54 protein-coding genes and 1 pseudogene are annotated in these 55,382 nt (G+C 74.4%); 18 read left to right on the plus strand and 37 right to left on the minus strand.

Annotated elements, in window-relative coordinates:
• The 11 genes and pseudogenes from metK to BM237_RS11665 form a co-directional block, all read right to left on the minus strand.
• On the minus strand, positions 1 to 1,023 hold a 1,023-nt coding region (metK, locus tag BM237_RS11615), incomplete at its 3' end, for a methionine adenosyltransferase (protein WP_093849523.1).
• Position 1,024: 1 nt separating this feature from the next.
• Positions 1,025 to 1,267 carry an acyl carrier protein gene (locus BM237_RS11620; RefSeq protein WP_093655866.1) on the minus strand — a complete coding sequence of 81 codons (243 nt, stop codon included), beginning with the start codon at positions 1,265 to 1,267 and terminating at the stop codon, positions 1,025 to 1,027.
• Positions 1,264 to 1,647 (minus strand): holo-ACP synthase, encoded by a 384-nt coding sequence (locus tag BM237_RS11625; protein ID WP_139238093.1) that lies wholly within the window; start codon positions 1,645 to 1,647, stop codon positions 1,264 to 1,266. The genes BM237_RS11620 and BM237_RS11625 overlap by 4 nt, the downstream gene beginning before the upstream one ends.
• A gap of 49 nt (positions 1,648 to 1,696) precedes the next feature.
• Positions 1,697 to 2,563 (minus strand): class-II aminoacyl-tRNA synthetase family protein, encoded by an 867-nt coding sequence (locus BM237_RS11630; protein WP_093849525.1) that lies wholly within the window; start codon positions 2,561 to 2,563, stop codon positions 1,697 to 1,699.
• 54 nt (positions 2,564 to 2,617) lie between these two features.
• Complete coding sequence (locus BM237_RS11635; protein ID WP_093849526.1) at positions 2,618 to 3,508, minus strand: diiron oxygenase; 891 nt, start codon at positions 3,506 to 3,508, stop codon at positions 2,618 to 2,620.
• Between the two features lie 72 nt (positions 3,509 to 3,580).
• Positions 3,581 to 4,690: a class I SAM-dependent methyltransferase gene (locus BM237_RS11640; RefSeq protein WP_093849527.1), complete on the minus strand. Its 1,110-nt coding sequence runs from the start codon at positions 4,688 to 4,690 to the stop codon at positions 3,581 to 3,583.
• A complete protein-coding gene (locus tag BM237_RS11645; RefSeq protein ID WP_093849528.1) occupies positions 4,687 to 5,526 on the minus strand; it encodes a class I SAM-dependent methyltransferase in 840 nt (279 codons plus the stop codon). Before BM237_RS11645 ends, BM237_RS11640 begins: the two co-directional genes overlap by 4 nt.
• Positions 5,527 to 5,571: 45 nt before the next feature.
• Positions 5,572 to 6,093: a MaoC family dehydratase gene (locus tag BM237_RS11650; RefSeq protein ID WP_245793564.1), complete on the minus strand. Its 522-nt coding sequence runs from the start codon at positions 6,091 to 6,093 to the stop codon at positions 5,572 to 5,574.
• A 64-nt stretch (positions 6,094 to 6,157) separates the two neighbouring features.
• Positions 6,158 to 7,381 carry a trans-sulfuration enzyme family protein gene (locus tag BM237_RS11655; RefSeq protein WP_093849530.1) on the minus strand — a complete coding sequence of 408 codons (1,224 nt, stop codon included), beginning with the start codon at positions 7,379 to 7,381 and terminating at the stop codon, positions 6,158 to 6,160.
• Positions 7,382 to 8,053: 672 nt separating this feature from the next.
• Positions 8,054 to 8,338 (minus strand): annotated as a pseudogene (locus BM237_RS11660) (NAD(P)H dehydrogenase); the annotation flags it as partial.
• 23 nt (positions 8,339 to 8,361) lie between these two features.
• Positions 8,362 to 8,754: an ArsR/SmtB family transcription factor gene (locus BM237_RS11665; protein WP_093849531.1), complete on the minus strand. Its 393-nt coding sequence runs from the start codon at positions 8,752 to 8,754 to the stop codon at positions 8,362 to 8,364.
• Between the two features lie 95 nt (positions 8,755 to 8,849).
• On the opposite strand from BM237_RS11665, the gene BM237_RS11670 reads away from it, so the two are divergent.
• Together BM237_RS11670 and BM237_RS11675 are read left to right on the plus strand one after the other, a co-directional pair.
• Positions 8,850 to 10,823 carry a heavy metal translocating P-type ATPase gene (locus BM237_RS11670; protein ID WP_093849532.1) on the plus strand — a complete coding sequence of 658 codons (1,974 nt, stop codon included), beginning with the start codon at positions 8,850 to 8,852 and terminating at the stop codon, positions 10,821 to 10,823.
• Positions 10,820 to 11,230, plus strand: a complete 411-nt coding sequence (locus tag BM237_RS11675) for a (2Fe-2S) ferredoxin domain-containing protein (RefSeq protein WP_093849724.1) — start codon at positions 10,820 to 10,822, stop codon at positions 11,228 to 11,230. The genes BM237_RS11670 and BM237_RS11675 overlap by 4 nt, the downstream gene beginning before the upstream one ends.
• 89 nt (positions 11,231 to 11,319) lie before the next feature.
• Here the strand turns inward: BM237_RS11675 and rpsN are convergent, their stop codons facing one another.
• Both rpsN and rpmB read right to left on the minus strand, forming a co-directional pair.
• A complete protein-coding gene (rpsN, locus tag BM237_RS11680; protein ID WP_093849533.1) occupies positions 11,320 to 11,625 on the minus strand; it encodes a 30S ribosomal protein S14 in 306 nt (101 codons plus the stop codon).
• Entirely contained in the window at positions 11,625 to 11,861 is a 237-nt protein-coding gene (gene rpmB / locus BM237_RS11685; protein WP_093849534.1) for a 50S ribosomal protein L28, read from the minus strand. Before rpmB ends, rpsN begins: the two co-directional genes overlap by 1 nt.
• A 70-nt stretch (positions 11,862 to 11,931) precedes the next feature.
• On the opposite strand from rpmB, the gene rpmG reads away from it, so the two are divergent.
• The 4 genes from rpmG (at position 11,932) to rpsR (ending at position 13,869) form a co-directional block, all read left to right on the plus strand.
• Positions 11,932 to 12,096: a 50S ribosomal protein L33 gene (rpmG, locus tag BM237_RS11690; protein ID WP_093655888.1), complete on the plus strand. Its 165-nt coding sequence runs from the start codon at positions 11,932 to 11,934 to the stop codon at positions 12,094 to 12,096.
• Between the two features lie 77 nt (positions 12,097 to 12,173).
• Complete coding sequence (locus tag BM237_RS11695; protein ID WP_093849535.1) at positions 12,174 to 12,431, plus strand: type B 50S ribosomal protein L31; 258 nt, start codon at positions 12,174 to 12,176, stop codon at positions 12,429 to 12,431.
• Positions 12,428 to 13,579, plus strand: coding sequence for a CobW family GTP-binding protein (locus BM237_RS11700; RefSeq protein WP_093849536.1), 1,152 nt, complete (start codon positions 12,428 to 12,430; stop codon positions 13,577 to 13,579). The genes BM237_RS11695 and BM237_RS11700 overlap by 4 nt, the downstream gene beginning before the upstream one ends.
• A gap of 53 nt (positions 13,580 to 13,632) precedes the next feature.
• A complete protein-coding gene (gene rpsR / locus BM237_RS11705) occupies positions 13,633 to 13,869 on the plus strand; it encodes a 30S ribosomal protein S18 (protein WP_093849537.1) in 237 nt (78 codons plus the stop codon).
• 222 nt (positions 13,870 to 14,091) lie between these two features.
• On the opposite strand, the gene BM237_RS11710 is transcribed toward rpsR, so the two are convergent.
• The 11 genes from BM237_RS11710 to BM237_RS11755 form a co-directional block, all read right to left on the minus strand.
• A complete protein-coding gene (locus BM237_RS11710; RefSeq protein WP_093849538.1) occupies positions 14,092 to 15,846 on the minus strand; it encodes an ABC transporter ATP-binding protein in 1,755 nt (584 codons plus the stop codon).
• The gene (locus BM237_RS11715; protein WP_093849539.1) at positions 15,843 to 17,609 is read right to left on the minus strand and encodes an ABC transporter ATP-binding protein/permease; all 1,767 of its coding nucleotides are present in this window, start codon (positions 17,607 to 17,609) and stop codon (positions 15,843 to 15,845) included. The genes BM237_RS11710 and BM237_RS11715 overlap by 4 nt, the downstream gene beginning before the upstream one ends.
• On the minus strand, positions 17,606 to 18,736 hold the full coding sequence (locus BM237_RS11720) for a nitroreductase family protein (protein ID WP_093849540.1): 1,131 nt from the start codon (positions 18,734 to 18,736) through the stop codon (positions 17,606 to 17,608). The genes BM237_RS11715 and BM237_RS11720 overlap by 4 nt, the downstream gene beginning before the upstream one ends.
• A 10-nt stretch (positions 18,737 to 18,746) precedes the next feature.
• The gene (locus tag BM237_RS11725; RefSeq protein WP_093849541.1) at positions 18,747 to 20,126 is read right to left on the minus strand and encodes a YcaO-like family protein; all 1,380 of its coding nucleotides are present in this window, start codon (positions 20,124 to 20,126) and stop codon (positions 18,747 to 18,749) included.
• Positions 20,123 to 21,604, minus strand: coding sequence for a CocE/NonD family hydrolase (locus BM237_RS11730; protein ID WP_093849542.1), 1,482 nt, complete (start codon positions 21,602 to 21,604; stop codon positions 20,123 to 20,125). Before BM237_RS11730 ends, BM237_RS11725 begins: the two co-directional genes overlap by 4 nt.
• The gene (locus BM237_RS11735) at positions 21,601 to 22,488 is read right to left on the minus strand and encodes a hypothetical protein (protein ID WP_093849543.1); all 888 of its coding nucleotides are present in this window, start codon (positions 22,486 to 22,488) and stop codon (positions 21,601 to 21,603) included. The genes BM237_RS11730 and BM237_RS11735 overlap by 4 nt, the downstream gene beginning before the upstream one ends.
• Before the next feature lie 123 nt (positions 22,489 to 22,611).
• Complete coding sequence (gene amiA / locus BM237_RS29870; RefSeq protein ID WP_241270818.1) at positions 22,612 to 22,725, minus strand: streptamidine family RiPP; 114 nt, start codon at positions 22,723 to 22,725, stop codon at positions 22,612 to 22,614.
• A 57-nt stretch (positions 22,726 to 22,782) separates the two neighbouring features.
• Positions 22,783 to 23,592 carry an ABC transporter ATP-binding protein gene (locus BM237_RS11740; RefSeq protein ID WP_093849725.1) on the minus strand — a complete coding sequence of 270 codons (810 nt, stop codon included), beginning with the start codon at positions 23,590 to 23,592 and terminating at the stop codon, positions 22,783 to 22,785.
• Between the two features lie 85 nt (positions 23,593 to 23,677).
• Positions 23,678 to 24,685 carry a FecCD family ABC transporter permease gene (locus tag BM237_RS11745; RefSeq protein ID WP_093849544.1) on the minus strand — a complete coding sequence of 336 codons (1,008 nt, stop codon included), beginning with the start codon at positions 24,683 to 24,685 and terminating at the stop codon, positions 23,678 to 23,680.
• Positions 24,682 to 25,671 (minus strand): FecCD family ABC transporter permease, encoded by a 990-nt coding sequence (locus tag BM237_RS11750; protein WP_175540989.1) that lies wholly within the window; start codon positions 25,669 to 25,671, stop codon positions 24,682 to 24,684. The genes BM237_RS11745 and BM237_RS11750 overlap by 4 nt, the downstream gene beginning before the upstream one ends.
• A gap of 149 nt (positions 25,672 to 25,820) precedes the next feature.
• The gene (locus BM237_RS11755) at positions 25,821 to 26,798 is read right to left on the minus strand and encodes an ABC transporter substrate-binding protein (RefSeq protein ID WP_093849545.1); all 978 of its coding nucleotides are present in this window, start codon (positions 26,796 to 26,798) and stop codon (positions 25,821 to 25,823) included.
• Positions 26,799 to 26,887: 89 nt separating this feature from the next.
• Here BM237_RS11755 and BM237_RS11760 point away from each other — a divergent pair, with 89 nt between their 5' ends.
• Entirely contained in the window at positions 26,888 to 28,096 is a 1,209-nt protein-coding gene (locus tag BM237_RS11760) for a YncE family protein (RefSeq protein WP_093849546.1), read from the plus strand.
• An 88-nt stretch (positions 28,097 to 28,184) separates the two neighbouring features.
• On the opposite strand, the gene BM237_RS11765 is transcribed toward BM237_RS11760, so the two are convergent.
• The 3 genes from BM237_RS11765 to ectA all read right to left on the minus strand — a co-directional run bounded on the left by BM237_RS11765 (position 28,185) and on the right by ectA (position 32,398).
• Positions 28,185 to 30,311 carry a SpoIIE family protein phosphatase gene (locus BM237_RS11765; protein WP_245793565.1) on the minus strand — a complete coding sequence of 709 codons (2,127 nt, stop codon included), beginning with the start codon at positions 30,309 to 30,311 and terminating at the stop codon, positions 28,185 to 28,187.
• Between the two features lie 237 nt (positions 30,312 to 30,548).
• The gene (gene ectB / locus BM237_RS11770) at positions 30,549 to 31,817 is read right to left on the minus strand and encodes a diaminobutyrate--2-oxoglutarate transaminase (RefSeq protein ID WP_093849548.1); all 1,269 of its coding nucleotides are present in this window, start codon (positions 31,815 to 31,817) and stop codon (positions 30,549 to 30,551) included.
• Between the two features lie 71 nt (positions 31,818 to 31,888).
• Positions 31,889 to 32,398 (minus strand): diaminobutyrate acetyltransferase, encoded by a 510-nt coding sequence (ectA, locus tag BM237_RS11775; RefSeq protein ID WP_093849549.1) that lies wholly within the window; start codon positions 32,396 to 32,398, stop codon positions 31,889 to 31,891.
• A gap of 657 nt (positions 32,399 to 33,055) precedes the next feature.
• Here ectA and BM237_RS11780 point away from each other — a divergent pair.
• Both BM237_RS11780 and BM237_RS11785 read left to right on the plus strand, forming a co-directional pair.
• Positions 33,056 to 33,937 carry a lysozyme gene (locus BM237_RS11780; protein WP_093849550.1) on the plus strand — a complete coding sequence of 294 codons (882 nt, stop codon included), beginning with the start codon at positions 33,056 to 33,058 and terminating at the stop codon, positions 33,935 to 33,937.
• A 158-nt stretch (positions 33,938 to 34,095) separates the two neighbouring features.
• Positions 34,096 to 34,749, plus strand: a complete 654-nt coding sequence (locus tag BM237_RS11785; RefSeq protein ID WP_093849551.1) for a peptidoglycan recognition protein family protein — start codon at positions 34,096 to 34,098, stop codon at positions 34,747 to 34,749.
• A 99-nt stretch (positions 34,750 to 34,848) separates the two neighbouring features.
• On the opposite strand, the gene BM237_RS11790 is transcribed toward BM237_RS11785, so the two are convergent.
• A complete protein-coding gene (locus BM237_RS11790) occupies positions 34,849 to 36,027 on the minus strand; it encodes a glycoside hydrolase family 12 protein (protein WP_093849552.1) in 1,179 nt (392 codons plus the stop codon).
• A 200-nt stretch (positions 36,028 to 36,227) separates the two neighbouring features.
• Positions 36,228 to 36,761, minus strand: coding sequence for a sugar O-acetyltransferase (locus BM237_RS11795; protein ID WP_093849727.1), 534 nt, complete (start codon positions 36,759 to 36,761; stop codon positions 36,228 to 36,230).
• Positions 36,762 to 37,160: 399 nt separating this feature from the next.
• On the opposite strand from BM237_RS11795, the gene BM237_RS11800 reads away from it, so the two are divergent.
• From BM237_RS11800 to BM237_RS11825, 6 genes are all read left to right on the plus strand, one after another.
• Entirely contained in the window at positions 37,161 to 37,478 is a 318-nt protein-coding gene (locus tag BM237_RS11800) for an STAS domain-containing protein (RefSeq protein WP_245793566.1), read from the plus strand.
• Positions 37,479 to 37,616: 138 nt separating this feature from the next.
• Positions 37,617 to 38,033 carry an ATP-binding protein gene (locus BM237_RS11805; RefSeq protein ID WP_093849553.1) on the plus strand — a complete coding sequence of 139 codons (417 nt, stop codon included), beginning with the start codon at positions 37,617 to 37,619 and terminating at the stop codon, positions 38,031 to 38,033.
• A gap of 202 nt (positions 38,034 to 38,235) precedes the next feature.
• Positions 38,236 to 38,502 (plus strand): hypothetical protein, encoded by a 267-nt coding sequence (locus BM237_RS29875; RefSeq protein WP_281253916.1) that lies wholly within the window; start codon positions 38,236 to 38,238, stop codon positions 38,500 to 38,502.
• A gap of 161 nt (positions 38,503 to 38,663) precedes the next feature.
• Positions 38,664 to 39,026, plus strand: a complete 363-nt coding sequence (locus BM237_RS11815) for a cupin domain-containing protein (protein ID WP_093849554.1) — start codon at positions 38,664 to 38,666, stop codon at positions 39,024 to 39,026.
• Positions 39,027 to 39,045: 19 nt separating this feature from the next.
• Entirely contained in the window at positions 39,046 to 39,339 is a 294-nt protein-coding gene (locus BM237_RS11820; RefSeq protein WP_093849555.1) for a hypothetical protein, read from the plus strand.
• A 210-nt stretch (positions 39,340 to 39,549) separates the two neighbouring features.
• Positions 39,550 to 41,334 (plus strand): multicopper oxidase family protein, encoded by a 1,785-nt coding sequence (locus BM237_RS11825; RefSeq protein WP_093849556.1) that lies wholly within the window; start codon positions 39,550 to 39,552, stop codon positions 41,332 to 41,334.
• A gap of 82 nt (positions 41,335 to 41,416) precedes the next feature.
• Here the strand turns inward: BM237_RS11825 and BM237_RS11830 are convergent, their stop codons facing one another.
• Positions 41,417 to 41,977, minus strand: coding sequence for an NAD(P)H-dependent oxidoreductase (locus BM237_RS11830; protein ID WP_093849557.1), 561 nt, complete (start codon positions 41,975 to 41,977; stop codon positions 41,417 to 41,419).
• A 225-nt stretch (positions 41,978 to 42,202) separates the two neighbouring features.
• Here BM237_RS11830 and BM237_RS11835 point away from each other — a divergent pair, with 225 nt between their 5' ends.
• Positions 42,203 to 42,757 (plus strand): TetR family transcriptional regulator, encoded by a 555-nt coding sequence (locus BM237_RS11835; RefSeq protein WP_093849729.1) that lies wholly within the window; start codon positions 42,203 to 42,205, stop codon positions 42,755 to 42,757.
• Positions 42,758 to 42,835: 78 nt separating this feature from the next.
• Here BM237_RS11835 and BM237_RS11840 read toward each other — a convergent pair whose 3' ends face one another.
• Both BM237_RS11840 and BM237_RS11845 read right to left on the minus strand, forming a co-directional pair.
• Positions 42,836 to 43,468, minus strand: a complete 633-nt coding sequence (locus BM237_RS11840) for an MBL fold metallo-hydrolase (protein ID WP_093849558.1) — start codon at positions 43,466 to 43,468, stop codon at positions 42,836 to 42,838.
• Complete coding sequence (locus BM237_RS11845; protein ID WP_093849559.1) at positions 43,465 to 44,550, minus strand: S-(hydroxymethyl)mycothiol dehydrogenase; 1,086 nt, start codon at positions 44,548 to 44,550, stop codon at positions 43,465 to 43,467. The genes BM237_RS11840 and BM237_RS11845 overlap by 4 nt, the downstream gene beginning before the upstream one ends.
• Positions 44,551 to 44,882: 332 nt before the next feature.
• On the opposite strand from BM237_RS11845, the gene BM237_RS11850 reads away from it, so the two are divergent.
• The gene (locus tag BM237_RS11850; RefSeq protein ID WP_093849560.1) at positions 44,883 to 45,758 is read left to right on the plus strand and encodes a putative protein N(5)-glutamine methyltransferase; all 876 of its coding nucleotides are present in this window, start codon (positions 44,883 to 44,885) and stop codon (positions 45,756 to 45,758) included.
• Between the two features lie 90 nt (positions 45,759 to 45,848).
• On the opposite strand, the gene BM237_RS11855 is transcribed toward BM237_RS11850, so the two are convergent.
• From BM237_RS11855 to BM237_RS11865, 3 genes are all read right to left on the minus strand, one after another.
• Positions 45,849 to 48,518, minus strand: coding sequence for a glycoside hydrolase family 9 protein (locus tag BM237_RS11855; protein WP_425443682.1), 2,670 nt, complete (start codon positions 48,516 to 48,518; stop codon positions 45,849 to 45,851).
• A 245-nt stretch (positions 48,519 to 48,763) separates the two neighbouring features.
• Positions 48,764 to 50,026, minus strand: coding sequence for an NAD(P)-binding domain-containing protein (locus tag BM237_RS11860; RefSeq protein ID WP_093849562.1), 1,263 nt, complete (start codon positions 50,024 to 50,026; stop codon positions 48,764 to 48,766).
• Positions 50,027 to 50,057: 31 nt separating this feature from the next.
• A complete protein-coding gene (locus BM237_RS11865; RefSeq protein WP_175540974.1) occupies positions 50,058 to 51,551 on the minus strand; it encodes a carboxylate--amine ligase in 1,494 nt (497 codons plus the stop codon).
• A gap of 293 nt (positions 51,552 to 51,844) precedes the next feature.
• Here BM237_RS11865 and BM237_RS11870 point away from each other — a divergent pair, with 293 nt between their 5' ends.
• Entirely contained in the window at positions 51,845 to 53,014 is a 1,170-nt protein-coding gene (locus tag BM237_RS11870; protein ID WP_093849563.1) for a glycoside hydrolase family 26 protein, read from the plus strand.
• 116 nt (positions 53,015 to 53,130) lie between these two features.
• Here the strand turns inward: BM237_RS11870 and BM237_RS11875 are convergent, their stop codons facing one another.
• Together BM237_RS11875 and BM237_RS11880 are read right to left on the minus strand one after the other, a co-directional pair.
• Entirely contained in the window at positions 53,131 to 54,063 is a 933-nt protein-coding gene (locus BM237_RS11875; protein ID WP_175540975.1) for a YveK family protein, read from the minus strand.
• A gap of 6 nt (positions 54,064 to 54,069) precedes the next feature.
• Entirely contained in the window at positions 54,070 to 55,353 is a 1,284-nt protein-coding gene (locus BM237_RS11880; protein ID WP_093849564.1) for a glycosyltransferase, read from the minus strand.
• Positions 55,354 to 55,382: the final 29 nt, after the last annotated feature.

Consider the following 55,382-nt stretch of genomic DNA (forward strand, 5'->3'; position numbering starts at 1 on the left):
GGCCGTGCCGAAGGTCTCCACGAACAGGCCCACCGGCTCGGCCTTGCCGATCGCGTAGGCCACCTGCACCTCGCAGCGGGCGGCCAGCCCCGCGGCCACCACGTTCTTGGCGACCCACCGCATGGCGTAGGCGGCCGAGCGGTCCACCTTGGAGGGGTCCTTGCCGGAGAAGGCGCCGCCGCCGTGGCGGGCCATGCCGCCGTAGGTGTCGATGATGATCTTGCGGCCGGTCAGGCCCGCGTCCCCCATCGGGCCGCCGATCTCGAACCGGCCCGTGGGGTTGACCAGCAGCCGGTACCCGCCGGTGTCCAGCTTGACGCCGCCCCCCACCAGAGCAGCCAGCACCGGCTCGACGACGAACTCGCGGATGTCGGGGGCCAGCAGCGCGCCGACGTCGATGTCGGAGGCGTGCTGGGAGGAGACCACCACGGTGTCCAGCCGCACCGCCTTGTCCCCGTCGTACTCGACGGTCACCTGCGTCTTGCCGTCCGGGCGCAGGTAGGGCATGGCCCCGTCCTTGCGGACCTGGGCGAGCCGCGAGGACAGCCGGTGGGCGAGGGTGATGGGCAGCGGCATCAGTTCGGGCGTCTCGTCGCAGGCGTAGCCGAACATCAGGCCCTGGTCGCCGGCGCCCTGCCGGTCCAGCTCGTCCCGCCCGCCGGCCCCGGGAGCCCCCTCGACGCGGGTCTCGTAGGCGGTGTCCACCCCTTGGGCGATGTCGGGGGACTGTGCCCCGATGGAGACCGACACCCCGCACGAGGCGCCGTCGAAGCCCTTCTTGGACGAGTCGTAGCCGATCTCCAGGACGGCGTTGCGCACCAGGGTGGGGATGTCGGCGTACGCGGCGGTGGTGACCTCCCCGGCCACGTGCACCTGGCCGGTGGTGATCAGCGTCTCCACCGCCACCCTCGCCCCGGGGTCCTGGGCGAGGATGGCGTCGAGGACGGTGTCGCTGATCCGGTCGGCGATCTTGTCGGGGTGGCCCTCGGTCACGGATTCCGAGGTGAACAGTCGGGAGGCCATCTCAGCTCACCCGTGCCTTGAAGAAGGTCCGGTCGATGGCCTCGAGGGTGCGGATCGAGTCGACCTCCAGGGTGTCCATGTCGATGGACCGCCCGCTCACCTGCTCCAGCAGGAAGACGAACTCGACGAAGGACAGGGAGTCGATGAGCCGGTTCTCGATGAGGTCCAGGTCGGGGGCGATGTCGTCACGGTCCGGGTGGCGCTTGACGATCCACGCCTTCACCTGGTCGAGTCCGTCGGTCATGGGGTCTCTCCTTTGGGTTCGGTGATGATGGGCGCGGCCACAGCGACCGCGTAGTCGACGTCGTGGCTGATGCTCACCGTGACCTCCGTGATCCCGGAGGCGGCGGCCATGCGGCGGGCTCCGCCGCGCAGGTGCACCAGGGGCCAGCCGCCGTCGGAGCGCCGCACCACGATGTCCAGCCAGGGCAGGAAGCGGTCGCGCACCCGCAGGGTCTTGAAGGCCGCTTCCTTGGCCGCGATACGTCCGCAGAGGCTGAGCACGTCCAGCCCGGTGGAGTTGCGGCAGTCCGCTATTTCGCCGGGGGTGAGCATTCGCTCGAAGAATCCCTCGCCGTATTCGTCGAGGAGGCGTCGGACACGCTTGACGGACACGATGTCCATGCCGAGGTTCGCCCAGCCCGGGCCACTGGGGGCGGGGTGGGCCGGCACGTCAGAGCACCGACCTGGCCCGCGTGACCGCCTCGGTGGCGGCCTCCCAGCCTCCGTGGCGCTGGGTGAGGGCCGACAGCCACCGCTCCAGACCGAAGGCCACGCAGCTGGTGAAGACGGGGCCGCCGGTGTCGGCGAGGGTGATGGAGCAGCGGTCCCCGAAGAAGTTGCGATGGGTGTTGACCGAGGAGATGGCGAGGCCTTCGAAGAGGAACTCGTGCTTGACGGGCGTCAGGCGCTGCATGAGCGCCTTGGAACCGCCCTTGTCGTAGAAGGGGTCGCAGGCCGCTTCCTTGCGCAGGGGCAGATCGAGTGCCTCGGCGAACGCGGTGATCTTCCCGGTGAACGTCTCCAGATGCCGCTGGGCGTGTTCCCTGCTGCCCATGGCCACGATCTCACGCATCCGGAAGCCGAGCTGGCGGCGCAGGTGCTCGTACCGCTCCTCTTTGCGGAAGCACCAGCCGACCACCGTCACCAGGGTGTCGGAGGGCACCGTCTGTCCCTGGTGGTGGAGGTAGACGCCGTAGCAGGAGGCCGAGGGCAGTCCCAGCGCGGCCGGCTGGAGTGCGTCGCAGGGAAAGCAGCCGGTCTCGCAGCAGAAGGGCGCGGACTCCCGGCGTTCCAGGTCCAGCGGGGCGACGACGACCGCTTGGTGGGGGAAGTTGTCGTAGTAGTCCAGCCGGGCCAGATCCGCGGTGGGCAGCAGGGGCGGCAGGGTCATCACACGTGCTCCGGCACCGACGCCCCAGCTCTCGAAGGTCTCGTCGAGCAGACGCAGCAGGGCGGTGCCTTTCGGACCGAGGGCCGGAAGGCCGGCACGGTCGTCGATCGGACCCGGTGGTGTCCGGGTCTCTGTGGGGATGGACATGCGGGCCTCTCAGAGAGGTCGGAACGCGAACGGGACTCGGAAGGGGCCGGGGGCTCAGACGGCCGGGAGGACGTCGTCGCTGAAGATCCCGGTCTTGAGGAAGAAGGCCAGCGGCTTGCGGATCGACCTGCGCTCGATCTCGCGCCGCCGCTCGTCTCCGAGGAGCGCGTTGCGCAGGGCCAGCGGGTCGGGGATGCCGGCGTCGCGGTAGACGTGCGGGTTGTAGAGCGAGTTGACGCTGAACACGACATAGCGCTTGAGGTAGGCCTCGACCTCGGCGAGCCGCTCCGGGCCGACGGTCTCGCGCATCCGGGTGTACAGCAGGGAGACGAGTTCCCTTCCGAAGGCGATGTGCCGCGACTCGTCCTGGTGGTGGATGCGGTTGACCTGCCGGATCGTGTCGCAGAGCGTCTCGTCCTGGGCCATGCGGGTGTTGTAGTGGTCGACGAGCTCCTCGAAGAACAGGATCCGTGCGAAGACCAGGAAGTTCTCCACCTCCGGCTCCCAGTCGGAGTCGGCGCGCATCGCGGTGGAGGGGTAGATCTTGTTCCCGTAGCGGCGGCAGAACTCGGCGAAGAACCACATGTGCTCGTTCTCCTCACCGATGAAGTGGTGGAAGAAGTCCGAGGGGACCTCGAACCCGGGCATGTGGATGCGGTGCACGACCTCGATCAGCAGTTCGCGGATGCCGTGCACGTTGAGGCTGTAGAAGTTGATGCTCTCCCACTTCGAGAGCCGGCGCAGGGTCTCCTCGCCGAGTTCGTCGAACAGCGGGGTGCCGTAGGGGGTGAGGAGTTCGGGGCTCATCCACATCCGGTTCTCGTCCAGCCGGTCGGGCCAGGTGAACTCCTGATAGGGGTTGTAGTAGTCCTCGATGGACTTCGTGCTCAGTCTGTCCAGGACTTCCTGGAAGCGGTCCGTGATCGGCAGGGCCGCGGTGGGCATGGTCCCTCCAGTTGTCTTCCGGTGGGTCGTCGGTCGCGGGCGGGACGGGAAGGCGGGGCGGGCACGGGGGCTTCAGGGCCTGGCCTCGTAGACGGCGTTGACCGGCGTCTCGGTGGCGCGGCGCCACCGGGTGAACCCGCCGGCCTCCGCGATCCTGCGGAACGCCTTCTCCCCGGCGTGGTTGCCCAGGGCGTACGGGCCGCGCTGGGCGACGGCGACCGGCAGGCACATCACGGCGGACAGGCTCATGAACATGCGGGCGGCCGGGGTGTCGCCGGTGACGTCGTCGGCGGAGGCGTTGGTCTCCACGAGCATCCAGGTGCCGTCCGCCGTGAGGGTGCCGCGCACATGGGCGGCGGCCGCCTCCGGGTCGCCCATGTCGTGCAGGCAGTTGAAGAACGTCACCAGGTCGTAGTCGCGGCCGGGGTAGTCGTCGGCGGAGGCCGTCTCGAAGACCACCCGGTCGCCCAGTCCGGCGTCGTCGGCGAGCTGGCGGGCGATGGAGATCGCCTCTTCGGAGTAGTCGAAGCCGTACACGGTGGCGTTGGGGAATGCCTGGGCGATCAGTCGCGTGGTGTGGCCGATGCCGCAGCCCACGTCCGCGACGCGGCCGCCGTTCGCCAGTCTCTCCGTCACACCGTCCAGGGCCGGTAGCCACTCGGGGACGAGCCGGTGCTGGTAGGAGGGCTGGAAGAGGCTGCCCATGCCGGTGTCCAGGGCGGGGTCGTGTTCGGCCCAGCCCACGCCCTCACCGGTGCGGTAGGCGTCGACGAGCTGGTCCTCGGTGGCGTACAGGGCCTTGAGGGCGGTGAAGAAGCCGGCCGTGAAGGTGACCGCGGAGCCGTCGGCGAGGACGGGGGCGTGTGCCGCCGGCAGGGTGTACTGGTTGGAACTCGGGTGCCTCTCGACGTAGTCGGCGCTGAGCTGCGCGTGGAGCCACTCCTCCGCGTAGCGGGGGGCGATGCCGGTGTGCTTGGCGAGTTCCTCGGGGGTGAGCGGGCCGTGCTCGGCGAGCGCCCGGTACAGGCCCAGGCGCTCTCCCAGGGCCACGGTCAGTCCGCGGACGGCGGCGGCCGCGTCCGTGATCACCCTGCGGTGGAACTCGTCGGTCGCGGCGCCGGTGGGCGCGGCGCCGGTGGGCGCGGCGCCGGTGGGCGCGGCGCCGGTGGGCGTGGCGTTCATGAGGTGGCCTCCTCGGTGGTTCGCAGGTCGCAGGTGAACAGGAAGGAGCGGGGGACGCCGGGGACCTGGCGCGGCGGCACGGAGTAGGGCCAGCGCCCGAAGTCGGCGCCCTCCTCGCCCGGCTGCTTCACCTCGCGCGGCGACCATCCGCCGTCCTCCAGCAGCCGCTCGGGTTCGTCGGTGCCGAACAGCCAGGGGTTGCCGTCCTCGGCAAGGGCGGACAGGAAGGGGCGGGACAGGGGGTTGTCCAGCGCGGCCCGGCTGATCAGGTCGCCGACCAGGACGGAGCCGGCGGCGCTGGAGTCGGACAGGGTGGCCAGCAGGGTCCTCACGGACTCTTCCGCAAGGAAGAACAGCAGGCCCTCGACGACCCACAGGACCGGTTCCTCCGAGCGCCATCCGGCCTCCTTCAGCGCCCCGGTCCACTGGTCGGTGAGGTCGACCGCGACGGCGCGGCGGACGCGTCCGGCCGGATCCGGTTCGCCGGCGAGCATCCGCGCCTTGGCCTCCAGCAGGGCGGGGCGGTCGAGTTCGTAGACGGTGACGCCGTCCGGCCAGGGCAGGCGGTAGAAGCGGGTGTCCATGCCGGCGGCGAGGAACACCACCTGGCGTATGCCGCGTTCGGCGACGGTGCGGACGATCGCCTCGTCCATGTACGTGGTGCGGATGGCCAGGAACGGCACGGTGCCGGCGCCCGCGTACCGCTCGAGCAGGTCGAATCCGGTGTCCGCGGCCACGGTGCGGGCATAGGGGTCGTCGAACAGCCGGTCCTCGCGTTCGGACTCCAGGGCCCGGGCTGCGGCGGTCCACTGGGCTGTGCGGGATACGGCCTCCATGGGAGGTCTCCCTTCGTCTGGTGGTGTGGACGGTCGTGTCCGGCGTCAGCCGCGCAGGCAGGGTGCCGGGTCCATCGCCTCGGGCATCGACACGGGGTGGGCGGCGGAGCGGCGCTTGAAGATGCTGTGCAGGATCATGCTGAACACGACCGTCCCGTCCTCGGCCACCAGCCGGCACCTGGGCTGGACGATGCCGGTGGCGGGATTGCCCAGTGAGGGGCGGGAGCCGAGGATCTCGACCTGTGCGGTGAGCCGGTCGCCGGGGCGCACGGGCCGGTGGAAGCGCATCTCGTCGATGCCCGGCGACCCCACGCACTCGCTGTAGGCCAGCAGCCCGTCCACGTAGCGCCTCATGAACAGCGCCGCGGTGTGGAAGCCGCTGGCGACCAGTCCTTTGAACGGCGACTGCGCGGCACGCCGCGGGTCGGTGTGGAACGGCTGCGGGTCGAAGCGGGCCCCGAACTCCAGCACCTCCTCCTCGGTCACGGTGACCTGGCCCAACTCGTGCACGTCGCCGGCACGGAAGTCCTCGAAGTAGCGCATGCCGTCCCCTCGTCCTCGGTTCATCACTCCTTGGGCAGGACCAAACTATGGATGAGTCGTTTATTTTGTCAACCCAAAAGAACGAACCTCAGGTGGCCTTCAGCGACCGCTCGATGTCGTCCCAGAGGTCCTCCGCGTCCTCGATGCCCACGGACATCCGCACCGCGCCCGGCGCGATTCCCGCCTCCCGGAGCGCCCGGTCGTCCAGTTCCCGGTGCGAAGTGCTGGCCGGGTGGGTCACCAGCGTCTCCACGCCCCCCAGCGACAGGGCCAGCCGCGGGATCCGCAGCCCTTCGACGAAGCGGCGGCCGGCCTTCCGCCCTCCTTCCAGCTCGAAGGAGACCATCCCCCCGAAGTCGGACAGAAGCGCGCGGGCCCGCTCGTGGGAGGGGTGCCCGGGCAGGCCGGGCCACTGGACCCGCGCCACGGCGGGATGCGCCTCCAGCCGCTCCGCCAGCACCGAGGCGTTGGCGCAGTGCCGGCTCATCCGCAGCGGCAGGGTCTGTATCCCCCTCAGCGTCAGCCAGGCCGCGAACGGATCGGCTGTGGAACCGAGTTCGACCGCCCTGGTCCAGACGGTCCGGTGGAGCGCGGAGTCGGCGAAGACGGCGGCGCCGCCGATCACGTCGGAATGGCCGCCGAGGTACTTGGTCGCGGAGTGGACCACGATGTCCGCGCCGTGCTCGATGGGCCTGCACAGCACGGGGGAGGCCAGCGAGTTGTCGACCACCGTGACGACCCCCCGCTCCCCGGCCGCGGCCAGGAGGCCGGGCAGGTCGGGGATCTGGCCTGTCGGATTGGCGATGGTCTCCAGGAACAGGAGACGAGTGGCGGGACGGACACGCGCCTCGAAGTCCGCCGCGTCCTCGGTCCGGATCCGCTCGACGACGATGCCGAACCTCCGGGCGAGATCGGAGAGCACCGCGTGCGTGCCCCCGTACAGGCAGCCCTGCGCCAGCACATGGTCCCCGGGGCGCAGCAGCGCGAGCAGCGCGCCACTGATCGCGCCCATGCCCGAAGCGGTGGCGATCGCGGCCGCGCCGCCCTCGAGGTCGGCGAGCACCTGTTCCAGCACCTGGACGGTGGGGTTGCCGCGCCTGCCGTAGACGAAGTCCCCACCCGGTTCCGCCATGGCGGCGGCGAGCCTGTCCACGGAGTCGAACGCGAACGCCGAGGAGCGGACGACCGGCACGCTCAGCGGCCTTCCGCCCTCCTGCGCCCCGGCGGCCGCGGCGGCCGCGGCGTGCACCGCCCGCGTCCGCAGACGCGGTTCGCCGGTCCGCCGCCCTCTGTGCTGCTTCTGTTCCCTCATGTCACTCGTTCCTTCCGTCGCGGGATGGGAGAGCCGTGGTGAACACGCGGGAGACGGGAACGCCGGAGTCCGGTCCGGCCGGAGGCGGCCCCAAAGCGGGAAAGGCGTTCTTCGGCGCGGCGGATCGCATCCCACCGCGTGGTGCGGACGGCCTGCGCGGCCGGTCGCGCCTTCCGCGTCATGGCCGGCGCCGCGCAGCCGTCCCGGACCTCGGCGGAACACACCCGTGCCCGCATACCCCTACGGGGTATGCGGGCACGCTAGCTCACCCCGGGGGGGTATGTGAAGAACCGCTTCCCCCGGCACCGGAGGCAGAGGGCGGACGGCGGCGGGGGTCCCACTCACGTCGCGGACCGCCGGCACAGCTCCTCGTGCCCCTCCCGCCCCACGGCCTCCCCCGGGGTCGGACAGCGGGACCGGGACCGCCGTCTCCTCCCCGGGGGCCGTGCGCCGCACTCGGCACAGGACCGGTGCGGCCACCGCCGCCACGCCCGCGGCGCCTCCCGCCGGCCCGGCCCGCCCCGGAAGGCCCGCACGGTCCCCGCTCACGGTCCGCAGCCCGTCCTGTCGTCGGCCAGGTCCGCGCCACCGGCACGGTCACGGACCCGCCTCCGGCTCCGCCGGGCCGGGTCCGGTGCGTGCCGCCGCGCCCGGTGGCCAGTCGGCCAGGCCCTACTTGAGGGCGATGGCGATCCTCACGACGCGCTCGGCCTGTATGCGGGCGGCGGTGCGGGTGGTGTCGTCGACGGGGTTGTCGCCCTGGGCGTCCACGTGGGAGGTGCCGTAGGGGTTGCCGTAGCGGGTGGGGGATCCGAAGATCACCGCGTCGGCCCACTCCATGTCCTCGGGGGTGGCGTGGGGGATGTCGGCGGCGGTGGCGTTGGCGGCCCAGGCCGGGTTGGAGTCGATCGCGGCCTGCGGGGCGGCCCCGGCCGGAGGGCGGACGGCAGCCGGCGCGGACCCCGGAAGGGCTCAGCCGCTCAGGAGGAGGCGGCGGACTCGGTCTCCTCGATGCGGGCGTCGGCCAGCCCCAGGCGCAGATGCTCCACGTGATGGAGGGCCTGGTCGAGGAGTTCGGCGACATGGTCGTCATGCAGGGCGTAGACGACGCTGCGGCCCCGGCGGGTGCCGGTGACCAGGCCGAGGGTGCGCAGGACGCGCAACTGGTGGGAGCAGGCGGACTGCTCCATACCGACGGCGGCGGCCAGCTCGGTGGCCGCGCAGGGGCCTTCGCGCAGCCGGGCCAGGATCAGCAGCCGGGAGGGGGTGGCCAGGGCCTGGAGGGTCTCGGCGACCCTGGGCGCGTTCTGCGCGGTCAGCCGGGCACGCGGAACCGCACTGCCGCTCTCGGGGGGTTTCGCTCCATGACCCATGCCCTCATCCTACGGAAGCCAATACATGAAAGAATGTTCAATCGTTCCTGTATGGTGTGGAGCCCGGACTCCACGTCTCCCGAAGGCCGTAGCCCATGACCTCCACACTGACCACCCCGGCCCCGCCGGGGGAACGCACCACCGCCGCCGCGCCGCGCGGGCGCACCCGGCTCCTGGCACTGCCCGAGGCCCGCTGGGCCCTCGCCGCCCTGACCCTCTTCCTGGCCGCCCTCCCCCCGTACCTGCTGGAAGCCCCCGCCTGGCTGTGGGGCCCGCTGTTCGCCGCCGTCTACGTCACCGGCGGCTGGGAACCGGGCCGGGAGGGCCTGAAAGCCCTGCGGGACAGGACCCTGGACGTGGATCTGCTGATGGTGGTGGCCGCCCTCGGCGCCGCCGCCGTCGGCCAGGTCCTCGACGGGGCGCTGCTGATCGTCATCTTCGCCACCTCCGGCGCCCTGGAGGCGGTAGCGACCGCCCGCACCGCGGACTCGGTGCGCGGCCTGCTCGGCCTCGCCCCGGCCACCGCGACCCGGCTGCTGCCCGACGGGAGCGAGGAGACCGTCCCGGCCGCGGAGTTGGCGGTCGCCGACACCGTCCTGGTCCGCCCCGGCGAGCGGGTCGGCGCCGACGGCACGGTCCTCGCCGGTGAGAGCGAGGTGGACCAGGCCACCATCACCGGCGAACCGCTGCCGGCCGCCAAGCAGCCCGGGGACGAGGTGTTCGCCGGCACGGTGAACGGCACGGGCTCCCTCACGGTGCGGGTGGAGCGGGATCCGTCGCAGACGGTGATCGCGAAGATCGTGGCGATGGTCGAGGAGGCCTCGAAGACCAAGGCCCCCACCCAGCTGTTCATCGAGAAGGTCGAACAGCGGTACTCCGTCGGCATGGTGATCGCGACGCTGGCGGTCTTCGCCGTCCCGCTCGCCCTCGGCGACGACCTGCGGTCGGCGCTGCTGCGCGCGATGACGTTCATGATCGTGGCCTCGCCGTGCGCGGTGGTGCTCTCCACGATGCCGCCGCTGCTGTCGGCCATCGCCAACGCCGGCCGCCACGGCGTGCTCGCCAAGTCCGCCGTCGTCATGGAACGCCTCGGGCAGATCGACACCGTCGCCCTGGACAAGACCGGCACCCTCACCGAGGGCACCCCCCACCTCACCGAACTGCGCCCGCTGCCGGGCAGCGGGCTGACCGGCGACGGGCTGCTGGCCCTGGCGGCTTCGGCCGAGCACCCCAGCGAACACCCGCTGGCCCGCGCCGTCGTCGACGCCGCCCGCGAGCGCGGCCTCCCCCTGGCCACCGCCTCCGGCTTCGCCTCCGCCCCCGGCCGGGGCGTGAGCGCCACCGTCGGCGGCCGTGCCGTCCAGGTCGGCTCCCCCGGCCGGCTCCTGCCCGACGGCGACGAGCAGGCCCGCGCCGTGGCCGGGGAGTTGGAGGACGCCGGACGCACCGCCGTCGTGGTGCTCCGCGACGGGGCCCCGGTCGGCGTGCTGGGCGTCACCGACCGGCTGCGGCCGGACGCCGCCGCCACCGTCGCCGCCCTGACCGAACTGACCGGGCGGTCACCGGTACTGCTGACCGGCGACAACGAGCGCGCCGCCCGGCGCCTGGCCGCCGAGATCGGCGTCACCGACGTCCGCGCCGGGCTCCTGCCCCAGGACAAGGCCGCGGCCGTCCGGGCGTGGGAGCGGCAGGGCCGGAAAGTGCTGGTCGTCGGCGACGGCGTCAACGACGCCCCCGCGCTGGCGGCCGCGCACTGCGGTGTCGCGATGGGCGAAGCCGGTTCCGACCTCGCCCTGGAGACCGCCGACGCCGTCGTGGTCCGCGACGAACTCGCCACCGTCCCGGCAGTGGTGAGGCTGTCGCGGAGAGCCCGCCGGCTGGTGGTGCAGAACCTGGCCATCGCCGGTGTGTTCATCGCCGTCCTGGTGGCCTGGGACCTGATCGGGAACCTACCGCTGCCCCTCGGCGTCGCCGGGCACGAGGGCTCCACCGTCATCGTCGCCCTCAACGGCCTGCGCCTGCTGCGCGAGACCGCGTGGCGGAGCACCCCCGCGGGAGGCGCCCGGTGAGCAGGCGTTCCCGGTCCGCCGGCTCCACCCCGCCGCCGGGCGCGGCACGGTGCACGGTCACCGTCTGCCGCGGCTGCTGCTGCGGCAGCGCCAAGGTCCCCGGCCTCGACCACGCCGCCCAACTGCGCGGTCTGCGCCGGGCCCTGGACGGTGTCGCGGCCGTCCGCGCCACCGACTGCCTGGACGCCTGCGAGCACGCGAACGTCATCGTCGTCCAGCCCTCCCCCGCCGGACGTGCGGCGGGCGGGCGGCCGGTCTGGCTGGGCCTGGTCAACGACCTCGACGCCACCGCCGACGTCACCGCCTGGGTCGAGCGGGGCGGCCCCGGCCTCGCCGAACCTCCCGGCATCCTCGACCTCTACACCTTCACACCCTCCCGCCGGGTCCGCGGGCGCATGGAGGAGTGAGGCCACCTCCCGCTCCGTGTCCGCACATCCCCCACCCACCGCCTCTTCGGGGCGGAGGCGGCCCGCCGCCTCCGCCCCGAAGAGGTTTCTCACCAGGAGGACTTGGTGACCCCGGGCAGGAATCCGGCGTGGGCCTGCTGCCGCATCCGCACCCGGGAGAGCCCGAACTTCCGCAGGTGACCGCGCGGGCGGCCGTCCACGGCATCGCGGTTGCGCACCCTGGTGGCACTGGCGTCACGCGGCTGGCGCCGCAACTCGGCCTGCGCGGCGGCGCGTTCTTCCTCGGTGGAGGAGGTGCGGCGGATGATCTCCCTCAGCTCCGCGCGCCGGGCCGCGTACCGCTCGACGGTCGCCCGCCGCTCGTCGTTCTTGGCGATCTTGCTCTTCTTCGCCATCAGACCTTTCCTCCCCTGGCCCGGATGCGGGCCACGGCGGCCTCGATCCCGATGGCGTCGATCGTCTTGATGCCCTTCGCGCTGAGGGTGAGCCGGACATGGCGCCCCTCGCCGGGCAGCCAGTAGCGCTTGCGCTGGATGTTGGGGTCGAAGCGGCGCGGGGTGCGCCGGTGGGAGTGGGAGATGTTGTTGCCGAAGCCCGGCTCGGCGCCGGTCAGCTGGCAGTGGGCGGACAAGGGGGTTCCTTCCCGTCGGTGCGGACGGCTCCCTTTTCGATAATGGAAACCATTGTCATATACTAGCGCCATGGCACGCAGTGAACTCCGCCCGGTCATCAAGCTCCGCTCCACCGCGGGGACCGGCTACACCTACGTCACCCGTAAGAACCGCCGCAACGACCCCGACCGCATGGTCCTGCGCAAGTACGACCCCCTGGCCCGCCGCCACGTCGACTTCCGCGAGGAACGCTGACCCCGGCCCGGACACCGGCCCAGAACCCGACACCCGCCCCGGCCCCGGCCCCGGCCGCACGACCAGAGGACACCACCGTGAAACCCGGAATCCACCCCGCCTACCGCCCCGTCGTCTTCCGCGACAGGAGCGCCGGCTTCGCCTTCCTCACCCGCTCCACCATGACCAGCGACAAGGCGATCGAGTGGGAGGACGGCAACACCTACCCGATGGTCGACGTCGAGATCTCCTCGGCGAGCCACCCCTTCTACACCGGCACCCAGCGGGTCCTGGACACCGCCGGGCGCGTGGAGCGCTTCGAGCGCCGCTACGGTTCGCGCGGGGCCCGCCGATGACCGTGGAGGCCCGGCTGCCCGTCGTGATCGTCGCCGGGCTGCACGCCGACGCCCGCCGCGAGGTGGTTCAGCGGCTGCTGCGCGCCGTGCCGGGCGGTGTGGCCCTCCACCACGACCTGTCCGGCGCCGCGCACGGCGCGGTGGTGCGCACCGTGCGGGACGCCTCGGGCGAGCTGTCCCGCGGCGAGGCGCCCCTGGTGAACGACTGCGCCTGCTGCGCGCTGCGCGAGGACCTGATCCCGGAGCTGGAACGCCTGGCCGCCGACGGCGCGGCCCGGCTGGCGGTCGTCGAACTGTGGGACTCCGTCGAGCCGAAGGGCATGGCCGAGGTCGTCGCCGCCCACGGCCGCGACACACTGGAACTGACCGGCGTCGTCACCGCCGTCGACCCCGCCCTCGTCCTGCCCTGCCTGGCAGGCGGCGACGACCTGGCCGAGGCCGGCCTCGCCGCGGCCGCCACCGACCAGCGCACGGTCGCCGACACCTGGGCGCGGCAACTGGAGTACGCCCCCGTGCTCGCCCTCGTCGACAGCCCCGAGGCCGACGAGGCCGACCACGCGCTCCTCACCCAGCTCCACCCGGCCGCACGCCGGGTGCGGGCCGCCTCCGGGGAGCTGGCCGAAGCGGCCCTCGCCGGCTTCGACACGGCGATGGCCGCCACCGCCCAGCATCCGGCCTGCTCCCGGCTGCCGCAGGAGGCGGACGAGGCCGGGGTGGCCACCCTGGTCTGGCGCCGCCACCGCCCCTTCCACCCCGGAAGGCTCTACGAGGCGCTGGAGGACCTCGCCTGCGCCGCCGCCCGCAGCCGCGGCCGCTTCTGGCTGGCCGACCGGCCCGACACCCTGCTGGCCTGGGACTGTGCCGGCGGCGCGCTCTGCGTCGAGAGCGCCGGTCCCTGGCTGGCCTCCCTGCCCGACGCCGCCTGGGAGATGATGGACCCCGTCCGCCGGACGGCCGCCGCGCTGGACTGGCACCCCGAGCACGGCGACCGCTGCCAGCACCTCGTCTTCACCTCCCCCGACCTGGACCGCGAGGGCCTGGTGAGCCTGCTCGACTCCTGTCTGCTCACCGACGCCGAGTACGCCGCCGGCCGGGAGGCGTGGAGACGCCTCCCGGCCGCCTTCGGCCCCCTGCTGGACGCCGCCTGAGCCGGTCCGGCCCCCGACCCACGAGACACCCCGACCAGAACCGAGGACCTTCCGTGCCACGACGCACCGACCCCCGCGGGAACACCAAGCCCCGCCCCAACCCCCTGGACACCGCCGGGATCACCTACATCGACTACAAGGACACCGACCTGCTGCGGAAGTTCGTCTCCGACCGCGGCAAGATCCGCAGCCGCCGCGTCACCCGCGTCACCGCCCAGCAACAGCGCCAACTCGCCCGCGCGATCAGGAACGCCCGGGAGATGGCCCTGCTGCCCTACGGCAGCCGCTGACCGCCCCCTCCCGCGCGGAGGACACCCGCCCTCCACCGGCGCCGGGCCGGCACCCGCTCCCCCGGGTGCCGGCCCGGCGCCGTCTCAAAGGACAGCCCTGCCGGACAGCCCCGCCGGACAGCCGTACCGGGCAGAGGCGGCCCGGTGCCCGGGCGCCGGGAAACGGCGCGCCGCCCCGCCGGGTTCCCGGCGGGGCGGCGCGGTACGGAGCCCACGGAGCTCTCAGGGCGCGGTGGAGGCGAGGCTGCGGTTGAGCGCGCTGCCGGGGTGGGCGGTGAGCTCCTCCCAGGTGCCCTCCTCCGCGATGCGTCCGCCGTCGAGGACGGCGATGCGGTCCGCGCGGCGGATGGTGGCGCGGCGGTGCGCGATGACGATCGTGGTGCGGCCCTCCTCCCTGAGCGCGGCGGCGAGCCGGGCCTCTCCGTCGTTGTCCAGATGGGCGGTGGACTCGTCGAGCACCAGGACCCTGGGCCGGGTCAGGAGCGCACGGGCCAGGGCGATACGGGCGCGCTGGCCGCCCGACAGGGTGGCGCCCCGTTCGCCGACCGGCGTGTCCATCGGTGCGATCCGGTCCACCCCGCACAGCCGGGCCGTCTCGGCGAGCAGGCCGTCGTCCGCCTCGGGGGCGGCCAGCCGCAGGTTCTCGGCGAGGGTGCCGTGGAAGAGGGGTGTCTCCTGGCCCACCAGCGCGACGGCGCGACGGAGTTCGGCGTCGTCCACCTCGCGTATGTCCACGGGATCGCCGTCGGCGGGTATCAGCTGCACCTCTCCTGCGGACGGGTCCCAGAACCGGGCCAGCAGATGGGCGCAGGTCGACTTGCCGGCACCCGAGGCGCCGACCAGTGCGAGGGTCTGCCCGGGGGGAACGGTCAACTCGACGCCGTCCAGCACCGGCCCGCCGCCGTAGTCGAAGCTCACCCGGTGCAGCCGGACGCCCAGCGGGCCGGGGGGCAGGGGGCGGGGCGCGGCGGGCGGCGGGGCGAGGGCGGGGGCGCCCGCCGCCGCGCCGACCCGGGCGGCGGCGGCGCGCAGCGCCACGGCCTGGCTGAGCGTCCTGGCCGACTCCGCGACGGGGCCCAGGATCGACAGGGCCAGTGCCATCGCCGCCGGGGCCCACGCGCCGTGCAGCCGGCCCGAGGTCACCGACTGCGCGGCCGCGGCGACCACGCCGAGGACCGCCACCACGATGAGGAGGTCGCGGACCGCCGCGGCGGCGGCCTCCCGGGTGGCCTCGGCGCGCTGGGCCCCGCCCACCTGCCGTCCCCTGTCGGCCAGCAGGCGGCGACGTCCGGCCAGGGCGCCGAAGGCGAGCAGTTCGCGCAGCCCGTCGACGGTCTCCACGGTGTCGGCCGACAGTCGCGCGGTGGCCGCCCGGGTGCGGCCGCCGCGTGCCGCGCGTTCGCGCGCGTCGGCGAAGGGCGCGGCGGCCAGCAGTGCCGCGACCGGCAGCACGGCCGCCGGCAGCCACGGGTCCACCGTGGCGAGGACCGCAGTGCCGCCGGTGAAGACCGTTCCCGCCGCCAGGAGTTGGGCGGTGGTGTGGGCGTAGAAGAACTCCAGCGCCTCCACGTCCGCCATGGCGGTCGCGGCGAGGTCGCCGCTGCGCCGGCCCGCGATGCGGGCGGGGGCGCTGCGGGCGAGCCCGTCGAAGACCCGTATGCGCAGTGCGGCCAGGACCCGGTAGGCCAGGTCGTGGGAGAGGTCCATCTCGCGCCAGGTCGCCAGGGCGCGCACCAGGACGAGGGCGGCGAGCGCGGTGACGGTGGCGGCCGAGGGGGCGCGTCCCTCGATGACGGCCGCTCCCACGGTGTGCGCGGCCAGGGTCAGCAGTGCGACCAGCGAGCCCTGTTCGACGAGCGCGGCGGCGCAGGTGCGCGCCGCCATGACGCGGTGCCCGGCGAGGGCGGGGAGCAGGGCGCGCAGCGAACCGCGTGCGGGCGTTTCCGTGCCGCCGGTGGTGTCGGTCGCGGTGCTCATGCGGCGACTCCTCCCCGGTGGGCGCGGCCGGCCTCGACCAGCCGCGTGTAGACGCCCCCGGCCTCGGCCAGGCCGGCGTGCTCGCCGACGGCGTCCACCCGCCCCCGGTCGAGGACGACGATGCGGTCGGCGTGCCGGACGGCCGAGAGCCGGTGGGCGACCACCAGGACGGTCCGGCCGCTCGCGGCGTTCACCAGTTCGCGGACGATCTGCGCCTCCCGGCGTTCGTCGACCGAGCTGGTGGCCTCGTCGAGGACGAGTACCGGTGCGTCGGCCAGCAGGGCCCGGGCCAGCGCCAGCCGCTGGCGCTGGCCGCCGGACAGGGTGGCGCCGCGCTCGCCGAGGACGGTGGCGTAGCCGTCGGGGAGGGCGGCGATCTCGTCGTGGACGCCGGCGGCGCGCGCCGCGTCGGCCAGTTCGCCGTCCGTGGCGTCCGGCCGGGCCAGGCGCAGGTTGGCGGCGATGGTGTCGTGGAAGAGGTAGGTCTCCTGGGAGACCACGGCGATGCCCTGCCGCAGCGAGTCCAACGCGTATGCGGTCGTGGGGAGCCCGTCGAGGGCGATCCGGCCCGCCTGCGGGTCGTGGTGGCGCAGGAGCAGGGCCAGGAGGGTGGACTTGCCGGCGCCGGAGGGGCCGACGATCGCGGTGGTCCGTCCGGCCGGCGCGGTGAAGGAGACACCGCGCAGGACGGGGTCCTTCGCACCGCCGTAGGTGAATTCGACGTTCTCGAAGCGCAGTTCGGGCGGCCCCGGCCAGTGCGCGGGCACCGTCCCGGCGTCGCGGACGGCCGGCTCGGCGGTGCGCAGCGCCGCGATTCCGTCCGCGGCCGAGGCCCCCAGGTATCCGGCGTGCCACTCGCGGGCCAGGTCCCGCACCGGCCGGAAGCACTCGGAGGCCAGCAGCAGCGCCAGATAGGTGCCGGTCGCCGCGGTGGATCCGGTGACGGCCGACCAGCACGCCAGGAGCGCGGCGGCCGCGGTGCCGCCCTGGACGGCGAGGTCGGTGATGCCGGTGTCGGCCAGGGAGACCCGCAGCTTGGCGACCGTCGCCCGGTGCAGCGCCGCCGAGCGCTCCTCCAGGCGCTCGCGGGTGCGGCCGACCGCGCCGGCGGCGCGCAGGGCGGGCATGCCCTGGAGGGCCTCCAGGTAGTCGGCGCCCAGCCCTTCGTAGGTGTCCCAGTGCTCCCTGCCGCGCCGGGCCAGCAGCCGGTCCCAGGCGCGCGGCCCGCACAGGGCGAGCAGCAGGGCGGGGACGAGGCCGAGGAGCGCCACCGGTTCCACGGCGGCCAGGACGGCGAGCACCAGGGGAGGCACGGTCAGGGTCACCAGAAGCTGGGGCAGGTAGCGGGAGACATAGGCGTCGACGCCCTCCACCCCGTCGACGAGGGTGGTGCGCACCGCCCCGGCGCGCGCCGGGGCTCCCCCGGACCGGGGGGCGGACGAGGCCAGGTGCGCGGGTCCCAGTCGGCCGAGGCGGCACAGGAGTTCGTCCCGCAGGGCCACCCGCACCCGGGCCCCGGCGCGGGTGGCGGTGCGCCGCTGCCGGACGGCGAGCCCGGCACGGGCGGCGACGGCGGCGAGTACGGCGGCCGGCAGCCACGGGAGCCTGCCGGTCTGCCCGCGGGCCAGGTCGGCGAGCGCGACGGCCAGCAGCGCGGCCTGTGCCAGGTGGGTGAGGGTGACGGCGCCCTGCAGGAGGGTGGCCGCCAGCAGGGGGCGCCGTGCGCGCAGCGCGGCACGGCGCAGTTCGGGGTGGACGATCACGTGGTGTTCTCCTCGTCGGCGTGGCGGGTGCCGAGGGCCAGTGCGTGGACGATCCAGTCCCGGCCCGGCGCGCCGCCGAGGGCGGCGCCGAGGTCCGCCTGTTGCCAGGAGCCGACGGGCCGGGCGGCCAGTCCGTGGCGCAGGGCGGCCAGTTGGGCCAGGTGGACGGCGAATCCGGCCCGCAGATGGGTGCGGCGGATGTGCGGCGCGTCGGCGTCCGCGGGGCAGCCGTGGGCGAGCAGGACGGCGCCGGCGCCGGCGATCCAGGCCTGGCCCGCGGCCCAGGCCGCCAGTGTCGGGCGGGCCTCTCCGGCGGCGTACCGGCGCACCTCCGTGCCGTCGGCGGCCGGCTCGACCAGGCCGGGGTCCGGTGGTCCGACGGCGGCGCACCAGCGCAGTTCGCCGCCTCCCGCCCGGGCGGCGGCGGCCAGGACGGCCCGCAGCGCGCCCGGGGGCGGGGCGCCCGTCAGCGGTGGCGGGTCGCTGCGGCGGGCCCGCAGTTCGGCGGGGGTGGGTGTGTCCCGCGGCGGTGGTGTGCCGCCGGGCGGAGGGATGCGCACGGTGGCCAGTGGGTTCTCGGCGAGTCCGTCCAGGCGGACCTCGGGCTCGCCACAGCCCAGCGCGCGGGCGGCGAGGAGGAGCGCCGCGGCGGCGTGCCCGGTGTCCAGCAGCAGCAGCGGCCAGGCCCGGTGGCCGTAGTGGGAGACCGTGCGCCGGGCGGTGACGGACAGGCGGGTGGTCATGCCCGCCGGTGTGCCGCCGGGTGGCCGGCCGAGGCGGTGCACGCGGTGGCGCAGCGGGTCGTAGCCGTAGCGGCCGGGCGGCAGGGAGCAGTCGGTTCCCACGGCCAGTTCGGCGTCCACCGGGTGCAGCGCGCCGGCGGAGGGTGCGGGCCGCAGGCGCCCGGAGCCGTCCGGGGCGGCCAGGGACAGGCGCAGTACGGCGTCCAGATCGATCTCTCCCACGGCCGCGCCCGGGATGGGCAGCGGTGGCCCGGGCCAGGCCCGGGCGGCGGGGCCGGCGGGCGTGTCCGGGCCGGGGGGCTCGGGGGACCGGGCGAGGGCGAGGGCGGCGACGAGATCCGCCGGGTGGTCGCCGGAGGTGTGTTCCGCACAGGTGTGTTCCATGGCGCGGCCCTCACATGTGGGGCGGGGGTGCCAGGGTGAAGTCCTCCGGCCCGGTGGGGGCGGTCGTACGCCAGCCCCGCCCGACGGCGGCGTCGGCCAGGCGCGGGCAGCCGAAGTACCCGAAGGCGGCCGGGGCGTTCGGCAGGAGCCCGGAGACCAGGACGCGGGCGACGCGCAGCGGGGTCTCGGCCACGTCCTCGGTGGTGAGGTCGAACGCCATGACGCGGTGACCGCGTTCGCGCAGCGCGCGCTCCAGCCCCTCCCGGCTGCCGGGCTCGACCGCGCCGATGGGCACCGTCCCGAGCGCGGGCTCGGTGAAGCGCCGGGCCTGGGGAGCCATCCGCTCGTCCAGCCACACCTGTACGTGCGCTCCCAGGTCCCGCACGTGCTCGAACTCCTCGCCGCAGGCGTCGAGGTAGCGGCGGTCGGCGCGGTGGTCCAGGTAGAGCCCGCGGGCGAGCAGGCCGGCCTCGACGGCCTGGAACACCCAGCCGTCGGGGTCGGTCAGGCCCTGGGTGAAGACCCAGGTGTGGACGGCCTCCAGCACGGCCTTGCGGGCGGCCTCGGCCGGGTCGTACTTGCAGGCGAATCCGGCGGCGTACAGGCCCAGGCGGGGGTCGTGGACGAGCGCGGCCATGCAGGGGGCGAACTCCGAGGGCATCTCGACGAGATGGAGGTCGAGCGCGGCCCCGGCGAGGTCGTCGGTGAGGCCGGGCACGCCGGCCGGGTCGATGCCGCGCGCCGGTCCGTCCAGGTGCCACCACAGCTCCAGGGCGTCGCGTTCGACGATCTCCAGCAGGCCGCGTTCGACCGCGTCGTCGAAGCCCTGGCCGGTGGCGATGCCGGCGTAGTTGAGGTGGTGGGTGCGGGGCAGGGAGCGCAACTCTCCCTGGCGCCAGTTGAGGTGGGTGAGCGCGACCGGTGCCCAGACCTCGGCGGTCGTTCCGTCGGGCAGGTGCTCGGTGCCGCGTGTCCACAGGGCCGGGGTGTCGTCGGTGAGGGGGCGGTAGGGGAACCTCTCCCGGGCGTACTGCCACGGCGCGTAGGCCGGCAGCTCCCCCGGTCCGTACAGCCGCAGCCCCTTGTCGGCCAGTTCGGCGGCCGTGGCGTGCAGCGGGGCGTCCGGGTGGCCGGGCGGCGGTACGCGGTTGCCGCAGTAACGTTCCACCCCCTCGGCGACCGCGGCGAGGTGAGCCTGTTCGGGGTCGCCGAAGGTAGTGCCCAGGGAGACCCGGTCGGCGGGCCACAGGCCGAGTCTGCGCGCGTCGGATATCTCGGCCGTGAACGCGGTGTAGCGGGGCGGCGCGCCCGCGGGGTGCTCGACGGGCTTGACCTTGCGGACGACGCCGCAGACGGGGTCGACCAGGGCCTGGAGCGGCAGCGCGGTCATCGCAGGATCTCCTCGGCGGGTTCGGTGGGGGCGGGGCGGGACGGAAGTACGTGCAGCAGCAGGGCCACGCTGCCGGGGTCGACCTCCCGCCGGGAGGCGAGCAGCCGCTCGGCGGTCATCGGGTCCTCCCCGGTGTGCGGGTTGCGGGCGTGGGCCGGGAAGTGGTGTCCGGAGATCTCCAGGCGCAGCCGGGTGCCCGCCCGCAGTCGGCGCGCGATCCGGCCCAGGCCGATGGTGAACTCCGCTTCCCGGCCGGGTGGTTCCTCGCGCCGGACGATGCCGGTGGCCAGTCGCTCGGCCCTGCCGTCCGGGGTGAGGGCGACGAGCCGGGCGGCCCAGTCGGCGGACGGGGTGCCGGCCGCGGCCCGCAGCCGTATCCGCGCGGGGCCGACCGCGTCGAGCGGGCGGGGCAGCGGTGGGGTGACCAGCAGACACCGGTCGGGCGTTCCGGTGGTGGGGACGGTGAGAGCGTCGGAGCGGACGGGGCGTTCGGGATCGGCGGTGAAGGCGCGGCCGTGCAGGAGCCGCGGCCGCTGGGTGCGCGGCTCGCCCTCGGTGCCGGCGGGCAGCCACCGGTCGGCGCCGCCCAGCGCCAGCGCGCCGCGGTGTCCGGGGGCGAGTTCACCGGCGAGGGCTCGGTGGGCCCAGCCGGCGTACAGCTCACCGAGGTTCACCCGGTGGGCTGGTCCGGCGCCGGGACCGGGCGCGGTGGTCAGGCCGTGTCCCCAGGGGCCCGCCAGCAGCCGCGCCGAGGGGCCTCCCCAGGCGCGCCACAGGGCTTCGGTGTCCTCGGCGAAGGGGTCGTGGAGGCCGCCCACCGCGAGCAGGGGGACCGTCGCGTGTGCCGCCCGCGACACCGGGCGGCCCCGGTCGCGGCGGTGCCACAGGCCCGCCCAGGAGGGCAGGTCCCGGCCCAGCCGCTCGGGCAGGCCGGTCAGCGGCAGGTGGTCGAGCAGGCCGGGGTCGGCGGCGAGGGCCTTCTCCAGGGCGTTCTCGTCGGAGTCGCTCCGGTCGCCGTGGGCGGCCCACCATCCGGCACGGGCCAGCAACCGCTCCACACCGGAGGGTTCGCGCGCGGTCTCGGCGGCGCCGAGGGCGGGTACGGCGGCGAGGACGGCGTCGGGGCGGGCGTCCCCGGGCGCGTCGAGGGCGAGGACGAGGGCGCAGTGGGCGGCGTAGGAGGCGCCGGCGGCCACCAGCCGGCCGTCGCTCCACGGCTGCCGCCGGATCCAGCGGGCGGCCTCCGCCCCGTCGGCGGTCTCGTGCTCGTACGGCTGCCAGCGCCCCGGCGAGGCGAACCGGCCGCGTACGTCCTGGACGACGGCGGCGAACCCGTGGCGGGCCCAGCCGCTCGCCTCGGCCCGGTGCCGCAGGCGGTCGTACGGGGTGCGCAGGAGGACCGCGGGGAAGGGGCCGCGGCCCGCGGGGAGGCGGAGGTCGGTGGCCAGTCCCCCGACGGTGGCGCCGGACGGCGTCATCCGTTCTTCCCCGGTGCCGGGGTGACCTCGGGCATCGGGGCGACCGCGGGCACGGGGAGGACGGGGTGCTCGGTGACCGTCAGGGTACGCAGGTCCACGCGTCTGAGCCGGCGCCGTGCCGGGAGGGCGGTCTCCTCGGGGGTGCCGGTGGCCCACCGCAGCAGGTCGTCGGCGAGCAGTGCCGCGAGCAGGCCCGCGGCGGAAGGGGTGAGTCCGGCCGGCGCGCCGGTGGCACGGGGTCCGCTCCAGTAGGCGGCCAGTTCCCGGTGGGCGGGGGTGGCGGCGAGCCGGCGGGCCCTGACATGGGCCGAGGTGACGTCCTCGGGAGCGGCGGCGAGCGGCTCGACGTACGCCTGCCGGCCCTCGCGGTGGCAGCGCAGCCAGGCGACGCCGTGTGCGGGCAACCGGTCCGCGGCGTCCCACAGTCCGTCGGGCACGGGTCCGTCCAGGCACCACACGACGGCGGCGGGGTCGTCGTGGAGCAGATCGTCCGGGCCGTCCGGGCCGTCCGGGCCGTCCGGCGACGCGCCGGGGACGGCCGCCGGAGCGGTGCGCGGCCGGGCGCCCAGTGCGGTCAGCTGGGCGGCGAGCGGTTCGGTCAGCACCGGGTCGCCCAGCAGGCGGACGTTCTGGCGGGCGGCGGGCCACTCCGGGCTCGGCGAACCGTCCGTCAGATAGCCGGCCTCCTCGAACGCCTTGACGACCCGGCTCTGTTCCCCGTCCGCCGGCGCTCCCGCGGCGCCGGAGAGAAGGGTGAACAGGGCGTCCTCGTCCGCGCCCCGTGTCCTGACGCCGAGGAACTCCCCCTCGGGGGTGCGGACGGCGAGGCCCCGCCCGGGTACGGCGACGACCTCGACACCGGGTGCGAGCTGACTGCGGGACACGGCGGTCCTCCTGGAAGCGGGTTGACGGGGAGCCGGCGGTAGGGCGGCGGGACGGGCGTGGGTCCGCCCGGATGGCGCCGGGCGGACCCACGATCGGGGGCTGGGCCCCCGCTTGCTTCTCGCTTACTCCTCGGTGTCCTCGAAGGGGTTCTCGACGAGGGCGTTGGAGTGGGAGGCCGAGTCGTGGGCCAGCTGGCCCGGGTCGGCGATCGGCGCGAAGACCTGCTCGTTGTCCATGAACTCTCCTTGTTCGTAAGGGAGGTACGGCGTTCGGACGAGCGCCGCGCTCACACTCTAGTGAATATGATTTTCATATTCTATACCTGGGAGAGGGTGATCTGGGTAACACACCGGCCATCCCCCCTCGGGATCCCGGCCGACCCGCCCGGCCACCTTCAGCACATCCGCCAGCAGCTCCGGCGTGACCACCTCCCGCGGCGGCCCGTCGGCCACCACACGGCCGTCCCGCAGCGCGACGATCCGCTCGGCGAACCGGGCCGCGTGGGCCAGGTCGTGCAGCACCATCACCACGGTGAGCCCGCGCTCCTCGCGCAGCCGGACCACCGTCCGCAGCACGTCGAGCTGGTGGTGCAGGTCCAGGTAGGTGGTCGGCTCGTCGAGCAGCAGGACGCGGGTGTCCTGGGCCAGTGCCATCGCCAGCCGCACCCGCTGCCGCTCGCCCCCCGACAGCGCGTCGACGTCGCGGTCGGCCCACCCCTCCACGCCGACGTCCCGCAGCGCCCGGCGTACGACGGGGTCGTCGCCCCCGCGCAGCATGCCCAGCGGGCCGCGGGCCGCGTACCGCCCCTGCCGCACCAGGTGGCCCACCGTCATCCCCGGCACGGCGGGCGCGGACTGGTGCAGCAGCGCCACCCTCCGGGCCGTGGCGCGCCGGGACAGCCGGGCCAGGTCGTCCCCGCCGAGCAGTACGCGCCCCTCGTCCGGCCGCAGCAGCCCGGCGGCCAGCCGCAGCAGGGTCGACTTGCCGCAGCCGTTGAGGCCGATGAGGGCGGTCAGCTCGCCCGGCCGGACGGTCATGTCGACGCCCCGCAGCACGGGCCGCTCCGGATATCCGAAGCGGACCCCCTCGATACGGATCCCCACGGATCCGGATTCGGTGTCGGCGCCGGTATCGGTGTCGGTGTCGGAGACGGATTTGGTGCCGGTCAACGGGCTTTCTCCTTCGGTTCTAGAACGTACGGTCCGGCGTGCGGCGCACGACGGCCAGCAGCAGCACGGCGCCCAGGCAGGCGGTGAGCGCCCCGACCGGCAGCGTGAGCCGTCCGGACTCCAGCACCGCCGCCAGCAGTCGCGAGGAGAGCTGCGCCGCCGCGTCCGCCCCGCACACCACGACCGCGCCCACCGCGGCGGCGCCGGGAAGGCTCACCCGCAGGTCCGCGCCGAAGAGGGCCACGGCCAGGTGCGGGACGAGCAGCCCCACGAAGCCCAGCGCCCCGACGGCGGCCACCGCGCCCGCGGTCAGCGCCACCGCGCACAGCAGGGCCAGGGTCCGGGCCCGCCGGGCGGACAGGCCCGCGGCCAGGGCGATGTCGTCCCCGCAGCGCAGCAGGGTCAGCGGGCCGGCCAGCAGCCAGGCCGCGCTCCCCCACAGCAGCGCCCACGGCCACAGCAGGTGCCAGTGCTGCCACACCCGGCCCTCCGTGGTGCCCACCAGCCACTGCACGACGCTGCCGAGCTCGCCCGGCTCCACGAGGAGCACCATGGCGGTGAGCCCGCCGAGCACCGCCGACACCAGCACCCCGTGGACGGCGGTCTGCGCGGGGTCGCCGCGGCCGCGGCCGGCCAGCAGCCACAGCAGCGCCGCTCCGCCGCACCCGCCCGCGCACGCGGCGAGGACGACCGCCAGTGGGGAGTCCCACCCGGCCAGCCCCAGGGCCGTCGCGGTGACGGCCCCGAGCACGGCTCCGGGCGTCACGCCCGTCACCTCGGGCCCGGCCAGGGGGTTGCGCAGCGCGGACTGCAGCACCAGCCCCGCCACGGCGAGGCCGGCGCCCGCGCCGAGGGCCACCAGCGTTCTGGGCAGGCGCAGTCGCATCAGGATGTGGCGTTCGGTCGCGTCACCACCGCCGGCCAGGACTTCCCAGACCGTGCCCGGGGACATGCCCCGCCCCGCCACCAGTTCCACCGCGGCGCACACCGCGGCCAGTGCCGCCAGCACCGCGAAACGCCGGCTCACCGCACCCCCTCCGTTCCGGTCCCGCCACGCCGGGAACGGCCGCCTCGGCCGCGGCCGGCCGACCGCGTCAGGAGGACCCCGGCCGGCACGCCCAGCAGCGCCGTCCAGGCGCCGACCGGCGTCTCCACGGGCGCCAGCGCCAGCCGGGCCGGGACGTCGGCGACGGTGACGACGACGGCGCCCCACGCGGCGGACCAGGGCAGCCAGCGCACCGCCCCGGCCGCGGGGGCGAACCGCCGGGCCAGGTGCGGGGCGAGGAAACCCACCCATGCCACGGGCCCGCACACGGCCGTCACGGGGGCGATCAGCACCACCGCGACGGCCAGCGCGGCCAGCCGTGCCCGCTGGGCGCGCACGCCCAGCGCCTCGGCGTCCTCGTCGCCCAGCCGCATCACCGAGAGCACCGGCGCGCACAGCACGAGAGCGGGCGCGACGACGAGCAGCCAGGGCCACAGGCCCGCGACGTCGTCCCAGGTGCGGGCGGACAGGGAGCCGAGCAGATAGCGGTAGATGAGCTGGAGGTCGAGCTGGTCGGCCATGACCATCAGGACCAGCAGCGCGGCCTGCAGCGCGGCGGCGACCGCCGCACCGGTCAGCAGCACGGCGGACGGGCTGCGGCCCAGCCCGGCGGCGAACAGCGTGAGCCCGCCGCCGAGCGCGGCGCCGCCGATGGCCAGCAGGGGCTGGACGGCCGCCGGCAGGGACACCGCCAGCACCAGGGGCGCGGCCACCCCCAGCGCGGCCCCGGAGGAGACGCCCAGCATCTCCGGTACCGCCAGGGGGTTGCGCAGCGCCTCCTGGAGCACGAGCCCCGCCGCCCCCAGGCAGGCGCCGGCGACGAGCGCCAGTACCAGGCGGGGCACACGCAGTTCGGTGACGACGATCCCGGCGAGTGTGGCGTCTCCCTCCAGTACCGTGCCGGCGAGCCGGTGCGGCGGGACGTGGGGGGTGCCGAGGCTCAGCGCGCAGACCGAGGAGACGGCCAGCAGCACGGCCACCAGGAGCGGCTGCCGCCACCGTGCCCGGCGCGGGGAGCGCCGGGCACGCGCCGCCGCGTCCTCCGCGCCGGTGCCCTGCGCCCCGGTTCCCGCTGCCGCGTTCTCCTTCGCCCCGGTGGGCGCGGGGACGGGCGCCCTCACCGCAGCGCGGCCGTGGCCTCGTCGAGGACGATGCCCAGCGAGCGGGTGCCCCGGCCCTTGGCCCACACCTCCGAGTCCACCTCGTGGACGTCACCGTCGCGCACCGCCGGGATCTTGCCCCACAGAGGGTTGTCCGCCAGCTTCTCCGAGAGCTTGCCGTCCGCGTCGCCGAAGCTCATCGTCTCGACGAAGAGCACGTCGACACCCTCGGCGAGGATCTCCTCGAGGCTGTAACTTCCCTCCACGCCACGGGACTTCCAGGGGTAGTCGGCGATCTTGGGGAAGAGGCTGGCGGCCACGTCGGTCTCCGGGGCGGCCACGCCGAAGTTCTCGTCGCTCCCGTAGATGACGAGCGCGGTCCTGCCGCTCGGGTTCTTCTCGGCCTCGGCGAGCTTGGTCCGGAAGGCCTTCTCCGCTTCCTCCCCCTCGCCGGTGCGGCCGGTGAGGGCGGCGACGTCGCGCAGATAGCCGACGCTGTCCTCCCAGGTCTCGGGCTGCATGGCCCAGAACGTGGTGGCGCCCTTCAGGGCGGGGGCGAGTTTGCCGTGGGTGTCCCCCAGCCCGATCACGAGGTCGGGCTTGTGGGAGAGGATCGCCTCGACCTCCGGGGCTATGAACCCTCCGGGGATGACGTCGACCTCCTTCGCCTTCTCCTCCCCCAGGAAGCCGGGGTGGGCCAGCAGCGCGCTGTTGGTGGCCGCCGGGACGATGCCCAGTTCGGTCAGGATGTCGTCGCAGAGGGCGAACAGGCAGACGATCCGCTCCGGTTCACCGTCCAGGGAGATCCGGGTGCCGTTGGTGTCGGTCAACTTGCTTGCGGCCTTGATGGGTTCGACGGTGACCTCCGTCCTCGCCCCGGATTCGGCCTCGCCGTCCGCGGGCTCGCCGGACGGTGAGCCGCAGCCGGCCAGAACAAAGCCCAGTACCGCTGCGGCGAGCCGGCCACGGACGGATCTCGACGGTGAACGCAGCATTGACGCCCTCGTTTCTTCTCGGGGAGAGCCGGAACACGCCGAAGATACATGATAATCGTTTTCACTACACCGGCTCACTGGAGGACCCCATGCCCGCCACCGACCCCACACTGCTCGTCTCCGACCACGTGGACGGCTCCCTGTACGCGCTGACCGTGCCGGACGGCACCGTCACGCACCGCCTGACCGGCCGGCACATCTCGGAGCACGCAGGCTTCCTGGCACTGCCGGGAGGCCGGGTGGCCTGCGTCGACGACCGCCGGGGGGAGTTGCTGGTGCTCGACCCCTTCGGCGGCGATCTCGTGGAACTCACGGTCCCGGTCGCCGTGCCGGCCGAGCACCTCGCCTGCGACCCGTCCGGCCGCCGACTGGCCGTCACCACCGGCCTGGGGAGGAACACCGAGCCGTGGTCGGACCTGCTGACGGTCGTCGACCTGGCCACCGGAGAGGCCTCCCGGGTGCGCACCCGGGCCGGTGAACCGGGGGTGACGGTGCCGGACGACGGCGATCCGCTGGTCGTACTGCGGCACCGGGAGCCGGGTGCGCTCGCCGTCCACCGGTTCGCCGACCTTCTCGCGGCGCCGCCCGGCTGCCCGCCGGCCACGCCCCGCACGCTCCTGCCGCTGCCGGACGACGGACACGGGGACGCGTACGCGCCCGGCCCGGGACGGGTGTTCGCGGCCACGGGCGAGGGGGTGCACCGGGCCCGGAGGACGGGTGGCGGACTCACGGCCGAGCCGGTGATTCCGTGGGGGGCGCCCGCCCGGGGCTGGTACCTGCGCCTCGACACCCGCCGACAGGCGCTGTGGAGCACGCTGCGCGGCGGCGCACCGGACCCGTCGGGGTGGCCGGAGTGGACCAACCAGGCGTGGCGCCACGATCTGGAGACGGGCCGCACCCGTCTCACCGATCTCGGCCCCGGCCTGGTCTTCCGCCTGGCCCTCTCCCGGCACCACGCGGCCTTCGCCCGCGTCCACCCCGACGGCGACGAGCTGGTCCTGCTGGACGCGGACGGCCCGGACGGCACCGTCCGCCGCCTCCCCCTGGCCGCCATGGACGGCGCCCCGCGCCGCGGCGGCACCCCCTGGGAGGGGGTCCAGCGCAGGGCGGTGGCCGCCTCGCCGGGCTCCGACTGGGTCGCCGTCAGCCGCGGCGGCCACGGCGAGGTGCACATCGTCGACGCGGAGACGGGCCGTGAGGCGGCCCGCCCGCGGCTGGACACACCGCTGCACCACGGCGGTCACATGGTGCTGCGCGCGCGGGGCGACGGTGCCGAGGGCGACCCCGTGGGCCGCTGACCCCGGGGGAGGGGGCGGGACCGCCGTCTCCGCTCCCGTCGCGGCCCGGCCGCCCGGCCGCCCGGCCGCCCGGGGCCCGCTCCCCCGCTCAGTCCTCGCCGAACACCGTCCGCAGCAGGAGCAGGGCGATGTCGTCGGTGCGCTGCCGGGTGGGGCGGACCCCCTGGATGACGGCGTCGACGAGGCGCTCCAGATCCCCGTCGGGGGCGTCGGCCAGATGGCGGGCGAGACCGGCGGTGGCCTCGTCGGGGTCGCCGCCCGGGGTCTCGACGAGACCGTCGGTGTAGAGGGCGAGGACCGCGCCGGCCGGCAGGGATGTGTCGAAGACCTGGTAGTCGGTGTCCGGTTCGACGCCCAGCAGCAGGCCGGGCGGGACGTCCAGGGGACGGGTGCGGCCGTCGGGCAGGCGCAGGAGCGGGGAGGGGTGACCGGCGCTGGCCATGCTCGCGCACCGCCGCGCCAGATCGAGGTGGACGTAGAGGCAGCTGGTGAACAGCCCGGGGTCGAGATCGGTCAGGAGCCGGTTGGTGCGCGCGAGCACCTGGTCCGGGGGGACTCCGGCGGTGGCGTGGGCGTGGATGGCGGTACGGACCTGGCCCATCAGGGCGGCGGCTGCGACGTTGTGTCCCTGGACATCGCCGATGACGGCGGCCGCGGTGCTGTCGCTGAGGCGGATGAGGTCGTAGAAGTCGCCGCCGATCTCCATGCCCCGGGTGGCCGGCAGGTAGCGGGCGGCCACCCGCAGCCCGGGGACGGCGGGCAGGGTGTGGGGCAGCAGCGCCTGCTGGAGACCGTGGGCGATCTGGTGCTTGGTGTCGTACAGTCGCGCCCGGTCCAGCGCCTGGGCGATGAGCCCGGCCAGGGAGGTGAGCACCGCGCGTTCCTCGGCGGTGAACGCGTGGGGCCGGCCGTAGGACAGGGTGCAGCAGCCCACGGGCCGCCCCGAGATGCTCAGCGGCAGATACGCCCACGCCTGCTTCCCCGTCGTCCGCGGCAGGCCGGGGTACTCGCGCTCCATCTCCTCCGGGGAGGAGTAGAACAGCGGCGCACCCTCGGCGAGTACCCGTCCGGCCGGGGTGAGGGCGGTGTCCAGCGACACGCCCTCGAGCCGCTCGATGGCCGCCGTGGCGTAGCCGCGGTGGCCGATGATGCGCAGCCGGCCGCTCTCCAGGACGGACAGGACCACCCCCTCGGCATCGAAGGCGGGCATGATCTGGTCGGCGATGAGGTCGACCACGTCCCGCACCCCCACGGTCTCGGTCAGGGCCGCGGCCAGGTGCATCAGCTGGTAGAGCTGTCCGGCTCTCGCCGGAGCGGCCCTCCCGGCCCGCTCGCCGTGGACCGGTGCGGGGTGGGAGCCGGTGCCCGCGGGTTCGATGCGTACGCTGATGCCGCTGGCGTCCGGGTAGAGCCGGAAGTCGAGCCACCGGCCGGGCGGGCGGCGGGCGGCGAAGGAGACGGGTTCGCGGCTGACGACAGCGGCACGGTAGCGGTCCTCGTAGACCGGGTCGTCCAGCCAGGGCAGCGTGTGCCACGGGCGGGTGCCCAGCAGCTCGGCGGCGCTGCGGCCCAGCAGTTCGGCGCCGCCGGAGCTGACGAAGGTCATGCGGCCCTCCAGATCCAGCGCGCAGCTGCCGCCGGGCAGGCGCTCGGCGAAGTCCTCGGCGGCCAGCGCCGACTGCGACCTGCCGGTGCGCACCGTGCGGGCGCTCAGCAGCCGGGGCCGGGCCGGGGCCTGGACCGGTCGGCCCGCGTCCTCCTCCTCTTCCAGCAGCCGTGCCAGCCTCCGGCAGCCGAAGACGATGTTGTCGCGCCGCCGCCCGGAGATCCTCGGTGAGTGGGTGCCGGGCCACAGCAGCAGCAGCGCTCCCCAGGAGCGGTCCGCGGCGACGGGGGCGGCGGCCAGGGCGAAGTGGTAGGGCGCCGTCAGCGCCGCGCGCGGATAGATCCGGGCCATGTCCTCCTGGCCGCCCACCCACACCAGGCGGTCCTCGCGCACCGCGTCGGCCGCCGGGACCGGTGCGGCCAGCCCGACGCTCTTCCACGGTTCGACGAAGCCGGGCGGCGCCCCGCACATCATCGCCAGGCGCAGCACGTCGCCGTCCGGGGTCAGCAGGTACAGGCCGCCGGCGGACGCGCCGGTGCCGCGCACCACTTCCAGGAACTCCGTCTCCAGCCGGTCCTGCGCGGCCGTCGTGTCATCGGCCCCGGCCACCGTGCGCTCCCCTCCGGCCCCGCTCGGGGGCCAGGCCGCCGGGCGGGGTCCCGGCCGCTCCGCCCGCGGCGCCGCACGGTGTGCGGCAACGGTGCGCCGCCCCCGTCCGTCCCGGTGGCGGCGCACCGCGACAGGCATGCCAGAGATGTTCCATACAAGAAGATTATGGCGCTTTCGGATCAGTGGCGCGCTGTCGCCCCATCCGAGGGGCCCGGGCGTACCGCGTACCGCGTGCGGTCAGGCGGTCTCGTCGACGGCGCGGGCCAGGGTGCGCAGGCCCTCCTCCAGCTCGTCCGGGGCCGCGGTGAGCGGCGGGAGCAGCTTGACGACCTCGTTCCCGGGGCCGGAGGTCTCCACCAGCAGCCCCAGCTCGAAGGCGCGGGCGCACACCCGGGCGGCGCGCCCGGCGTCGGCGAAGGTCAGCCCCCAGGCCAGGCCGCGGCCCCGGTATCCGGCCCCGCTCCGGCGGTGCTCGCGGGCGATCTCGTCCAGTGCGGCCTCGACCTGCTCGCCGCGGGCGAGCGTCTGCTTCTCCGTTCCGCTGTCGGCCCAGTAGGCGTCCAGAGCCGCGGTGGCGGTGACGAAGGCGGGGTTGTTGCCGCGGAAGGTGCCGTTGTGCTCGCCGGGCTCCCACACGTCCAGCCCGGGCCGGAACAGGGTCAGCGCCATCGGCAGGCCGTAGCCGCTGATGGACTTGGACAGCGTGATGACGTCGGGGACGATGCCCGCCTCCTCGAAGGAGAAGAAGCCGCCGGTGCGGCCGCAGCCCATCTGGATGTCGTCGACGATCAGCAGCATGTCCCAGCGGCGGCACAGACCGGCCAGGGCGCGCAGCCACTCGGCCCGGGCGACGTTGACGCCGCCCTCGCCCTGGACCGTCTCGACGATCACGGCGGCCGGCCGGCTCAGGCCCGAGCCGCGGTCCTCCAGCAGCCGCTCGAACCACAGGAAGTCCTCGACCCTGCCGTCCAGGTAGTTGTCGAACGGCATGGGCACGCCGTGGACCAGGGGGACGCCGGCGCCGGCGCGCTTGAAGGCGTTGCCGGTCACCGCCAGCGCTCCGAGCGACATGCCGTGGAAGGCGTTGGTGAAGGACACCACCGTCTCGCGCCGCTTGACCTTGCGGGCCAGCTTCAGGGCCGCCTCGACGGCGTTGGTGCCGGTCGGGCCGGGGAACATCACCTTGTGGTCCAGGCCGCGCGGCCGCAGGACCAGGTCACGGAAGGTCTCCAGGAAGGCGCGCTTGGCCGTGGTGGACATGTCCAGGCCGTGGGTGACGCCGTCGCGTTCCAGGTAGTCCAGCAGGGCGCGTTTGAGGACCGGAGGGTTGTGGCCGTAGTTGAGGGCGCCCGCCCCGGCGAAGAAGTCCAGGTACACATGGCCGTCCTCGTCCTGGAGACGGCAGCCGTGCGCGTACTCGAAGACCCTCGGCCAGCCCCGGCAGTAGCTGCGCACCTGGGACTCCAGGGTGTCGAAGACGGAGGTCTCGGCTTCGGTGATGGTCATGATGGTGTGCTCCTCGGTGGATGTGGTGCCGGGCGGCGTGCCGTCCGCACGCGGGCGGGCCGGGTGGCGGGTCAGGGCCGGGCGGCACGGGGCAGCGGCCCGATGCGGTACAGCACCTCGGGGCCGTGACCGTCCGGGAAGAGTTCCGGGCCGAACAGCGCCTCGCGCTCCAGCGCCGCGCCGTGCCGCCGGGCGAAGAGCGCGAACAGCCGGTCGGAGGCGGTGTTCCCCGGCGCGACGGTGGCCTCCAGGCGCCGGATCCCGCGCGGGGCCGACCGGGCGGCCAGGTGGTCCAGCATGGCGCCGGCCAGGCCGCGCCCGCGGTGCTCCTCGTCCACCGCGACCTGCCAGACGACCAGCGTGCCGGGCCGGTCCGGACGCAGGTAGCCGGTGACGAAGCCGACGGGCGCGCCGCACTCGCCGCGCGCCACCGCGGAGGTCCGGGCGAAGTCCCGGAACCACAGCAGGTAGCTGTAGGAGGAGTTGAGATCGAGCACGCGGGAGTCGCGGGCGATGCGCCACACGGCGGCACCGTCCTCGACACCGGGCGTCTCGATCAGGGGTTCCGTCTGCGTCGCCATGGCTTCACCTCCACCGCGGCCGGTGTCCGATGCCCCGGCGGCCTTCGCCGGACGGAGTCGGCCACCGGGAGCCCGGTACTGCCGGGCGCGGATTTCGCGGAGCAATCACCTGCGTTGTCGGACGGTCCTTCCGGTGCGCGGGTCAACTGGCGGGCCGTCGGCTCCGTTCGGCAGGTTTCCCGCGCTTTACGGCACCCATCGAAAGTTACTCCGGTGACTTCCGGGCGGCTACCGAAGAATTTCCCGCCTTTTCCCGTACTGAGCCGGATGCGGTGGGAAAACAGCGGAAAGGCTTGTCCGGCTGGCCCCGAAGCCCAGCCCAAAGGTCACCCGAACGGCGGAACACACAGCACTGCGGCGCGGGCCTTCCCGCCCCGGGGCGCCCACCGGAGGCGGCGCCCGCTTTCGCGCTGTGAAAGTTTCCGCCGGGCGCGGCCCGTCGGCGCAGTTCGCGCCCGGCGGCAGAGGTCGAGACCACAGAGAGTGCCTGGAGCGTCTTTACAGAGCGACCGCCCACATGCGTCACTTATGACGCGTGCACGTCAATAGAGTCGCGCCGGCACGGCCGGGCCGGCGCGCTCGTCCGCACCGACGGCATCACCCAGCACCTCCTCCCCTCCCCCCACTCCCGCCTTCACCGAGCGCCAGGAGGAAGCCATGCGCCCGCACAGACCCCTCTCCCCCCACCGCCGGCTGAGAACCACCGTGGTCGGCGTACTCACCGCCGTACTCGCCCTGCTGACGGCCACGGCGGGTACGGCCGCGGCGGCGCCTCCGCCCGCCAAGGAGCGCCTCAAGCCGGGCACGGCGTTCATGGGCGCCGGCCACCGGCTCCACGAGGGCGGCGACGCGCGGCAGGACCCGCCGCTGGGGGCCGCGTCCCACACCAGCGGCGTGCAGGGAATCGACGTCTCGCACTGGCAGGGCGCCATCAACTGGACCTCGGTGCGCAACTCTGGCATCCAGTTCGCCTGGATCAAGGCGACCGAGGGCACCAGCTACAAGGACTCGCGGTTCAACACCAACTACGTGGCGGCGTACAACGCCGGCGTGATCCGCGGCGCCTACCACTTCGCGCGCCCCGACGTCTCCGGCGGCTCGACCCAGGCGGCCTACTTCGCCTCCAACGGCGGCGCGTGGTCGCGGGACAACAGGACCCTGCCGGGCGTCCTGGACATCGAGCACAACCCCTACGGGTCGATGTGCTACGGCCTGTCCACCACTCAGATGCGCTCCTGGATCAACGACTTCTACAACACCTACAAGGCGCGCACCTCGCGCGACGTGGTGATCTACACGACCGCGGGCTGGTGGAACACCTGCACCGGCAACTGGACGGGCATGTACAACAAGAGCCCGCTGTGGGTGGCGCACTGGACCTCCAGCGAGACCCCGACCATCCCCGGCGGCTTCCCCACCTGGACGGTGTGGCAGTACACCAGCACCGGCTCGGTCGGCGGCGTCTCCGGGAACGTCGACCGCAACAAGTTCAACGGCTCCAGGGACCGGCTCCTCGCCCTGGCCAACAACACCCCGTAGCCCCGCGGAGCGGCCGCCCGGACCCGGCCGGCCCCACCGCGCGGTGGGGCCGGCGCCGGGCACCTCCCGCCACGCCCCGCCCCCGCACAGCCCGTCACCCGCGCACAGCCCGTCACCCGCGACCCGCGCGCTCCGCGCGGCTCTTTCGAGGAGCGACCGTGAACGGTGAGAAACCACTGCGCCGCCGTCTGCTGATCACCGGTACCGCCGGGCTCGTCGCCGCCGGCGCGCTGACGGGCACCGCCCGGGCCTCCGGCACGATCGAACCCGACATCGACAGCACCTCGGAGTGGAACGCGCGGCCGCCCCGGGGGAACGTCACCGTTCTCGGGTACCGGCCGGACCGGATCATCGTCCACCACACGGTGAGCGCGAACACCTCCGACCTCTCCCGCGACCGGGCCCACGCGCACGCCCACTGGGTCCAGGACCTGCACATGGACGACAACGGCTGGATCGACACCGGCTACCACTTCGCCGTCAGCCGGGGAGGCTGGATCACCGAGGGCCGGCACGGCAGCCTGCGGACCCTCACCGGCGGCACCTCCTTCGTGCTCGGCGCGCACACCTCCGGGCAGAACGACCGTGCCGTCGGCATCGCCTGCGAGGGCGCCTACCACGCGGGCGCGGTGCCGCCGCAGGCCCAGTGGGAGGTGCTGGTGATCCTGTGCGCGTACGTGTGCGAGCGGTACGGCATCGCGCCCGCGCGGATGTACGGCCACAAGGACTACAACACGGGCACGCTGTGCCCCGGGGTGCTCCACGACATGCTGCCGCGGCTGCGCGACGAGGTGGCGGCGCGGCTGGGCTGAGGGCGGCCGGACCGAACGCGGCGCGGGGCCCGGACCGCCCCCTGTGCGGCTGTGCGGCCCCGGGCCCCGCGTCGCTCTACCGTGCCCGCCGTGCGCGGCTCACCTCACCGTGCAGACGGTGCCGTTGAGGGTGAACCGGGCCGGCTCGCCGGGCGTGCCCCCCGAGTGGGTCCCCTGGAAGCCGAACGACTGGGTGCCGCCCGGTTCGATGTTCCTGTTGTGCTCGACCGGACGGGCCGTCACCGTGCCTCCGCTGGAGGAGAGCGTGGCGTTCCAGGCGCTGGTGACCGACTGGCCGGCGGGCAGGGCGAAGCTCATCTCCCAGCCGCTGATCGCGGTGGAGCCGGTGTTCCTGACGCCGACGTCGGCGGTGAAGCCGTTCGACCAGGAGTTGGTGGTGTAGGTGACCTCGCAGGCGCCCGGCTCACCACCCGGCTCGCCGTCGTCACCGCCGCCGTCGTCACCGCCGCCGCTGCCGGTGTTGACGGCCGCGGAGAAGGAGTCGACCGCGAGACCGGCGCCGTTCTGCCACGGCTCGAAGCCGGCCTGGACGCTCGTCAGGTACCACGAGCGCTGGGCCATGCCGCGGGCGACCGTCTCGTCGACGAAGTCCATGACGTCGAAGCTCATGCTCCGGACCGCCGAGGGGGCGATGAAGGAGATGACGTCGTTGGAGCCGTTACTGCCGGTCCACACCTCCCAGCTGCGGCCGCCGACGTTCGCCGTGCCGACACGGGAGCCGATGGGCTGGATCGGGCCCACGCGGTTGAGCCAGATCATGATCTCGGTCCGGTTGACCCCGTCCTTCTTCGGCGTCGGGTCGAGCCAGATGTCGTACGAGGCGTTGTAGACCGCGTTGTCGACGTAGGTGTAGGAGATGCTGCTGGGCGCGCTGCCGATCGAGCTGACCTGCATCGGCAGGTTGGTGCCCGGGGAGCAGTTGGTGTAGTGGCAGCCGTAGAAGACCGAGGGGTAGGACTTGGGCGCCCCGTCGGTCGGGACGGAGCCGTCGGCCTGGGCGAGCCGGAACCCGGTGCCCGTCACGTCGATGCACTGGGTGGCGCTGGTGCCCCAGCGGTTGTTCTGCACCACGTACTTGCCCTGGATGGTGGTGCTCCCGTACCGGTCGCAGATCCGCTCGTCGGCGCGGGCGGTCTGCGCCGTGGCGGTCAGGGCCGTCAGGGCCCCCGCGAGCAGCAGGAGCGCCAGTAGTGCGGCGCGTATCCGGGGCAGCGAACGGAGGGGCGTGCGTAAGGGGGTGCGCAGGGGGGAAGCCATGCTGTCCTTTCGGCAGGAGCGGGGCAGGGAGCACCTGGGAGCGCTCCCATCACTGCGCGGCGGACTCTATGACCACCCAAGGGACATGACAAGACGGACGGCACCCTCGACTTCCCTCCCCACCCCCGGATCTGCGCATCTCGCCGCCTGTCGTGAGCAACCGGGCATTCGCTCCCCTTCGAGCCCCACCGGGGCCCGGCTCACAACTCGCGGACGACGCGGGCCGGGTTGCCCACCGCGACGACGTTCGCGGGCAGATCCCGGGTGACGACGGCCCCGGCTCCGACCACGGTGTTCTCGCCGACGGTCACGCCGGGGCAGACGATGACACCGCCCCCGAGCCACACGTTGTCGCCGACGGTGACCGGCTCGGCCGCCTCCCATTTGGCGCGGCGCCGCTCGGGGTCGAGCGGATGGGTCGGGGTGAGCAGCTGGACGTTCGGGCCGATCTGGACGTCGGCGCCGACCGAGACGGGGGCGACGTCGAGCACGACCGCTCCGAAGTTGACGAACGTGCCGGGCCCGATGGTGGTCCGGTAGCCGTAGTCGACGTACAGCGGCGGACGGACCTCCGCCCCCTCCCCCAGGCCGCCCAGCAGCTCGGCGAGCACCGCCCGGCGCGCGGCGGGGTCGGCGGCCGGCGAGGTGTTGAACCGCTCGCACAGTTCGGCCGCGCGCCGCAGATCGGCGGCCAGTTCGGGATCATCGGCGAGGTAGGGCTCCCCGGCGAGCATGCGCTCCTTGTGGCTGGTCACGGCACCCCTCCGCTCGGCGTCACCACTCCGCCGCGCCGCGGCCGGGCAGGCCGCGGCGCGTGCGGCACACCGCCAGACTGCCCCGGAATCCCACCGGCGTCACCCGCGCGCCCGAACCGGTGAGCGGCGCTCCGGTTCCGGCCCCGGCCGACACACGGCCGCCCCACGTCCCACCCGGCTCACCCGGACGTGCGCACGGGCCGTGATTTGGGACAACGATGGTGGCGCGACGGCTCCAGGTGTGTGACCGTGGGGGAAGCCGCCCCACCGTCTGGCCGGGGAGGCTCCTTTTGCCCGCGCCGGCCGGGCACCGCCGAACCGCCCGATCCGGAAGACACCTCGGCCGGCACGAGCCGATCCGCCCCGGAAGGGGGTCGAATGGCCATGCGCACCCTGTCCGTCGCCGTCACCCGCCAACACGACACCGTCGTCCTGCATCCCCGGGGTGATGTCGACCATGACAGCGCGCCGGCCCTGACGGGTGTCCTGGAGGAGATCGACCAGCCGTGGCGGAGCCTGGCCGTCGACCTGTCGAGCGTCCCTTTCATGGATTCCGCCGGTCTGCACGCCCTGCTCTCCCTGGAGCGCCGCTGCCGGGACCGCGGGGTTCCCCTGACCCTGACCGGCGTCGGCGAACAGCCCGGCAGGCTGCTGGAACTGGTGGGGCTGGCCGGGTTCTTCACCGTCGCCCGCTGACCGCTCCCCCCTCTTCGGGCTCCGCCCGGGCCCGCCCGCGGCAATGGGTGCGGCGGGTCGGGGTGACACCGGCGTATGGTGTGGGCAACAGCGGGAAGACGCACCATGGATACCGCTGTGTTGACTGGGGGACCGGCGATGGAACTGCTGAGCGAAGGTTTGGGGGCTCCCCATTTGCGCGCCGACTTCGACGGCCACTCCGGCACCATCGCCCGGGCCCGCGACGCCGCCGACGCCTTCCTGACGAAACTGGCGGGCACCGAGCCGCCCGCCGGGGACCGCTCGCACGACGACGCACTGCTGGTCGTCTCCGAACTGGTCACCAACGCCGTACGCCACGCACCCGGTCCGCTCACCCTGTGCCTGGCGTTCACCGAGGGACGTGTACAGATCACCGTCCGCGACGGCGACCCGGCCCCGCCCAGACCCCGCCAGGCCGATCTGAACAGCGGCGGGGGCGGCTTCGGCTGGTCCATCGTCGAGCGGATCGCCGACCGGCTCAGCGTCCACCCGCTGCCGGACGGCAAGGAGATCCACGCCTTCCTCCCGTGGTGAAACCGGCCCCGGGGCGTCCGGGCCGGCTGGATTCCCGGCCATGGACTCCGCCCGCCCGCTCACCCGGACACAGCGCGAACTCCAGGCCTTCCGGGCCTGCCTCGACGGGGACCTGAGCGCCCCGGTGGAGCACTGAGGCGGCTGGACGCTGCGCGATCCGGCCGAGCACCTGGGCACGGGCAACCTCACGACCGCCGAGGGCGTGGCGGAGGTGTTCGACACCATGGCTCCGCGCCGGTTGACACGGGGGCGCGCGGTCATGCCCGGGCAAGCCGTACGCCTGGTCTCCACCGACACCGGCGCGTCATGGGTGCACGGCCCCGGCGCCCCGGTCGCCACGGTCTCCGCCACCGCCGCGGACCTGCTGCTCATGCTGCGGGGGCGCGCCCCGGGGGACGACGGACGGCTCGTGCGGGAGGGCGACCGCGCGGCCGGCCTACGGGTCCTGGAGGGTCCGCTGGTCCCCTGACCGGACCTGCGCACACGGGCCCGCGCACGGGGGCGGCCGCCGGCCCCGGTGGTGACGGCCCGGCCACTCCGCCGGATTCCCCAAATCCCCGCTCCCCACCGTTTCCCTGCCGCGCCTCACGCGCGCATCATGGACATATGGCGTGAAACGGAGGTTCAGCCATGCTGGAAGTCAAGACCACCGAGAAGCCGGACGAACGGCGCGACTTCCCCCGTGGCCACCTCGAAGCCCTCCACCTCACCGGGCTGGACTTCGCCGTGGCCACGTTCGAGCCCGGCTGGCGCTGGTCGGAGTCGGTGGGCCCGATCGCCGGAACGGACAGCTGCCGGATCCACCACAACGGCTACGTGGTGCGCGGGCGGATGCGGCTGCGCATGGACGACGGCCAGGAGGCCGAGGTCGGGCCGGGCGACGTGTTCGTCTGCCCGCCGGGGCACGACGCCTGGGCCGTCGGCGACGAGGCGGTCGTGGCGTACGACTTCGCCGGCGCCATGGCGGAGGAGTACGCCAAGGCCCGCGAGTGACCGTCACAGGAGGAGCCCCATGACGTTCGTACAGCTCATCGAGTACGAGACGACGCACGACAAGGAGATGATGGATCTCTGGAACCAGTGGATGCGGATGACGGAGGGCAAGCGGACCCTCTCCCGTGAGCTCCACGGACAGGACCGCGAGAACTCCACCCACTACGTGGACATCGTCGAGTTCCCCTCGTACGAGCAGGCGATGAGGAACAGCGAGATGCCCGAGACGCAGCGCGTCTCCGAGCAGATCCGGGGACTGTGCAGCAAGGAGCCCCGCTTCGTGAACCTGGAGGTGGTCGAAGAGATGTCCTGAGGTCCCGACCGCACCGCCGGCGGGCCCCAGGCCCGCCGGTTCTCCATGTCCGCCTCCCCTCCAAGCCCTGTCGGCGCACCGGAGACCATTCCTTCCGACACCATGCGGACAAACGGAACTTAATACCCGAACAGTCCATATACCATCCCTTCTTTCCCGGAGAAGATCACGGGTGCCCAGCCATCCGCGACCCCGAGGGAAAGACAGACCGTGGACAGAAGACGTTTCATCCGGGCGAGTTCGCTGACCGGGGGCGCGCTGCTCCTGCCCGGGCCAGGTACGGCGCCACCCGCCGCCGCCCGGGAGGCGGTCGCGCTGCCGCCCCTCGACGACCCGCTCTACCGCGAGCCGGTCGCCGACCCCGCCGCCATCCCCCGGTTCACCGATCCGCTACCCCGCCCGTCACGGGTCGACGCGCTGGGCGGGGGCGACCAGACCTTCGTGATGGGCCCGGCGCGCCAGGATCTCCTCGGCGGCGGGCTGGGCCTGACCACACCGGTGTGGGGGTTCGAAGTGCGCGGGCGCCACGGCGGCGGCCTCGCGTCCGCGGGGCCGGCGCAGGTGTCCAGTCCCGGTCCGACCCTCGTGGCCCACCGGGACCGGCCCGTACGGGTGCACTGGGTCAACGACCTGCCCCACCGGCACCTGCTGCCGGTGGACACCACCGTCCACTGGGCCTTCGCCGGCACCGGCCACACCATCGAGCGCGACGGCGTGCCGGCCGTGGTGCACCTGCACGGCGGGCACACCGATCCGGACAGCGACGGCCACCCCGACGCCTGGTACACCCCCGGCGGCGCCGTCGGACCGCGCTTCGACGGCACACGGTTCCACTACGACAACAGCCAGGAGGCCGCCACCCTCTGGTACCACGACCACACCCTCGGCATCACCCGGCTCAACGTCTACGCCGGGCTGGCCGGCTTCTACCTCCTGCGCGACTCGCACGAGCTCTCGCTCATCGAGGACCACCGGCTGCCCTGCGGGCCGTACGAGCTGGAACTGGTGGTCCAGGACCGCATGTTCCACCCGGACGGGCGGCTGGCCTACCCGGACGTCCCCGCCGACTCGCCCGACTGGCCGGGCGGGCCCTCCGTGCGGCCCGAGTTCTTCGGGCAGGTCATCCTGGTCAACGGCAAGGCGTGGCCGTATCTGGACGTGGAGCCGCGCCAGTACCGGCTACGGCTGCTCAACGGGTCGAACTCGCGCTTCTACCGGCTGTCGGCCGGCGGAGAGTGGCCGTTCCCCGTCACCCTGATCGGGACCGAGCTGGGCTTCCTCCACCGGCCGCTGCCGCTGGACGGGCCGCTGGTGGTCGCCCCCGGCGAGCGGGTGGACCTGGTCGTCGACTTCCGGGGGCTGGAGGGCGAGGTCCACACCCTGACCAACGACGCGCCCACACCCTTCCCCTACGGCGACCCCGTGGCCCCGCCCGCCGACCAGGTGATGCGGTTCCGGGTGAACCGGCCCCGCGACGAGCGGGCCCCCGAGCCCCGGCTGCCGCGGACGCTGCGCCGCGCCCCCTTCCGGATCTCCAGGCCCCCGGCCCGGACCCGCCGGCTGCTGCTGTCCGAGGGCACCGACGAGTTCGGCAGGCTGAAGCCGCTGCTGGGCACCGTGGAGCAGGGGCCGCTGGAGTGGTCCGAACCGGTCACCGAGGATCCCGGGCTGCGCACCGCGGAGATCTGGGAGGTCTTCAACGCCACGCCCGACACCCACCCCATCCATCTGCATCTGGTGCGGTTCCAGGTGCTGGACCGGGCGCCGTTCAGCGCCGACCGGGATCCGGAGACCGGGGCGCTGTCGAACATCGAGATCGGGCTGCCGCAGCGGCCGGACGCCACCGAGCTGGGGCCGAAGGATAGCGTGTCGGCTCCGCCCGGCCAGGTCACCCGGATCAAGGCGTTCTTCGACAGGCTCGGCCTGTACGTCTGGCACTGCCACATCCTCGAGCACGAGGACCACGAGATGATGCGGAACTACCGGGTCCGCTGAACCGCGAAGCGGTGCGGGAGGGCCCTCCGGGTTCCGGAGGGCCCTCCCGCACCGTGCCCACGCCGGCGCTGACGCGGTCCGGTCAGGCGGCGGACGGCGCGGCGGCGGCCGAGACCCTGCCGAGGACCTCGACGAGCTGCCCGGTGATCTCGGCGTCGTCGGCCGGGTGGGCCTCGGCGAAGCGCACGACCGAGTTGGGGATGGAGAGCTTCACGTCCTCCAGCACGGTGGCGCCCGCGATCCCCGCGGCCTTGCGGGTCTCGTCCTGCGCCCACACACCGCCGTACTGCCCGAAGGCGGTGCCGACGACGGCCACCGGCTTGCCGGACAGGGCGCCGGCGCCGTAGGGACGGGAGAGCCAGTCGATCGCGTTCTTCAGCACGGCCGGGATGGTGCCGTTGTACTCGGGCGAGAACAGCAGGAAGGCGTCGGCTCCGCCGGCCACCTCGCGCAGCCGCGCGGCCTCGGCGGGCACGGAGCCCTCGGCGTCGACGTCCTCGTTGTAGAAGGGCAGGTCGCCCAGGCCCTCGTGGACGACGATCTCGACGCCCTCGGGGGCGTGCTTCACGGCGGCCTCGGCGAGCTGGCGGTTGTGCGAGCCGGAGCGGAGGCTGCCGACGAGGGCGAGGATGCGGACGGACATGGCGTCTCCTGTGGGGATCGGGGAGGGTCGGAGCGGTAAACGGACCGTGGTCCGCATACTTTCTAGCACGCTAACCGGACCGTGGTCCATTTTCTTCCCCCGGGGAGTACGCTGAGTTCCGTGACTGCGATCGCGCCGCCCGACGACGAACAGGGCCACCCCGGGCAGACAGCCGGGCGGACGGCCGGGCAGCCGCTGCTGCCGCTGGCCGGCCAGACGCCCCCCATGCGCGCGGACGCGGCCCGCAACCGGACGCGTCTGCTGGAGGCCGCCGCCCGGCTGGTGGCCGAGCGCGGCCCCGAGCACCTGACCATGGAGGCCGTCGCGGCGGCCGCCTCCGTCGGCAAGGGGACCGTCTTCCGGCGCTTCGGCGACCGGGGCGGCCTGCTCATGGCCCTCCTGGACCACTCCGAGCGTCTCTATCAGGAGTCCTTCCTCACCGGCCCCCCGCCGCTGGGGCCCGGGGCGCCCCCCGTGCGGCGGCTGGAGGAGTTCGGCCTCGCCACGCTCAGGCACCTGGCCGCCCACCGGGCCCTGCTGCTGGCCGCCGAGCCGGAGGCCTGCAGACGCTTCGAGCCCCCGCCCCGCCGCCTGGTCCTCACCCACCTCGCCGCGCTGCTGCGCGAGGCCGGCGCCGGCGACGCCGAACTGCTGGCCCACACCCTGGCGAGCCACCTGGACGTCGCACTGCTGCACCACCTCACCCAGCGGCGCGGCATGCCGCTGGAGCGTCTGGAGGCCGGCTGGCTCGATCTGGTCGCCCGTATCACCCGCGCCTGACCCGCCGGGCCGGGCCGGCCTGCCGCACCGCCCCGGCCCGCCCCGGCCCGCAGCGCCCGGCTCACGCCGGCCGCGGGCTCAGTGACCCCGGTCGATCCACTCCTGGAGGTGGGGAGCCTCGGCGCCGATGGTGGTGGACTCGCCGTGTCCGGTGCGCACCACCGTCTCCGGCGGCAGGGTGAGCAGCCTGTCGCGGATGGAGTCGATGATGGTCGGGAAGTGCGAGAAGGACCGCCCGGTGGCCCCGGGGCCGCCGGCGAAGAGGGTGTCGCCGGTGAAGACCGTACCCAGCGCCGGGGCGTACAGGCAGACCGCGCCGGGCGCGTGGCCGGGGGTGTGCAGCACCGTCAGCCCGGTCCCGGCGACGGTGAGCCTCTGGCCGTCGGCCAGTTCCCCGTCCGGCGCCCGGCCGGGGTGGGTCAGGTCCCACAGCGGCCGGTCGTCGGGGTGGAGCAGGACGGGCGCGCCGGTGGCCTCGGCCAGGGCCGGAGCGGCGCCGATGTGGTCGTCGTGGGCGTGGGTGCACACGACGGCGGTCAGCCGCCGCCCGTCCAGCGCGCGGGCGATGGCTTCGGCATCGTGGGCGGCGTCGACGACCAGTGCCTCGTCCTCGTCGCCGACGATCCAGACGTTGTTGTCCACCTCCCAGGTGCCGCCGTCCAGGGAGAAGGTGCCGGAGGTGGTCAGATGGTCGACGCGTACGGTGCTCACAGGACCACCACCGAGCGCAGCACGTCGCCGGCCTGCATACGGTCGAACGACTCCTCCACACCGTCCAGCTCGATGGTCTCGCTGACGAACGCGTCCAGGTCCAGCCGGCCCTGGAGGTAGAGGTCGATGAGCATGGGGAAGTCGCGGGAGGGCAGGCAGTCGCCGTACCAGGAGGACTTCAGCGCCCCGCCGCGGCCGAAGACGTCCAGCAGCGGCAGCTCCAGCCTCATCTCGGGGGTGGGCACCCCCACCAGCACCACCGTCCCGGCCAGATCCCGGGCGTAGAAGGCCTGCCGGTAGGTCTCGGGGACGCCGACGGCGTCGATGACCACGTCCGCGCCGAATCCTCCGGTCAGCTCCCGCACCGCCTCCACCGGGTCGCTCTCGCGGGAGTCGACGGTGTGGGTGGCGCCCAGCTTCCGGGCGGTGGCCAGCTTGCGGTCGTCGATGTCGACGGCGATGACCCGCGAGGCTCCGGCCAGGTTCGCGCCCATCACCGCCGCTCCGCCCACCCCGCCGCAGCCGATGACGGCCACACTGTCGCCGCGCTGGACGTTCCCGGTGTTCAGCGCGGCGCCGAGGCCGGCCATCACACCGCAGCCCAGCAGACCGGCGACGGCCGCCGACGCGGCCGGGTCGACCTTGGTGCACTGCCCGGCGTGGACCAGGGTCTTGTCCGCGAACGCCCCGATGCCCAGGGCGGCGGTCAGCTCGGTGCCGTCCTCCAGCGTCATCCGCTGCGCGGCGTTGTGGGTGGCGAAGCAGTACCAGGGCCGTCCGCGGCGGCAGGCACGGCACTGCCCGCACACCGCCCGCCAGTTCAGGACCACGAAGTCGCCGGGTTCCACCTCGGTCACGCCCTCGCCGACCGACTCCACCACGCCCGCGGCCTCGTGCCCCAGCATGAACGGGAAGTCGTCGGAGATGCCGCCCTGGCGGTAGTGCAGGTCGGTGTGGCACACCCCGCACGCCTGCACCTTCACCACCGCCTCGCCGGGGCCGGGGTCGGGCACCACGACCGTCTCGACGGTGACCGGCTCGTTCTTCCGCCGGGCGATGACCGCCCGCACCTTCTGTGACACGTCTTCGCAGCCTCTCCTGTGCTCAGGGGTCCTGGGGCCCGCCTCGGCGGCGGGCCCCAGTCCACCGCTACCCCGAACCTCCCCCGCCGACCCGCCGCCCCGCCGCACGTCCCGCGACGGATCCGCAGGCGGGCCACGAGGGCGGAAGCCGCTCCCTGCGGCCGGCCCCCGGTGCTGTAGGGTTGCCGCTCCGCGACACAGTGCGACGCGAGGGGGTGAGACCGGTCGACGCCAGGTCAGGCAGGGCTCTCTCGTCCCGCGGTCCCGCGAAGGCGCCGGTTCCCCGGCACGGGTGACCGTGAGAGCGCCCTTCGGCATCCCGAAAGGCCCTCGTGTCTCATCCCTCCTCCTTCTCCGCTTCTTCCGTTCCTTCAGGTCCTTGGGACCTTTCCGCTCCTTCCGCTCTGCCCGCCGTCGCCGCCCGGCTGCGGGCCGCGGGCTGCGTCTTCGCCGAGGACGAGGCGCGGCTGATGCTGTCCGCCGCCCGTACCCCCGATGAGCTCGCCGCCATGGTGGAGCGCCGGGCGGGCGGACTTCCGCTCGAACACGTCCTGGGCTGGGCGGAGTTCCGCGGTCTGCGCATCGCCGTGGAGCCCGGGGTCTTCGTGCCCCGCCGCCGTACCGAGTTCCTCGCCCGGCGGGCCGCGGCGCTCGCCGGGCGTCGGCGCGGCGCCGTCGTACTCGACCTGTGCTGCGGTTCGGGCGCGGTGGGCGCCGCGGTGGCGGCGGCCGTGGAGGGGGTGGAACTCCACGCCGCCGACGTCGACCCGGCCGCGGTGCGCTGCGCGCGCCGCAACCTCGCCGCCGCCGGGGGCCGGGTGTACGAGGGCGATCTGTACGCCCCACTGCCCGCGGCGCTGCGCGGCCGCGTCGACGTGCTGGTCGCCAACGCGCCCTATGTGCCAACCGATGAGATGGGGCTGCTGCCCGCGGAGGCCCGCGAGCACGAGCCGCCGGTGGCGCTCGACGGCGGGCCGGACGGGCTGGGCGTCCAGCGGCGGGTGATCGAGGAGGCGCCGCGGTGGCTGGCGCCGGACGGGCAGCTGCTGGTGGAGACGGGCGGGCACCAGGCGCCGCGGACGGCGCGGGCCGTCGCCCGGGCCGGTCTGGTGCCTCAGACGGTCGTCTGCGAGGAGCTGTACGCCACCGTCGTCGTCGGCTCCCCGGCAGGCGGCGGTGGGGCCGACGGCGGGGCGCGGCAGAGCTGACGGCGGAACCGACGGCGGAGGGCCGGGGCGCCCCGGTGCGGGGCGCCCCGGCCCTCCGGTCGGGTGGCGTGCGGCCGAAGGTGCGTCAGGTCACTTGACCGTGCACGCCTTCCCGTTCAGGGAGACGGCGTCCGGGTCGGCCGCCTGGCCGCCGGATGTTCCGTTGAAGCCGAAGCTCACGGAGCCGTTCGCCGGGATGGTGCTGTTCCACTGCGCCGGCTTGGCGACGACGTCCCGCCCGGTCTGGACGACCTGGGCGTTCCACGCCTGGGTGATCCGCTGGTCGTCGGCGAAGGACCAGGTCAGCTCCCAGCCGCTGAGCGTGTCGGTGCCGGTGTTCTTCACCGTCACATTGGTGCTGAAGCCGCCGTTCCACCGGTTGGAGGAGTAGGTCACCTCACAGGAGGGCGTCTCGTCCGGGTCCTCGCCCGGGTCCTCGCCGCCGTCGCCGCCCTGGCCGAGGTCGTCGAGGTAGGAGGCCACCCAGGCCAGCGGGGCGTTCCAGTTGATGGTGATCTCGTTGGTGGCCCAGGACTCGATGTGGTCGATGTAGCACATCGCCGGGGCGCAGCCCTGGAGCTTGTCCTGGGCGATCGGGTCCTGGATCTCGACGTTCGGGCCGCCCGCGACGGAGCCGGGCGCCGGGTTGGGCAGGTCCGGGTCGAGCTGGTTCGCCCAGAACCGGTGGTGCTGGTTGCGCGAGTCGCGCTCGCCGTAGCCGGTGACGTAGGACTGGTTGAGCGGGTTGCGGCCCAGCAGGTAGTCCATGCCGCGCAGCACCGCGTCGCGGTAGGCGCTCTCGCCGGTCAGGTCGTGCGCGGTGGCCAGGACCACCATGTTGTTGAGGACCTGGCTGTTGGAGCCCCACACGTAGTGGTTGTCCTGCGGGGCGTAGGGCACGCCGTAGGCGGCGCCGCGGGAGTCGGCGGCGTAGCCGTCGGCGGCCTCGGTGACCATGGCGCGTACGCCCTGGAGCTGGGCGTCGGTCATCTCGTTGGGCACGGTGGCCAGGCTGAGCGCGCCCAGGCCGGCGGTGGCCCCCCAGGACATGCCGCCGCGCGGGAAGACGGCGTCGGTGTCACCGTGCAGCGGGGAGTCCATGACCTCCTGACGGTAGGTCTCGTTGCCGGTGGTGACGAAGAGTTCGGCCGCGGCCCAGTAGAACTCGTCGGACACGTCGTTGTCGCTGTAGGCGCCGCCGCCGGTGCCGTCGTTCGGGTCGGCGAGCATGTCCGGGTGCGCCTTGGCGGCGGCCCAGGCGGTCTCGGCGGCGTCCAGGCACCGCGCGGCGAAGTCCGCGTCGTACTGCTCGAACAGGCGGGCGCACTGGGCTGCGGTGGCGGCCACGTTGAGGGTGGCGGCGGTGGACGGCGCGTGCAGCTCGCGCGGCTGCGGGTCCTGGTGCGGCAGCAGCGGCAGTCCGGTCCACTCCCGGTCGTGGATCTTGTGGTGCGCCATGCCGGCGAGCTCCTCGCCGGCGGGCACCATCATCCGCATCAGGAAGTCCATCTGCCAGCGGGCCTCGTCCAGCACGTCCGGGACGCCGTTGCCGCGCTCGGGGACGCGGAGCTTCCCGTCGCCGAGCGCGGCGCCGTCGGCGCCCTCGGCGGTGAGGGTGCGCTCGTAGTTGGACATCACCTGGGCGACGGAGATACCGCCGTTGACGACGTACTTGCCGTGGTCACCGGCGTCGTACCAGCCGCCGGAGACGTCCAGGGTGTAGTCGCACAGGCCCTCCTGGCACGGGACCTCGGTGTCGCCCTGGTTGGGTGCGGCGCCGACGTGTCCGGCGGGACGGGCGTACTCCTCGCCCACCAGGTCGGCGTCGATCTCGATGCCGCTGCGGTTGTGGTAGAAGTACGCCAGCGCGTCCGAGCGCAGCTGCGAGTACAGGTCGTCGCCGATGTCGAAGGGCTCGCTGGTCTCGCCGTCGACGGTGACGGTGTAGCCCTCGCCCGCCTCGGTGAAGTCGCCGAAGTCGAAGGTGTGGACGTTCTGGCGCGAGGTGGGGTCGGTTCCGGCGGGAGTGGTGGTGCCGGATGCCTTCTCGGTACCGTCGGCGTCCTTGAGCGTCCAGGTCAGGGCCGAGGTCTCGTCGGTGACGAAGGTGCCGTTCTTGGGCCCCTCGGTGAGGTAGCCGACCTGGTTGACGCGTACCGGCGAGCCGGTGTCGGGCTCGTAGACGGGCGGCTCGGCGCCGCCGGTGAGCGAGACGTCGTCCACGCAGAAGGTGTACGCCTGCTCGCTGCCGCCGATCTGGAAGGCGAGCTGGGCGGCCTCGTGGTCGGCGCCCGCGGTGAAGACGTGGGTGAAGGTCTTCGCCTCCGCGCCGACCTGGTCGGCCGAGGCGTGCTCGGTGGTCCAGGGCTCGGCGGCCATCTGGACGTTGGTGCGGACGGTGATCGGCTCGGTGGCGCTGGCGGTGAAGCTCAGCTCGTAGCCCTCGCCCGCGGCGAGCGGGAGGTCGTTCTGCCCGACGATGGCGTCCCAGGGGTTCTCCGTGCCGGCGGGCACCTCGGCGCACAGCCGGCCGTCGACGACCTCGCCGGGGCTGTTCTCCGTCCACCACCAGCCGGTGGTGCCGTTGGAGAAGTCGCCGTTGGTGATCAGTTCGGGCCCGTCCGCGGCCTCGGCCGCGAGGGCGGGGGCGGTCAGGGCGCCGGCCAGCAGTCCGGCGGCGGCCACGGCGCCCAGCACGCGGCGCCTGCCGCGGCGCGGGCGGCCCGTCGCCCGGGGCTGAGGGGGCGGATGAGGTGTCACAGTTCGGTCCTTCCGGCGTGGGGAAAACGGACGGGGCGACGCGACGGCATGACGAGCTGCGCCCCACAACATCTGGGAGCGCTCCCATAGATCGTGGGGTGCATGACAGAAAGCGTCAAGACATCGGACGCCACCAACGGATTCCCGCAACCGGGCGGACCGCCGGCCGCGGCGGCGCGTCCCCGGGCCCGCGGCGGCGCGCGTCCCCGGGCCCGCGGCGGCGCGCGGGCCCGGGGACGCGCGACTCAGCCCAGGGTCACCGTGTCCCGGGTGCCGGCCGAGCGCCGGCTGCCGGGCACCGGGGCGCCGCGGCGCCCGCCCAGCCGGCGCCGGACCCCTCGCACCAGCCGTTCCGCCGTGAAACCGGCCCCGTAGACGAACCGCATGGACGGGCCGAAGGACGGCGCCGTCAGCAGCCCGGCGAAGAACAGGCCCGGAACCGAGGACTCGAACCGGCCGTCCACCTCGGGCGCCCGGCCGGTCCCCGCCAGCCGCAGGCGGTTGCGCACATACGGGTCCAGCAGGCCCAGCCGCCCGATGTCCGGGACGAAACCGGTGGCGGCCACCACATGGTCGGTCTCCAGGGTCGTGGCCGCCCCCTCGGCCGTCTCCAGACTCAGCCGCACTCCCCCGCCCGCCGGGACGGCCGCCCGCAACCGCTGGCCGAGCAGCACCGGTACCCGGCCCTCCACCCGGTCGCGCAGCCACCAGGCCCCGGCCGGGCCCAGCGCCCGGTCCGCGATCCGGGTCCGCAGCGCACCCGGCAGCCGGCGGACCACCCAGGGCTTCTCGGACCACACCCAGCTGGGCCAGCCCGTGCCCAGCCCGCAGTGCGGGTCGACCAGGGAGCGCAGCGCGGAGCGCTCCAGGGGCTGGGGCGGGGTGTTCCAGGAGACGCCGCCGGCGCGGGCCACCACCCGGGGGCGGGCGCCGCACTCGGCCAGCAGGGCCGCGGTCTCCAGGGCGGCCTGCCCCGCGCCGATCACCGTGACGTCCCGGCCGCGGAAGCGCGACAGGTCCCGGTGGTGGCTGCTGTGCGTGACGAGTTCGCGGGGCAGGGCCCGCAGCGGCTCGGGGCGGTGGACGAACGGCATCACGCCGACGGCCAGGGCCACGGTCCGCGTCAGGATCGCCTCGCCCGCCTCGGTCTCCACCAGGAAGCCCTCCGTCCGGGGCCGCACGGAGAGAACCGTCTCCTCCTCGACCGACGGCACGGCCGAACGCCCGAACCACAGCCCGTACTCGGTGAAGACGCCGATCGGCAGCGGGTCGCCGTGCTCGGCGCGCAGTCCCCGGGAGGCGCAGTAGGCGGCCAGGGTGTGCTCGCCGGAGGGGTCGGACAGGTTCGAGGACCAGGGCTCGGACTTGAGGAACATCCCCTCGGGCATGTGGTCCCGCCAGGAGGCCATCGGGCGGCCGAGGACGCGTACCCCGATCCCGGCCGCCGCCGCGTGGGACGCGATCGACAGTCCGTAGGGGCCCGCGCCCACCACTACCAGGTCGTACATGGTCGGTCACCGTTCTCTCGTCGTGGGGTCGTCATGCCGTGGGGTGTTCGGTGGTGCGAAGGTCCGCCGGGGCCCGGGGCGCGCCGAGGGGCGCTCCGGCCGCGTCGGCCCGGCCGCTCCGGCCGCTCCGGCCGCTGCCGCCCGCGCCCTCCGGTGCCGGCACGCGGACCGCCGGCCGTCCCGGACGCAGCAGGCGCCGTCCCAGACGCACCACGGTCTTGCGCCCGCCCTGTCCGAGCCAGGACGCGGTCATGGCGAGGAAGGGCGCCGGGTCGTCCGCCGCGAACCAGGCGGTCTCCGTCTCCCGCGGCCGGCTCCTCCCCTTCCCCGCGTCCTCCTCGCCGCCCGCGGCGTCCATGCCGCCCGCGGCGGTCCGGCGGCCGCGCCGGGCGGAGGTGAGCGGCAGTCCTTCGGAGGGCAGCGCCGCCAGCGAGGACAGCAGGGCGTAGTTCTCCGCGACGAAGAGGCGTCCCGGTACGGGGTCGGCCGGGGCGGCGGTCCGGCCGGTGAGGTCCAGGTGCAGGGCCCGTACGACGTCCAGCCCCGAGCGGTCGGTGAACAGGCGGAACTGCGCGCCGGGACGGGGGTTGAAGTCCAGCAACCGGTAGGTGCCGGTGGCGGTGTCGAACCGGAAGTCCAGGTCGAGGATGCCCCGGTAGTCCAGGTGCTCGGCCAGCAGCCGTGCCACCCGCTCGACCTCGGGGTTCGGCAGCCAGCGGCCGACCGCCGTGAGGCCCGCGTCCACCGGCCAGGAGCGCTCCTTGCGCCCCGCCCCTCCGGCGAGACGGACCGCGCCGCCGGTGAAGCAGCCGTGGAAGAACCAGTCGGTGTCGCGGCCGCCGGGCACGAGCCGCTGGAGCAGCAGCCGGCTGCCGGCCTCGCCGCTGCGCCGGTACAGGACGCGTGCCTGGTCCTCCGTGGTGACCACGGTGGTGCTGCGCAGTGTGCCGCCCTGGGGCAGCAGCCAGGGGCGGCTCCACTTGGCGATCAGGGGCAGGCCCAGCTCCCGGGCCGCGGCGGCGGCCTCGCCGGCGCTGCGCGGGCTCACGGTCGGCGGGTGCGGGATGTCCAGTTCCGCGCACATGGCGGCCAGGCGGGCCTTGTCGGCCACCCGCTGCGGCAGTTCGGGCGGCTGCTCGGGCAGCAGGAAGCGTCCGGCGAGCCGGCCGGCGAGCCGGGCCGCGGCGATGGCCCCCATGTCGTCCATGGGGATCAGGACGGCGGGCCGTCCGATGCGGTCGGAGATCTGACGGAGCATCCGCTCCAGCCGGTCGTCCGACGCTCCGCCGGCATCGACCGTCTCTCCCGTCCGGTGGGCGCCGCGGACCCCGTCCGCCGGCAGTTGGTGCCCCTGCCGCAGGTAGCGGGAGCGGCCGATGGGGCAGTGCGGCGACTCGACGACGGCGTGGACCTCGACACCGGCTCGCCCCAGGGACCTGATGGCCCCCAGGGTGCCGTGGTGGAAGGGATTCCGGTCGAGTCTCAGCAGCAGTACGGGTACCTCGGTGTCGAACGGTGGCGACATGGTGCGCAGTCCTCGGCGTTCCTCGGGGGTTTTTCCTTGCGGTTTTCTCTGGTGTTCATCCGGCGTTCTCCGGTGTTCCGCCGATGGTCTTACCGGGCGCCGGCGCGGTGCCGTGGCCGACGCCACCGAATTCCTCCCGGCGCTGGGCCGGGCGGGCGACGAAAGCAGCGAACGGGTTATCAGAAAGCGGCCCGGCGGGTTATTTGAGGGATTCTCCGATTAGTGTCTCGGAAAAGACGCGCAGGCCCGGGGAGAGAGAGCAGGCCGTTCTGGCGACGCAGCAAGGAGGCACGATGCCCCATCGACACCCCCGACCGGGAGGAACCGGTCGGCACCGGAAGCCCGCGGCGCCCGCCCGGCGCCGCAGACTGACGACCGCGTGCGCCGGGGCCGTCGTCGCCGGAGCGCTGGTGGCGGGCGGCGCCGTGGCGACCGGCACGTTCGGGGACGGCGACGGGCCCCGCCCGCCGGACGGGGCGGGCTCCTCGGTGGCCGCCGGCGCCTTCCTCGGGTCGGGTTCGGACGGGGTGCGGCGGATCGCGGAGCTGCGGGAGTGGCTCGGCGGTGCGGACCTGCGGGTGGGCCACACCTATCTGCCGGGCGACACCTGGGAGCGCATCGAGAGCGACCCGTACTTCCTGCGCCCCTGGGCCCAGTGGCGGCGCGCCGACCCCGACCGGCTGTTCGTGCTCAACGTGCCGATGCAGGCGCGCAACGAGGCCGGCGTCCCCGACCACGAGGTGCGCGAACTGCTCGCCCAGGGCGCCCGGGGCCGCTTCGACCACCACTTCCGCACCCTGGCCGGGCATCTGGTCTCCGCGGGGGTGCCCGACACGGTGATCGTGCTGGGCTGGGAGATGAACGGCACCACCTACACCCACCGCTGCGCTCCGGATCCGCAGGCGTGGAAGGCGTACTGGAGGCGCATCGTCGACGCCATGCGGTCGGTGGACGGGCAGAGGTTCCGCTTCGATTTCGCGCCCAGCCGGGGAAAGGACGCGATCGGCTGGACCGAGTGCTACCCGGGTGACGACGTGGTCGACATCATCGGCATGGACTCCTACGACCAGCCGCCCGGCGAGACGTTCGACGACCAGGTGAACCAGCCCTACGGTCTGCGGCATCAGGTGGATTTCGCCGCCGCGCGCGGAAAGCAGATCTCCTACCCCGAATGGGGGCTGTTCCGCAGAGGCGACAACGCCGAGTACGTGCGCCGCATGCTGGACTGGATCGACGAGCAGAAGCCGCTCTACCACACCATCAGCGACTACTGTCCGCACGGCGTGTGGCGGTGCGGGGAGAACCCGAAGTCCTCCGCGGTCTTCCGGGAGAGGATGACGCCCGGCGCCTCGCGGCCGGGACGGAACCGGCCGGAGATCTGCGTGGACCTGGGCGACTGGCTGGGCGGCTGGTTCGGCGACCGGCGGCTGTGCGTCACCCTCTCCTGGGCGAGAAGGCCCTAGGCGAGGAGTCCCTGGACGGCGGCCCCCCGGGCGGCCGGGTGCCGGAGCGCACACCTTCCGCCCCGCCCCGGCCGGTGCACCCGCCGGACGGGGCGGGGTACGGGGTGTGCGGCGGGTCACCGGGCGGACCGCCGGCCCAGCTTCCGCCGCTCCTCCGGCGTCCCGTCCCCGGCCGCGTCCTTGCCGAAGGGCGCGGAGACGGACGCCGCCGCCGCTGCCGCCGCCTTGGCCGCGGCCTTGACGGCGGGTGCGGGAACCCCGGAGTCCGCGGCGGGCGCGGCCTGGGCGGGGGGCGCGGCGGAGGGTTTCGACGGGGAGGGTTTCGACGGGGAGGATGCGTCGGCGGCAGGCGCCGGCCGCTCGGCACGGGCGCTCCGGTTCGCGGCCCCGGCGGGGGCCGGTACGCCGACGGGGACCGGGGCGCGGCGGCCCCTGGGGGCGGCCAGGAGCGCGAGACCGCCGACGAGCCCGCCCGCGCAGCCGCCCACCGCGACGGCGAGCGGCACCGAGGGCGAGGTGGGTTCGGTGGGGTCGAACGCCGGGGCGAACAGCGACAGCCGCACCCCCGTACTGCTCGTGGCCTGGTTCCCGGTCCTGGTCAGGGCGTTGGCCACCGCGTTGGAGGCGGCTGCGGCCCGGCCGGGGCTGGAGGCGGTCCCGGTGATCTCCACCATGGGCGCGTCCGGGGAGGTGGCCGACCGTACGGCGTCGCGCAGTTCCTCCACCGGCATCCTCGCCGCCGCCCTCGCCTCGGCGAGAACGGCGCTGTCGGTGGCGACGCGGCCGTACGCCTGGGCGAAGCCGAGGGCGGTCGCCGAGTCCGCCCCGGGGCCGGGCACCACGACCACGTAACTGGTCGCGGTGTAGCGGGGTGTGGCGAGCAGGCCGTACGCCGCTGCGCCGACCAGTCCCAGCAGGATCCCCAGTGCCAGCGGCCACCAGGCGGGCAGGGATGAGGGCCGCCACGGCGGCGAGAGGCGGGCGAGCGGGCCGGTGCGGCGCGGCGGTGCCGGCGGTTCGGGCGGTTCTGTCGTGCGCGGCTCGGTCAAGGCGGGCTACCTCTTCGTCGTCGGAGCGGTCGGTGCGGTCGGTGCGGTCGGTGCGGCCGGTGCGGCGGACGCGGCCGGGACGACCGGAGCGGGCAGGGGCGTTACGGGGGCGCGTCCGGCGGCATGTGTGGCGGTGCCCGCGGCCGGGCGCGCGGGGGCGCGGCCGTGGAGCTCCTCGTACAGGGCCATGAGCCGGTCCGCGCCGCGGGCCACGTCGTAGCGGCGCACGGCCTCGCAGACCGGGGCCCGGCGCCTGCCGGGCGGCACCGACGACGGCTCGCGCAGCGCCGCGACCAGGCTCGCGACCCCCGGTTCGACGCGGTGCGCCCCGGGGGCGTGGGAGCGCGGCAGCTCGTCGATGGCCGGGCAGGTCACATGGAGCACGGGCAGCCCGGCCGCCAGCGCCTCCAGCACGGCCAGCCCGAATGCCTCCTCGGCCGACGGCGAGACGAACACGTCCATGGCGCTGAGCAGCCCGGGGATGTCCGGGCGGCCCTCGTGCCCGCCGGGCTCGGCCCCCACCGCTCCCCCGCACTCCCCCAGCAGCCGTACGCGGTCGGCGATGCCGAGCCCGGCGGCCAGTTCGCGCAGCCTGCCGTGCTCCGGCCCGTCCCCGGCCAGGACCAGATGGGCCCCGGGGAGCTGTGCGACGGCCCGCACCGCGATGTCGAAGCGCTTGCCGGGCACCAGCCGTCCGACGCCGCCGACCACCAGGGCGTGCGCGGGCAGTCCCAGGCGGGTGCGCACCGACGCGCGCACCACGGGGTCGAAGCGGAACCGGGCGGCGTCGATGCCGTTGGGGATGACCTTGATGCGGGAGCCGGGCACGCCCCAGCGGCGCAGCCGGGAGGCCACGGTGGTGGAGACCGCGACGGTCGCGGTGCCCATGCGCTCGGTCGCCAGGTACAGGGCGCGGGCGCCCTGGGTGAGCGGGCGGCCCTCGATCCGCCGCTCGCCCAGGGAGTGCTCGGTGGCCACCACGGTGCGCGTCCCGGCCAGCCGCGCCGCGATCCGCCCGTAGACGCAGGCCCGGTACAGATGGGTGTGGACGATGTCGTAGCGCCCGGCGCGGACGGTGTCCACCAGCCGCGGCAGGGCGGACAGGTCGCGGTTGCCGCGCATCCCCAGATGGGTGACGGCGGTGCCGTCGGCCTCGATGCCCTCGGCGACCGCGCCGGGGTTGGTCAGGGTGACGACGTCGCAGCACAGCGGCAGGTGGCGCAGCAGCAGCCGCAGTTGCTGCTCGGCGCCGCCCGCGCCGAGGCCGGTGATGACGTGCAGCACTCTCATCGGTCCTCCTCTCCCGTGCCGCGGTCCCG

This window comes from Streptomyces mangrovi, assembly GCF_900114215.1.
GTDB classification, from domain to species: Bacteria; Actinomycetota; Actinomycetes; order Streptomycetales; family Streptomycetaceae; genus Streptomyces; species Streptomyces barkulensis.

Excerpts from the sequence above, each read along its gene's own strand:
- BM237_RS11865 (WP_175540974.1), bottom strand. The coding sequence starts at position 51,551 with ATGTCGCCACCGTTCGACACCGAGGTACCCGTACTGCTGCTGAGACTC.
- BM237_RS11815 (WP_093849554.1), top strand. The coding sequence starts at position 38,664 with ATGCTGGAAGTCAAGACCACCGAGAAGCCGGACGAACGGCGCGACTTC.
- BM237_RS11790 (WP_093849552.1), bottom strand. The coding sequence starts at position 36,027 with ATGGCTTCCCCCCTGCGCACCCCCTTACGCACGCCCCTCCGTTCGCTG.
- BM237_RS11665 (WP_093849531.1), bottom strand. The coding sequence starts at position 8,754 with ATGGGTCATGGAGCGAAACCCCCCGAGAGCGGCAGTGCGGTTCCGCGT.
- BM237_RS11755 (WP_093849545.1), bottom strand. The coding sequence starts at position 26,798 with ATGCTGCGTTCACCGTCGAGATCCGTCCGTGGCCGGCTCGCCGCAGCG.
- BM237_RS11635 (WP_093849526.1), bottom strand. The coding sequence starts at position 3,508 with ATGCCCACCGCGGCCCTGCCGATCACGGACCGCTTCCAGGAAGTCCTG.
- BM237_RS11625 (WP_139238093.1), bottom strand. The coding sequence starts at position 1,647 with ATGGACATCGTGTCCGTCAAGCGTGTCCGACGCCTCCTCGACGAATAC.
- BM237_RS11860 (WP_093849562.1), bottom strand. The coding sequence starts at position 50,026 with ATGTACGACCTGGTAGTGGTGGGCGCGGGCCCCTACGGACTGTCGATC.
- BM237_RS11630 (WP_093849525.1), bottom strand. The coding sequence starts at position 2,563 with ATGTCCATCCCCACAGAGACCCGGACACCACCGGGTCCGATCGACGAC.
- BM237_RS11640 (WP_093849527.1), bottom strand. The coding sequence starts at position 4,690 with ATGAACGCCACGCCCACCGGCGCCGCGCCCACCGGCGCCGCGCCCACC.
- rpsN (WP_093849533.1), bottom strand. The coding sequence starts at position 11,625 with ATGGCGAAGAAGAGCAAGATCGCCAAGAACGACGAGCGGCGGGCGACC.
- BM237_RS11835 (WP_093849729.1), top strand. The coding sequence starts at position 42,203 with ATGCGCGCGGACGCGGCCCGCAACCGGACGCGTCTGCTGGAGGCCGCC.
- ectB (WP_093849548.1), bottom strand. The coding sequence starts at position 31,817 with ATGACCATCACCGAAGCCGAGACCTCCGTCTTCGACACCCTGGAGTCC.
- BM237_RS11870 (WP_093849563.1), top strand. The coding sequence starts at position 51,845 with ATGCCCCATCGACACCCCCGACCGGGAGGAACCGGTCGGCACCGGAAG.
- BM237_RS11795 (WP_093849727.1), bottom strand. The coding sequence starts at position 36,761 with ATGCTCGCCGGGGAGCCCTACCTCGCCGATGATCCCGAACTGGCCGCC.
- BM237_RS11830 (WP_093849557.1), bottom strand. The coding sequence starts at position 41,977 with ATGTCCGTCCGCATCCTCGCCCTCGTCGGCAGCCTCCGCTCCGGCTCG.
- BM237_RS11780 (WP_093849550.1), top strand. The coding sequence starts at position 33,056 with ATGCGCCCGCACAGACCCCTCTCCCCCCACCGCCGGCTGAGAACCACC.
- BM237_RS11880 (WP_093849564.1), bottom strand. The coding sequence starts at position 55,353 with ATGAGAGTGCTGCACGTCATCACCGGCCTCGGCGCGGGCGGCGCCGAG.
- BM237_RS11800 (WP_245793566.1), top strand. The coding sequence starts at position 37,161 with ATGGCCATGCGCACCCTGTCCGTCGCCGTCACCCGCCAACACGACACC.
- BM237_RS11730 (WP_093849542.1), bottom strand. The coding sequence starts at position 21,604 with ATGACGCCGTCCGGCGCCACCGTCGGGGGACTGGCCACCGACCTCCGC.
- amiA (WP_241270818.1), bottom strand. The coding sequence starts at position 22,725 with ATGGACAACGAGCAGGTCTTCGCGCCGATCGCCGACCCGGGCCAGCTG.
- BM237_RS11650 (WP_245793564.1), bottom strand. The coding sequence starts at position 6,093 with ATGAACCGAGGACGAGGGGACGGCATGCGCTACTTCGAGGACTTCCGT.
- BM237_RS11760 (WP_093849546.1), top strand. The coding sequence starts at position 26,888 with ATGCCCGCCACCGACCCCACACTGCTCGTCTCCGACCACGTGGACGGC.
- BM237_RS11805 (WP_093849553.1), top strand. The coding sequence starts at position 37,617 with ATGGAACTGCTGAGCGAAGGTTTGGGGGCTCCCCATTTGCGCGCCGAC.
- BM237_RS11670 (WP_093849532.1), top strand. The coding sequence starts at position 8,850 with ATGACCTCCACACTGACCACCCCGGCCCCGCCGGGGGAACGCACCACC.
- ectA (WP_093849549.1), bottom strand. The coding sequence starts at position 32,398 with ATGGCGACGCAGACGGAACCCCTGATCGAGACGCCCGGTGTCGAGGAC.
- BM237_RS11820 (WP_093849555.1), top strand. The coding sequence starts at position 39,046 with ATGACGTTCGTACAGCTCATCGAGTACGAGACGACGCACGACAAGGAG.
- BM237_RS11710 (WP_093849538.1), bottom strand. The coding sequence starts at position 15,846 with ATGAGCACCGCGACCGACACCACCGGCGGCACGGAAACGCCCGCACGC.
- BM237_RS11645 (WP_093849528.1), bottom strand. The coding sequence starts at position 5,526 with ATGGAGGCCGTATCCCGCACAGCCCAGTGGACCGCCGCAGCCCGGGCC.
- BM237_RS11655 (WP_093849530.1), bottom strand. The coding sequence starts at position 7,381 with ATGAGGGAACAGAAGCAGCACAGAGGGCGGCGGACCGGCGAACCGCGT.
- rpmG (WP_093655888.1), top strand. The coding sequence starts at position 11,932 with ATGGCACGCAGTGAACTCCGCCCGGTCATCAAGCTCCGCTCCACCGCG.
- BM237_RS11725 (WP_093849541.1), bottom strand. The coding sequence starts at position 20,126 with ATGACCGCGCTGCCGCTCCAGGCCCTGGTCGACCCCGTCTGCGGCGTC.
- BM237_RS11700 (WP_093849536.1), top strand. The coding sequence starts at position 12,428 with ATGACCGTGGAGGCCCGGCTGCCCGTCGTGATCGTCGCCGGGCTGCAC.
- BM237_RS11720 (WP_093849540.1), bottom strand. The coding sequence starts at position 18,736 with ATGGAACACACCTGTGCGGAACACACCTCCGGCGACCACCCGGCGGAT.
- BM237_RS11620 (WP_093655866.1), bottom strand. The coding sequence starts at position 1,267 with ATGACCGACGGACTCGACCAGGTGAAGGCGTGGATCGTCAAGCGCCAC.